The sequence below is a fragment of the Streptomyces sp. NPDC026377 genome (genome assembly GCF_055567715.1).
The window spans coordinates 107932-164380 of record NZ_JBVHPV010000010.1; the positions used below are offsets into that span (position 1 = coordinate 107932).

Here is a 56449-nt window from a genome sequence, read left to right on the forward strand (position 1 = left end):
CAGGGGATCGCAGCGCCCGTACGCGATGCTGTCGCCCACGATCACGATGCGCGCGGCCGGGCGCAGCGGCTTCGCGTCCAGGTAGGCCCAGGCGCTCTCCCCGGAGGAGAGCAGGACGCGGCGGCGGGCGTAGTCGTCGACCTCGTAGGCGTCGGCGGCGGCCAGGTCCTGGTCGGTGAGGCGCAGCACGGCCCCCTCGACCACGGCGCCGTACTCGCGCTCCAGGGTGAGATGGACATCCGAACCGCTGGTGGCGATCACGGCGGGATCGGTGATCGGCAGGGGCCGGGTCGTATACCCGCGGAGCGACGCGGCGGAGGTGGGAACGGGCCGGCCGAAGAGGGCGGTCTGGACCCGCTCGTCCCTCAGTGTGCCGAAGGAGAAGAGTGCGTGGGGACGTGAGACGGACACGGCGGGGTGCGGGCCTTTCTTGACGGGTTGATCAACATCACCCTAATGGTTCTCCCGGAAGGCCAGGTGAGCCGCACAGGGGACCAGAACCCCCACCCCTTTGCGACGGGTCTTCCCACGGGCCTTGGACGGGGAAAACGGTTTGACGCCGTCCGCCCCGCGCCGGTCGGATGGTGGACCATGAGCTCCGCGCAGACGCACCCCCGCCCGCACCCCGCCGACGACGAGGCGCTCGTGCGGCGGTTGGTCGCCGGGCAGTTCCCGCGGTGGGCGGGGCTCGCGGTGGTGCGGTTTCCCTCCGGGGGGACGGTCAACGCCGTGTACCGGCTGGGCGAGGACATGGTCGTACGGCTGCCGCTGGAGCAGGGCGGAGCCGAGGACGCGGTGATGGAGCGGACGTGGCTGCCCCGGCTCGCGCCGCTGCTGCCGACGGCCGTCCCCGAGGTGCTCGGGGCCGGGGAGCCGGGCGAGGGGTTCGCCCGGGTGTGGTCGGTGTACCGGTGGCTGGAGGGGGAGCACCCCGAGGCGGGCGCTCTGAAGGAACCCGTCGCGCTGGCCGAGGACTTGGCCGGGTTCGTGGAAGCGATGCGGAGCGTCACCCTGCCGGGCGCGCCGCCGGCATACCGTGGTGGGCCCGTCGCCTCGCTCGACAAGTCGACCCGGGCGGCGATCGAGGAGCTGCGCCGCATCCCGGAAGAAGGGGTCGACTGCGACGCCGTGCTCGCCGTGTGGGAGGACGCGCTGGCGGCCCCCGGCTGGGACGGCCCGCCGGTGTGGCTCCACGCCGACCTGATGCCCGGCAATCTGCTGGTGGAGGGCGGCCGGCTCACCTCGGTGATCGACTTCGGGTGCGTGGGAGCGGGCGATCCGGCCTGTGACCTCTTCCCCGCCTGGAACCTGCTGCCCGCCGACGCCCGCGAGGTCTTCCGTGACGCGCTCGGCGTGGACGACGCCACGTGGAGGCGGGGCCGGGGGCGCACGCTGTCCCAGGCGCTGATCGCGCTGCCGTACCACCGCAAGGTCAACCCGGCGATGGCGGCCAACGCCCGGCACGTGATCCGGGCGGTGCTGGACGGGGGGTGAGAGTCCGTGGTCGCCGCCCGCCGGGAGGTCGACCCGCTGCTGGAGAAGGTGGGCTGGACGACCGCCCGGGAGCTGGGGAGTCTCTCCCCCGACCACCGCGAGCTGGTGCTCGCGGTGGCCACGCTGCGGCGGCTCGGCCACCCCGGGGACGCCGAACTGATGGAGCCGTACGCCGAGCCGATGCGCCAAGTCGCCGTCCGCGACCTGGACTTCGTGGAGGCCCGGCCCTCCGACGCGGAGAAGGCCGAGACCGCGGTGGCGGCCACGATCCTCTTCGAACCGGTGCTGCGGTCGCTCCAGCGCCTCGCGCAGGCGGAGGAGTCGTCGCGGCGGTACGGGCTTTAGCGCAGGCGCAGGCGCAGGCGCGGGGCGGGGCGCCCGGTGCCGCCCCGCCCCGTCGCCTCAGCGCTGTACCGAGGAGAAGCTGTCGAGCTGGACCCAGGTGACCGGGTCCGAGGCCTGCGGGCCGTAGACCATCACACGGCCCGCCGTGTCGGCCTCCACACGGGTGGCGTTGACGCCGAGGTGGTTGTTGCGCGGGCAGACACCGCGGGTCGTCTTCGGCGGACGGATGGTCGCCGGGAGGGTGCCGAGCTGCGCGTCACCGGAGAAGTTGCAGGTGACTGTTCCGCGCAGCTGGAGGAACTCGGTGCCCGCGATGTTCACCACCCGCGCCTGCGCGGGTGTGCCCGCGCTCGTGGAGACGCCCGCCGCGAGCGCGATGTCCGTCCAGTCCACGACGGTCTGGACGCCGGTCGCGGCAGCGGCGGCGGGCGAGGCGGCGAGCAGCGGCACACCGACGGCCGCGGTCGGTACCGCCAGGGCATTGGAGAGCAGGGAGCGGCGGCTGGTGGTGCGCGAGGGCATGGTCGATCCTCCGGATCGCGAGAGCTGGTGAGGGCGGGAGCGGTCCGGCGCGGTCATCGCCAGGCGGCCGAGAAGCAGTCGAGGTCGATCCAGGAGATCGCGTTGTCCGCGGTGGCGCCGAAGGCCCACAGCTCACCGAGCTTGTTCGCCTCGACCCGGCACACGCCCACCCCGTAGTACATGTTGCGCGGGGTGTTCTGCCGTACGGGCCGGGTGGGGAAGAGCCGCTGCGGCAGCGTCGCGACGAGGGTGTCGGCGGTGAAGCTGCCGGAGAGCGTGCCGCGCAGCTGGAGGTAGGTGGTGTCGGCGAAGGCGACCAGCCGGCCGCGCGGAGCCTCGGCGCCCGCCTTGACACCGGTGGCGAGGGTCAGGTTCTCCCAGTCGGTCAGCACCTTCACCCCGTCGACCGCCGGCTGCGTCGGGTACCAGCCGATGGTGACGTTGCGCCGCCCGGTGGTCCCGGGGACGGTGTCGCTGAAGCCGAACAGCAGCCGCGTCTCACCGGACGTGGGGTCGACCTCGACGGCCAGCCCCTCCGGCTCCCGCCGCTCCAGACCGTCGGCCCCGGTGACCACCTGCGAGTCGATCCTCGTCCTGGTGTCCAGGGAGTACGAGGTGATGTACGCGGTTCCCGGGTAGGTCGTGACCGGGTCCTTCTTCCACTGGTAGACGTACAGGACGCTCCCCAGGGTGGTGTACCCCTGGAAGGTGAGCCCCGTCTCCGCGCCCGCGGGCAGCTCGAAGGTGCTGCCCACCTCCACCCACTGGCCCTGCGCCGCCTTCGCCAGGTCGTAACGGGTGAAGCAGCGCACGCTGCCCTTGAAGTAGACGATCGTCAGGGTGTTGTTGGCCAGGTCCACCGACGGGCCGGTGTTGCGTCCGCCCGGCGGGCAGAACTTCTGCGCGGCCGGTATGTCGGCCTGGTCGAGCGTGGCCCCGTCGACGAAGCGGAACCGAGTGACGGCCTGGCCGAAAGAGGTGCTGACGCCGTCGTTGGGGGAGACCGGACCGACCTCGGTCCACAGGTAGGTGTCCGTCCCGACCGGCTCGGCCCCCATCGAGATCCCGTGCCCGAAGCCGGTGAGGTACATGCTGCCCGTCAGCCGGCCGGTGGTCCGGTCGATGCGGTTGAGGTACATGTTCCCGAGCGGCGTCTTGGCGGCACTCTCCATCTGGAGCACGAAGACGTGTCCGTTGGCCGCGTCGGTGGCAATCGCCTGCGGAGCGGGATTCTTCGTCAGCGCGACGGTCTGGATGAGCTTGCCCGTCACTCCGGACAGATTGACGCCGTTTACGTCGGTCATGGCCATGGGTTCCCCTTCTGCGGGGCGCTATCCCGCCCCACCGACCGCGATCGTACGCATGTGCCCCACCCGCAAACGCACCGGAGCGGCCACGCCGCCGTGGGTCACACGGCGGCGCGGCCGCTCCGAAGGGGCGGGTGGTCCGGCGGGTCACCCCCTCATCGGGACGAAGGCCTCAGCGGCGTCCGCCTTTGCCGCCTTTGCCTCCCTTTCCTCCCTTGTCGGGCTCCCCGCGCTGGTTGGTGAGCTTGAGGGTGAGGCCCTGGGCGGCGTTGGCCGCGGTCACCCGGTGGGGGCCGCTGACCGGGTTCCGGGGCAGCACATACCCTTCCGGCACGGCCGTCTCCTGGACGTAGTAGGTGCCGAGGGGCAGCTCCGTGAAGCGGCACCGGCCCGAGCTCGCGGTCGCGCAGCCGGGGCCGACCGGGGTGTCGGGGTGGGCGCCGGATGTCTGGAGCCCGGTGACCTGGTTGGTCTCGTGCCACAGCCGGAACACCGCCCCCGCCAGCGGTCTGCCGGTCGCGGCGTCGCTCTTCTCCACGGTGAGCAACCCCTTCGGTACGACGTGGCGGTGGTTGGCCGCGGTCACCGAGACACCCCGGGAGGCGTTCTCGGCGGTGAGGACCAGGGGCCCGAAGTGGGCGGGGGAGGGCAGGTCGTAGCCCTGCGGGGCGCTGGTCTCCAGCCAGTAGTACGTGCCCGGGGGCACCGTGCGCTCGCACGCCCCGGCGCCGTCGGTCGTGCACGCGCCGCCCCGGCGGGTGTCGGGGTGGTTGCCCGCGGTCTGGAGCCCGGCGGCGCCGTTGGTCTCCTCCCACAGCTCGAACACCGCCCCGGCCAGCGGCCGGCCCGTGGTGTGGTCCGTCTTGTGGACCCGCACCTCGCCCTCGACGGGCGCGGTGCCGCAGTCGGGCAGGTCGCCGTCGAAGGGGTAGTTGTGGAACTCCTGGCCACCGCCGCCCGAGGGCGCGCTGGTGTGGGTGAGGGAACCGGTGGTGAAGAAGCGCCCGTTGACGCCGGGCAGACTCACCGTCGCCAGGGACGCCTGGTTGCCGATGAGCACACTGCCCTGGAACTGCCCGGTGCCCTTGAAGGTGACGGAGGTCGCGTCGGGGACGTTCCACAGCAGCCGGGTGCGCAGCTGGTTGAACGGGCTGGAGTCGTCGATGGTGCCGCTGTAGGTGTTGATGGTCCGGTTCGTACCCACCACGTTGACCAGTACGGTCGCCCCGGCCGGAATGCGGGCGAAGCGGATGCCCTCCTGGCCGCCGCTCGCGCTCTGCATGTCGAAGTCGACGGTGAACACCTGGAGCGGGGAGGAGCCGTCACCGGTGAACAGGGTCTCCCCGCCCGCGTGGACGGCCGTCCCGGTGGGCGTACGGGTGGTACCGCCGGGGTGCGCGTAGCACTGGCTGGCGTCGGTGAGCAGGCCGCGCAGCGCGGTGTAAGGGGCGGCCGCATCCGCGTCGTGGACGGTGCGCCGGGCCAGGACGGTCCCGGTGACGGTGCCCGCGTGCCGGACGACGCCCTGCTCGGCGAGCAGCCGCTGCCCGGCCGCGACGGTGACGCCCGCGCCGGTGGTCAGCCAGTCCGCGCCGGCCGGCGGGGCGACCCGCGAGCCGACCCCGGCCTCGCCCACGTTGTAGACACCGCTGACACCCGCGGCCTTGTGCTGGTCGAAGGAGCCGAGCACGACGACCCGGCCCTCGGCCTCGGCGGCCTTCTCCCGTACCAGGAAGTCACCGCCGACGTAGACGTTGACGCCGTTGTCGCGCCACCGGACGGGGCCGTTGTGGACGGGCGGGTAGCCGTCCGTCGGGCAGAGGCCCGGTACGCACGGGCCGAGGCCGCCGGGCAGCGGCGCGGCCGACAGGGCGGACTCGGGGGCGGTGTGGCCGCCGGGCAGCGCCGCCGCCGTCAGGGGCAGGGCGCTCACGCAGAGCGCCGCCGCGGTCAGCAGGGGGCTGCGGGATCTCGCGCCGGGACGGGCCAGTGGGAGACGGAACACCGGAACAACCAGCTCCTCGGAAGTGGGACGGCCCCCTCGGCGGCCAGGCTCACACACCCCCGTCGTGGCGCGGGCGATCCGGCGGGTGTCGCGGGGGAAGACCACCGCAAAGGACCATCGCCACGGTGGGTTCGGCGCTGCGGCGCGGTCCTTCCACGGGCGGCGTGTGCCCGGCCCCCGATCGTCGCCGACCCCCGGTGTGCGGGCAAGGGCCGAGGGAGCGCCCGGTGTTCGCACGCCGGTCGCGGTGAATTCGCCCATGCGTCAACCGGATGCCCGCCCGACATATACGATCTTGGGCGTACGAGTGTTGCGAAGGCCGGGGCATTGACCAAGTCACCGGGGAAACAGGGGTACTTCTCATATGGCTGGAATCACGATCAGGCGCTCGGTGACCACGCTCGCGGCGGCCGTCGCGCTCACGGCCGGGAGCGCGGCGGGTGCCTCCGCCGTGCAGGGCCCGGCCGACCCGGACGTGGCGGCGGTGCGCGCCGCGCTCCAGCGCGTGGTGGACGCGGGGGCGCCCGGAGCGTTCGCGGTGATCCGCGACCACGGCGGCTCCGAGCGCGGCCGCACGGTGACCCTGGGCAAGGCGAACCTCGACGGCACGGCCATGAACGCGGGCTGGCGCTTCCGGGTGGGCAGCAACTCCAAGATGTTCACCTCGGTCCTGGTGATGCGCCTCGCCGAGCAGGGCCGCATCGACCTCGACAAGCCGCTGCGCGAGTACCTGCCCGCCGGGACGCTCCCCGAGAGCTGGTCCATCACCGCCCGCCAGGTCATGGAGCATCGCGCCGGGGTGTACGACCACACCAACGACCTCCTCGAACAGAGCGGGGAGGAGACCACGGCTGCCTTCGAGAAGCGCATCCGCAACAACGTCTACGAGCCGAAGGACCTCGTGGCGATGTCGGTGAAGCACGGTCTCCAGTACACCCCGGGGACGGCGTACTCGTACTCGAACACCGACTTCGTGCTGATGGGTCTTGCCGCCGAGCACCTCACCGGGCGCCCCTACGCCGAGCTGCTGCGCGAGCAGATCTTCGAACCGCTGAAGCTGCGTCAGACGACCTTCACCGTCCCGCGCAAGACCATCGCGGGCCCGCACGTCACCGGCTACCTGACCAACGACGACCGCACCAGGCCGCTGCTGGACTCGACCGAGCAGACCGCGTCCTGGGTCTGGAGCGCGGGAGGTGTGGTCTCCTCCGCCCGCGACATGGACCGCTTCATGACGGCCCTGCTCGCCGGGGACTCCGGCGGGCTGGTCTCCGACGAGTCGCTGCGCCAGATGACGAGCGTACTTCCCACCCCCACAGCGAAGATCAGCTACGGGCTCGGGATCCGGGAGATCGCGCTCTCCTGCGGCAAGGTGCTGGGCCACGGCGGAATCGTCCAGGGCTACCAGACGCAGACGTTCTCCACCCGGGACGGCAAGCGCACGGTCGTGCTCTTCGCCAACGCCTCCAACAACGGCACGGTCACCAGCGCTCTGACGAACACGCTGGAGCCCGCGTTCTGCGGCAAGGCCCCGGCCAAGGCCACCCCCGCGCCGCGCAGCTCGCTCACGGGCAACGGCAACGGCAGCGCGGACCGGGACGCCGACCGCTGGATCCCCACCGTCGAGGACACCCGTATCTGAGGTGACCCGTATCTGTGGTGACCCGCAGGTGAAGTGATCTGCGTGCGAGGTGACCCGTATCCGAGGCGACCCTCGCGAAGCGCCCGCACCGCTGGAGGTGGCGGGCGCCTCGCGCGTCCGGACGGAGGAGGCCCGCGCCCGGGTGCGCGGCGGGGTCAGCCCGCGCGCCAGTTCCGCAGCAGTGCGTCCAGCGCGTCCAGGATCCGCGTCCAGGTCTCCTGGGTGTCGGGGGCGCTGTGGCTGAAGCCGCCGCCGAGCTCCAGGGTGATGTAGCCGTGGAAGACGCTGCCGAGCAGCCGCACCGCGTGCGTCTGGTCCGGTTCGCTCAGGTCGTAGCCGCGCAGGATCGCCCGGGTCATCTGCGCGTGCCTGCCGCCGGCGCTGGCGGCCGCCGCCTCGGGGGTGAGCCGGAGCTGGGCCGCGGCGTAGCGGCCGGGGTGCTCGCGCGCGTAGTCGCGGTAGACGTTGGCCAGGGCGGACAGCGCGTCCTTGCCCGCCCGCCCGGCCAGTGCGGCGGCGCCCCGGTCGGCGAGCTCCTCCAGGGCCAGCAGCGCGATCCGGGTCCTGAGGTCCTGGGAGTTCTTGACGTGCGAGTACAGGCTCGCGACCTTGACGTCGAACCGCCGGGCCAGCGCCGAGACGGTCACCTGGTCGAAGCCGACCTCGTCGGCCAGCTCTGCCCCGGCCCGGGTCAGACGTTCCGTGCTCAGCCCCACGCGCCCCATGGTCGTCCTCTCCTCGGCCGGACTCCCGGCTGAACCAATTATGCGTTTGCCTAACACCTTTAGGCAAACTAGCCTCGCCTTTATGAAGCAGCTGACCGAACGAGAGATCCGCGCCGCCTTCGTGAACTGCACCAAGGGCGAGGCCAAGCGCCTGTCCGTGCCCCGCGACCTCGGCGACCACCCCTGGGACCAGCTGGACTACCTCGGCTGGCGAGATCCCCAGGCCCCCGGCCGTGCCTACCTCGTCACCGAGCTGGAGGGCGCCGCCAGGGCGCTGGTCCTGCGCCGCCCCGGCCACACCTCCGGGCAGGGGCGGCACAGCATGTGCTCGATATGCCTGACGGTCCACGACGGCAACGTCTCCCTGATGGTCGCCCCGAAGGCGGGCAGGGCCGGACAGGAGGGCAACTCGGTGGGGATCTACCTCTGCGACGACCTCGCCTGCTCGCTGTATGTACGGGGCAGGAAGGACGCGGGCTTCGGAGCGCGGCTCCACGAGACCATTCCGCTGGAGGAGAGGATCCAGCGGGTCGTGGTGAACCTCGCCGCCTTCCTCGCCAAGGTGACTGAGGCCTGACGGTCGGCGGGGGCTTTCCTCCTTCGGGCCGTCTGCGCGAGCGCGCGGAAACGGCGAGGACGAAGCGGAGCGGCTCCGTCGGCTTCCGGCCGCCCCCGGCGGGGCCGAAGGCCGCCCGGGTGCGCGTGTTGCGCCGGTGTGTGCCCCCGGGCGCCCCCCGGAATGACGCGATGCGTACGCCGGACGACCGGTTCGGTGGAGGAAGAAGGCGCGAACGACCGTCCCCCGACGGCATTTGTCGCCGGATTTCCGGAACGTTGAACGGGCGGAAGTGGCCACAGTGTGGGAAATCAGTCGGTGCGCCCCGGGCGCGGTGGCCGCTGCGGGGCGGGCCCGCTTAGGATCACCGACGCGGCCGTGCACCGACGCACAGCCCGCGTGTCGCCCGAGGGCGACAGAAGAACCGCGGGGGAAGACGTGGGGGAGTGGGAATGGTGACGCGGGAACGCGTGGGCGCCAGTTCTTTATCGCCTTCGCCCATCGGCGAAATTCGGCATCTGCACACCCTGGGGCCGACCGGCACCAATCTGGAAGCCGCGGCGCACGAGTGGTTCCGGCGCCAAGGACGTGAGGGCCTGGGGCCGGTGACGCTCCACGCGACCCTGGAATACGCGATGGAGACCGTGCCCAGAAACGGCGAGCACGCCCTCCTCGCCTGCGCCGTCTACCCCGAACTGCACACCCTCGTCTTCGGCAACCTCCAGGTTTGCCGCATGGTGGACTCCTTCGTGTGGCCCACCCACGAGATGGTGCTCGCCGTCGCCTCCGGCGCGCACGGCGAACCGCGCACCGTGGCCACCCACCCGGCCCCGGCCGGACTCGTGACGCCGGCGGACCGACGGCAGTTGGTGACCAGCAACGCCCAGGCGGCCATCGACTGCGCCGACGGCAAGACCGAGGGCTGCGTCACCACCGTCGTGGCCGCGAGGGCGCACGGTCTGCGCGTGCTGCGCAGCTTCGGCGAGGTGCCGATGGTCTACACCGTGCACCATGTGCGGGAGGCCGCCTCATGACCGGAACCCTCGGCTCCCACCGTCTGCGCGACGAACTGCTCGGCGAGGCGGAGCGGCTCGGCCAGGAGCTCCTGCCGCGGATCGACGCCTTCCGGGGCCGCCAGCGCGACGACGGCACGGTGGCGGAGCCCGGGGAGGAGGACCGCGTCAGCCTCCGGGCCATCAGGGACGTGGCCGTGCGCTGGTTCACCGGGCACGGCAGGACCGGCCAGGCCGACGCCCTGGCCGCCGACATCGACGGCTGGCTGACCGCCGGGCTCGACACCCCGCCGCACTTCGCCCGCTCCCGCGACGCCCTGACCGCACCGGCCGACGGCGACTGGGCGGCCTTCCTCGCCCCCGTGCAGACCACCAACAGCGTCCCGCCCGTCGGCAAGCGGCTGGAATTCTTCCTCGTCCGCCGCAAGGAGCCCGACGCCCTGCCCGAACTGGCCGTGCGCTATCCGCACCCCAAGAACAACTGCCAGGCCACCGTGCTCCTCGCGGGCAGCGAAGGATTCACCCGAGGCAATTGCCTCGTCTTCTTCCCGGAGAATGTCGCGGCCCACGACAAGGTGGCCGGACAGGCTTACGCCGTCTTCTTCTTCAGCAAATTCCGCAGGATCCACGAAACCTACGCGGTGCCGTCCGCGCGGGCCGTCCTCACCCCGGAATCCGTGCCGCGCGCCTCGATCGGCATGCCCCCCGAGGTGTGCTATCAGGCCCGCTCCCTGTGGGGGTATCTGCACGACTACTTCCACCACCAGGGGCCCTGGCCGCTGGACCAGCACGTCAAACTCAAGATGAACTGGTTCATCGGCGTACTGGAAGAGCTGAAGGTCGACGCCAGGACCGCCCTCGCCTGCCACGACGAGACCGTCCCGTACGCCCAGGAACAGATCGCCATGATCCTTCTGGAGCGGATGTTCCGCTACCCGCTGGATGCCCGCGCGGTCCGCAACTTCGACGCGGGCACGGGCGTCTTCCTCTACTCGTGGCTGCGCGAGCGCCGGGCCCTCGCCGACCACGGCAGCCGCCTGTCGCTCTCGTACGACGGCGTCATCGACGGACTGCGCGAACTGGCCGGGACGATAGAGGCCATGGAGGCCGCGGCCACCACGCCCGAGGAGTACCGCACGGCGGCGCGGGAGCTGGTGCGCGGGCATCTGCGCGAGGGCGCCGAGGGCGACCGCTACGCCTTCACGGCCGACCAGTCGCGCCTGGTGCGCGCCCAGGGCCGGCTCGCGTCCCTGCCGCCCCTGCGCTTCGCACCGGCCGAGCTGTGAAGAGCCGGGCCGGGAAGAGCCCGGCGGTGACCGGGGCCCGGCTGTGATCCGGACCGGACCGTACGAACCGGCCGTCGAGAGCCGTGACGACAACCGAGGAGACGAGCGACATGGACAGCGACGCCACGGGTGACGGGGGCCGCGCGGCCGGACGGGCGCTGGACCGCTCCGCCATGGAGGCCGCGGTACGGCTGTACTTCGAGGCCTGCAACAAGGTCGACCGCGACCTGTTCGCGCGGTGCCTCGCCGAGAACGTCGTGCACTATCTGGCCGTCGGCATGGCCGGGCCCATCGAGGGCATCGACCCGGTCGTGGAGCGCTGGGGCGCCGACGTGCGCGCCAACGGCTCCCACTGGGCCGTGGACGCCGTCTACGCGGACCCGCACAGCCGCACCGCGATCTGCGAGTGGACCGCCTTCAAACCGCGCCTGGGCAAAGTGCTGCGCGGCGCGGAGGTCTACCGCTTCGACGACGCGGGCCTGATCGACGAGGTCCGCATCTACTACGCCTCCCGGCGCGACGAGAGCGTCCCCGTCAACGAACTGGAGGGCTTCCCCTACGCGGACCGGGGGTTCGCCACATGAGCGGGACGGCCGGCACGAGCGGCGCCCGGCCGTCCACCGCGCCGCCGCTCGACGACCGGGACGGCGTCATCTGGCTCGACGGCCGGCTCGTGCCCTGGCGCGAGGCCCGCCTGCACGTCCTCAGCCACGGACTGCACTACGGCGGCAGCGTCTTCGAGGGCGAACGCCTCTACGCGGGCCAGGTGTTCAAGCTCCACGAGCACAGCCTCCGGCTCGTGGCCTCGGCCCGGGAGATGGGCTTCGCACTGCCCTGGACCGCGGGCGAACTGGACGCGGCCACCCGGCAGGTCGTCGCCCTCGCGGGCCTGACCGAGGGCTATGTCCGCCCGGTCGCCTGGCGCGGCAGCGACACCCTGCGCCTCGTCGCCCCGGACAGCACCGTCCATGTGGCGATCGCCGCCTGGCCCTGGCCCCGGATCTTCACGTCCGGCCCGCGCGGCATCCGGCTCGCCACCTCCCGCTGGCGCCGCCCGGCCCCCGACACCGCCCCGGTCCGCGCCAAGACGGCCGCCCTGTACGCCCTCGGCTCCCTCGCCGGACAGGAGGCGGAGGCGGCGGGCCGCGACGACGCGCTGCTCCTGGACCACCGGGGCCGGCTGGCCGAGGCCACCGGTGCCAACCTGTTCCTGGTGATCGACGGGGCCCTGCACACCCCGCCGCCGGAGTGCGTCCTGGACGGCATCACCCGGCGCACCGTCCTCGCGCTCGCCCGCGGGCTCGGCCTGGAGACCGTCGAGCGGCACATGGAACCGGCCGAACTCGCCCGAGCCGAAGAGGTGTTCCTGACCGGCACGGCGTACGAGGTCCAGCCGGTCACCGCCGTCGACGCGCTGGAGTACGCCGTCGGCTCCGTCACGACCGCGCTGGTGGAGGCGTACGCACGGGCCGTACGGGAGGGTGCGGGCCCGGCCCCGGTGAGCGGGGCGGCCCCGGCCGCGACGGGCGGGAGCGGATGACCGGCACCGAATCGGAACCCGCCCGCCCGGCCCCGTCCACCGGTCGGCGCCAGGCCTGGGCGGCGGGAGCCAGAGCCGCCGTGCCCTTCACCGTGGCGATCTTCGCGTTCGGCATCTCCTTCGGCGTCCTCGCCAAGGGGGCGGGCTTCGGCGCGCTCGGCGCGACCTCCATGTCCGGTCTGGTCTTCGTCGGCTCCTCGCAGTTCGCCGCCGTCTCGGTGATCGCCAACGGGGGCGGCTGGGCGGCCGCGGCCGTGGCGGGCACCCTGCTGAACCTGCGTTACCTCGTGATGGGCTTCGCCATCCTGCCCGCGCTGCGCGGCGGCCGGGCCCGCCGGGCGGTCGAGTCCCAGCTGGTCATCGAGGAGTCCTGGGCCATCGCGAGCGACGCGGACGGCCGTTTCGACCGGACCCGGCTGCTCTCCTCGGGCGTGGTTCTCTGGCTGGGCTGGGTCCTCGGCACGCTGCTGGGGGCGCTCGGCCCGTTCAAGGCGGTGGACGTCCTCAACTACGGCCTGGACGCCGTCTCGCCGGTCCTGTTCTTCCTGCTGCTCGCGCCGCACCTGGGGACCGTCCGCAAACGGACGGCCGCCGCCACCGCGGCCGTGTGCGCGGCGGCCCTCACCGCCGCCGGGCTCCCGGACGCGGCCATCGCCGTGGCCTGCCTGATCGCCGTGGTGTGGACGGCGATGCCGATGGAACGCCCGGTGAAGGGGGCCCGGTGAGCAACGACCCGTGGATCGTCGTCGGCGCCCTGGTGGTGACCACCTTCCTCATCAAGGGCGCCGGTTCGCTGGTGATGGGCGACCGCGAACTGCCCGCGTGGTTCCCCCGGTTCGTGGAGTACCTGACGCCCGCGCTGCTCGCCGTGCTCGTCGTCACCCAGCTCGTGGGTTCGGCGGGCGCGCACGGCATGAGCTTCGACGCCCGGCTCGCCGGGTTCGCCGGAGCCCTGGTGGCCTGGCGGCTCAAGGCGCCAGTGCCGCTCGTCGTGCTGGTGGCCGCCGTGGTCACCGCGCTGGTGCGCGCCTTCAGTTGAGGTCGTCGCCGGCGCCGCGCACGGCCGCGGCGGCCTCCAGGGCGCGGGCCAGACCGGGCCCGTGCCCGGCGGCCCGGTGCATCCGCACGGCCCGTTCGGCGGCCTGTGCGGCCTTGGTGCGGTGGCCCAGTGCCAGGTGCACCAGGGCGAGTTCGGTGCGCGCCTCGCCCTCCACGAGCCGGAACCCGGCCTGCGCGGCGGTGCTCAGGGCCCGCCGGGTGTACGCGAGGGCCTCGCGGTTCTCGCCCAGGTGCCGGTGGGCCGCCGCCAGGCCGACACATGCGGCGGCGTCCGCCCGCAGGCACCCCGTCGCCCGGGCCGCGTCCAGCGCGCGGCGGTGGTGGTCCAGGGCGCCGGGCGCGTCGTCCAGGTGCAGCAGGACCGTACCGATGGTGTTGAGGGCGTCCGGCTCGACCAGCCGGCGGTGGGTGCGGTGGGTGACGCTGAGCGCGTCCATCGCGTACTTCAGGGCGAGCCGGGGATCGCCGTTGTCGCGGCACACCGCCGCGAGCGTGGTGAGCGCGCCCTCTGCCGCGTATGTGGAGAGCAGTCTGCCGTGCGCCGCCAGCGCCCGGCTGAGCAGGCGCTGGGCCTCCTCCAGATCGCCCCGGGCGTGGTGGACGGCGCCCAGCCCCCACAGCGACAGCATCACCGTGTGCTCGTCCCCCGACGCCTCGGCGCGCTCACGGGCCTCGGTGAAGTACGGCTGCGCGGCCTCCAGCCGGCCGCGGTCCAGGCGGACGGAGCCGAGCAGGAACAGCGCCCATGCCTCCCCCGCGGGCTCGCCGCCGTCGCGGTAGAGGGCCAGGGTGTGCTCGGCGTGGCGCTGGGCCTGGTCGAGGTTGCCCAGCTCGCGGTGGGAGGCGGCGAGGCCGAGGACGGCACCGGCCCGCTCCACCGGCAGCCCGGCCCGCGCGAACAGGGCGTCGGCGCGGGCGCTGTGCCCCAGCGCCTCGTCGTGGCGGGCCAGCTCCCACAGGACGTAGCACAGGCTCCAGTGCATCACCGCGCGCGCGTGGTCGTCGTGCTCGGCGTCGGCGGCGCGCAGCCCCGTCTCCGCGGCACGCAGCCAGGCGGTGCGCTGGCCGTGCTCCATCAGATGGCCGTGGGTGGCCAGGGCGGACTTCCAGGCGAAGGCGCGCGGACCGTGGCCCAGGGCGTACCGGGCGCAGGCCAGCAGGGCGGCGCGCTCGTCCTCCAGCCAGGACAGCGCGGCCGACGGGCCGGTGAAGGTCAGCGGCGCGGTGGGGGAGCCGTCCGGCTCGGGCGGGGGCGCCGCGTACCAGGAGTAGAACGTGCCGTACAGCAGGTGCCCGGCCTGCTCGGCGGTCGCCAGGTACCAGGTGAGCAGCCGGTCGACGGCCGCCTCCCGTACGGCGGCGGCGTCCTCGGCACGGGCCCGCTCGCGCGCGAACAGGTGGACCAGGGCGTGCAGATGGAAGCGGCCCGGCCGGTGCGTCTGGAGCAGACTGCGGGAGACCAGCTGGTCCAGGAGCCGGGCCGTGGCGGTCAGCGGGGCCCCCGCCAGCGCGGCGGCGGCCGGGGCCGAGACCTCCGAGCCCGGGGTGAGGGAGAGCAGCCGCAGGAGCTGCCGCTCGGGGGCGGGCAGCGAGCGGTAGGACAGCGCGAGGGCGCTGCGGACGCCGGTGTGCTGCTCCTGGTCGAGGGTCAGGTCGTCCAGCCGGTGCTCGCCGCGCAGCGTGCGGACCACGTCCGCGAGCGGCAGGTGCTGGTCGCCGATGAGGTGGGCGGCGACGATCCGGACCGCGAGCGGCAGGCCGCCGCAGAGCCGGACGGCCTCGGCGGCGGCCTCGGGTTCGCCGCGTACCCGGTCCGCGCCGATCACGCGGCCGAGCAGCGCGAGGGCCTCCTCGTCGTTGAAGGCGGCCACGTTCACCCGGTGGGCGTCGTGGAAGGCGGTCAGGCCCCGCAGGTCGTTGCGGCTGGTGACGACGACGAAGCAGCTCGGCGAGCCGGGCAGCAGCGGGCGCACCTGTTCGAGACCGGCCGCGTCGTCCAGGAGGATCAGCATCCGCTTGCCCGCCAGGAGCGAGCGGTACAGGGCGGCCTTCTCGTCGGTGTTCTCCGGCAGGTGTCCGGCGCCGACCCCCAGCGCCCGCAGCAGCTGGCCCAGGGCGTCGTCGGCCGTGGCCGGCGGCTCGTCCGCGTGACCGCGCAGATTCGCGTACAGCTGTCCGTCGGGGAAGCGGTCGGCGGCCCGGTGCATCCAGTGCACGGCGAGGGCGGTCTTGCCGACACCCGCCATCCCGGACAGCGAGGAGATCACCAGGGTCTGTCCGGGGCCGGTGGCGTACTGGGAGAGCAGCGCGTCCAGTTCGCGCAGATATCCGGCGCGACCGGTGAAGCTGCCGACGTCCGGCGGCAGTTGGCGCGGGACCGGGAGCGCGGCGGACGGGGGCGCCACCGGGGGCGCGGGTTCGGCGGCGAGGCCGGGATCGCCCGTCAGGACGCGCTGGTGGAGCTCCTTGAGCGGACGGCCCGGCTCGATGCCCAGCTCGTCGTCGAGGAGCTGGTAGTAGTCGCGGTACGAGGCGAGCGCGTCGGCCTGGCGCCCCGAGCGGTACAGCGCCAGCATCAACTGGCAGCGCAGCCGCTCGCGGAGCGGGAACTGCGCGACCAGCGTGCTCAGTTCCGGCACCGACTCCTCGTAGCGTCCCAGTTCGACCAGCGCGTCCAGCCGGTCCTCGCGGGCCACCAGACGCAGCTCCTCCAGGCGGTCGGCCTCGGCCAGCGCGAAGCTGCGGTCGCTGACGCCTTCGAGCGCGGGCCCGGTCCACAGGGCGAGGGCCTGGTCGAGCAGGGCGACGGCCGCCTCGGCGTCGTCGTCGGCCGCCGCCTTGCGGGCCTGGTCGGTCAGGTGCACGAAGCGCAGGGCGTCGACCTGTTCGTCGGCCACCTGGAGGGTGTAGCTGGTGTTGCTGCGGGCGCCCGCGCTGAGCAGGATCTCGAAGCCGGAGGTGGCGCGCCGGCCCGGCTCCAGGATGCGCCGCAGATGCATGACGTGGGTGCGCAGCGCGCTGATCGCGCCGTCCGGTGCGTCGCCCTCCCACAGGAGCTCGGAGAGCCGGGAGGTGCTGACGGGGCGGCCCCGGGCGAGGGCGAGCGCCGCGAGGAGTGCGCGCTGCTGCGGCCCGAGGCCGAAGTGGCGGCCCTGGACCTCCACACTCACCGGGCCCAGCAGGCGGATCCGGACCGACTCCTTCGGTGCCGGCTGAGCCCTGGGCCCCGAGGTGCGGCTCACACCATTTGCCTCTGCTTCCCTGTCCCGCTGCCGTTCCGCGTACCTCTTCCGCGTGTGAGCGGTCCCGTCCGGCGGGGGATGCTCAGCCGGGGCCGGTGACGAACCCCCGGATGACCGGGCCGGAGACGGTGAACTCCCACGCGGTGTCGATGTCCCCCCAGATGTCGTTGTGGAAACGCGCCGTCACCGACAGACCGTCGGGCGACTCCTGTACCACCTCCATCCGGGCGTGCGCGGAGAACAGCTCCCGTTCCACCCACGCCTGGGCGTCGCGTTCGGTTCCGACGTCGATCACCTCGGCGTCCTTGGCCAGTACGGCCCACAGCGCCTGCGGGTCCTGCGCGTTGACCGCGTCGACGAACGCGCGGACGACCGGATGGGAGGGCATGCCGGGGGAAGTCATCTCTGGTGCCTCTCTACAGGGGTGGGTACGGTCCGGTCCGGCGCCGGCTCAGTCCTCGGTCACGGCCCGGTGCAGCGCGTGGGTGTCCTCGAAGAGGTGGTAGCGGGCGATCTTCCCGTCCACGACCGTGACATGCGCGGCGAAGGGGGTCACGAGGGGCTTGCCGGTGGCTTTGACGGTGTCCCGGAGATGGCCGATGATCACCCCCTGTTCCCCCTCGACCACGATGTGCGTCACCGTGAACTCCTCGGGCTTCAGGTACTCGTGGAGGGTCGTGAAGAACTTCATGACCCCCTCCCGTCCGGTGCGGGGCCCCGACCACGGCACGGCCGGGGAGCCCGGAGCGTTGAATTCCACCGACTCGGCGAAGACCTGCACGGCGGCGTCCAGATCCCGCTCGGAAAGGCGGGCCAGATAGGCATCGATCGCGGCTCGGGTGGCCTGCGCGGCGCCCTCGGCGGACTGCGTGGACATCTCACCAACTCCTCGTCCGTACTCTTCCCTGGGCGTGAGGCTCCAGTGTGGTGCGCCGGTGGCGGCGAGCGTAAGTCGGCCGCCGCTTTCCGGCCATGTGCGGGCGGGCGTGGCCGGATCGGCGGGGCGATGACGGGAACACTCCGGGAGGGCCCGCAGGGAGGGCGACACGGTGGTGGGCGGCGAGGACCCGGTCCTCGCCGCCCACCGTTGTTCCGCCGGGGCTGCCGCCTCCTCGCCGGGGCTACAGCGCCGGGTAGGCGTTCTTCATGAGCTCCTGGAACTGGGCGGAGAACCAGCGCCCGGAGAGCGGGGCGTTGGGCAGCGCGCCCGAGAGGCTGTTGCCGTTGCGGGGGTTACCCGTGTACGTCGGGTCGCACATCCGGTCGAAGCCCTTGCCCTCGTCGTTGGGGATGGCGCTGCTGTTGCCGTCGGACTCACCCGGCGGCTTCATCCACACGTATGCGTCGATCCCGGCGGCCGGGGCGGCCTGCGGACGCTTGCCGAGACCGGCGCCCGCCTGGTTGCACCAGTTGCCGATGTGGATGCGCCGGTCGTAGCGACCGCCCTCCACATAGGTGTCGACACTGGTCTTCGCGCCGGGTCCGGCGGGCCTGGCGGTGCCGCCCCAGCCGTTGCGCGAGGTGTCGATCAGCATGCCGATCCCGGGGTCGAACCCGACCGAGACCAGCTTGGCGCGGAACGCCTGGGCGAAGGACAGCTCGTCGACGTACCGGTTCCAGTCCACCCACTTGGACTGGCGCACGGACACCCCGTTGACGGAGTCGTCGATGGTGAAGTTGTTCTCCTTCAGGGCGCTGTAGTTGGCCGTGTTGGTGATGAAGCCGTGCACGTCGGCGGGCGTGGCGCCCTCGGCCGTCGCGGCCTTCTTCAACATGTCGGCCGAAGGCCCGAAGTTGTCGTCCCAGCCCAGCCAGCCGTGGTGCCCGGCGTCCACGTAGTTGTACACGTTCGGCACGGCACCGAGCTTGTGCAGCGCGTAGCCGACGCCCCTGACGTAGTTGCCGTTGGCCAGCATGGTGTCGCACTGCGGGGTGGCCGTGGCGCGGCCGCCGGTGTTGGTGACGAGGTTGGGCAGCGAGTCGATCTCGACCGCGGTGACGATCCGCAGCCCGGCGTACTTGCTGTCCGCGAGGATCGCGGCGATCGGGTCGATGAACTGCGTCTTGTACTTGTCGATCTCGGTGGGCCCGAGCTCACCGTTGGAGGAGAGCGCGGAGCAGTCGCGGCCCGGCAGGTCGTAGACGACCAGCTGGACCACCATCTCGCCGCTGCCCTTCTGCTTCAGGGCCGCGTCCAGGTGGGCGCGCAGCCCCATCTTGCCGTCGGCGCCGTTGATGGCGGCGATGCGGTCGAGCCAGATCCCGGTGGGCTGGTTGGAGACTCGGGAGCCACCGGGCTCGGCGGCGGCGTTCGCGGACCACTCCGGGTTCACGTACACCTTGGCACCGGCGTAGGGGTTGTCCACGCGGCTGCCGGCCGGGGGAGTGGTGGGCGGGGTGGTCGGTGGGGTGGTCGGCGGGTCGGTGGGGGTGTCGCCGCCGTTGCAGGCCACACCGTTGAGGGTGAACGAGGTGGGGATGGCGTTGGTGCCGCTGTAGGTGGCGTTGAAGCCGAAGGAGGTCGAGCCGCCGGTCGCCAGCGTGCCGTTGTAGCTCTCGTTGGCGGCGGTGACCGCCGCGCCGGACTGGGTCACCCTGGCGTTCCAGCCCTGGGTGACCTGCTGGTTCCCGGCGTAGCTCCACTTCACGTTCCAGCTGTTCACGGCGGGGCCGTTGTTGGTGAGCGTGACGGACGCGGTGAAGCCGGTGGACCACTGGTTCTGGACCTGGTAGGCGACGGTGCAGCCGGTCGCCGCCGAGGCGGTGCCCGCGGCGCCGACGAGACCGGCGGTGCCGGTCGCGGCCGCGACGAGCACACCGGCGCCGAGCAGGGCCGTTCGCCTTCGGGAGGATCGGTCGGATCGGGGGGACTGGGTGGGTATGCGGCTCATGGTGGGGCGGTGTCCTTTCGGTGGGTGAAGCGCGGGGACGCCGAAGAGGCGCGTCTTTCAGCCGACGGCGCGCAGATGGTCGCGCAGACCGCTGCCGTACGCGGTGGGGGTGCCGTCGTAGTTGCTGATCAGGGAGGGGCCCGAGGAGCAGTCCCAGGTGTTCCAGGTCCAGCCGAGGTAGGAGATCCCCCGGTCGTCGAACCACTTCATGGCGCGGTCCACGAAGGAGTGCGCGCAGGTGTTCTCGCCCAGCTCGCCCGCGACGAGCGGGACCCTGGCGGCGACCGGCGCCAGGGTGGCGTCCCAGCACGACTCGCTCGCACAGCTGTTGAAGTTGTAGCCGTGGTAGGCGGCGGCGAGGTTGCCGGCCGGGTCGGCCGGGGCGTGGGAGAGCCACTGGGTGAGGTCGTTGGCGTAGGCGATGCCACCGGCCAGGACGAGGTTGCGGGCGCCCGCTCCACGTACCGCGTCCAGCAGGTCCTGCATCCCCGCCACCTCGTAGCCGATGCCGGGACAGCTTCCGCCGTCGCGCCAGCAGCTCCACGCCTGGTCGGTGGTGGAGGTGGCGCGGTCCGGGTACGGCTCGTTGAACAGGTCGAAGACGACGGCCGGGTCGCTCGTGAAGGTGGTGGCGACCGAAGACCAGAACGCGGGCGCGTACCGGGCGTCGGGCATCGGCTTCTGGCAGCTGGCGTGGAGGTCGGAGCAGCCGGCCGAGTTGCCGGTGTACTGCCCGTACGACCAGTGGAGTTCGACGATCGGTGTCATGCCGTGGGCCTCGACGCGGCGGACGAGGTCCTGGACCGCGCTGATGTAACGGGCGCCCGCGTATTCCGGCTTGATGTTGGACAGTCCCAGCCAGCACTCCTCGTTGAGGGGAATGCGCACGGTGTTGGCGTGCCAGGCGGCTATGGCGGCCACCGAGGCGTCGTCCACCGGGCCGTCGAAGATGCCGCGACCCTGGACGCACATGAACTCGCCGCCGGAGCGGTTGACTCCGAGGAGTCGGCGCGTGGCGCCGCCCGCGTCGGCCAGCTTGTTCCCCAAGGCGTGGAGCACGGGCGCGCCGGTGCCGGGGGTCGGGGAAGGGGAAGTGGGGGTGGGGGTCGGGGAAGGATCGCCCGCGCCCGTGGTGGCGCACGGCTCGCCGTTGAGGGTGAACGCGCGGGGCGGGGTGTTGGCGCCGGTCAGGGAGGCGAGGAAGCCGAGGGTGACGCTCGCGCCGTGGGCGAGCGAACCGTTCCAGCTCTCGTTCGCCGCGGTGACCGAACCGCCGGACTGGGACCACTTGGCGTTCCAGCCCTGGGTCACCTTCTGGTTGCCGGTGAACGCGAAGCCCAGGTTCCAGCCGGACAGCGCGGAGGCGTTGTTGGTGAGCGTGACGGAACCCTGGAAGCCGCCGGCCCACTCATTGGTGACGCTGTACGCCACCGAGCAGGACGGCTCCGCTCCGGATGCCGTGACGTGCGGGACGACGACGGCACTCGCGAGCACGAGCGCCGCCGCGGCGAGGGGTAGGGCCAAGCGCGGGGGGTGTCGCATGAGCGGATCCTTCACGGCCGGGACGCCGGCTGGTGCCCGGCGTCCGACGGATGGAAGCGCTCCCACTGGTGGGGCATCACGGTAGGGGCTCGGGTGGCGCATGGCAAGGGAGGAGGATCCGATACCTCGCGGCCGGTTCTCCGGGAGCCGGGCCGCGCGGGGATGGCTCCTTCGGAGGGGGCGACGGGTCCCAACTGCCCTAGAACAGCGAACGAGTTGGCCGCCGATGGCGTCTGATGACTTCGACTCCTCAAGCATCTTGACCCCGGGCCCGTCCAACTCCATGCTGGGAGCGCTCCCACTGGTTAAGACTTGTGTACAGCCCCCTGTACGGCTCGGTCCGCGCTCCCTACCGCGGGGTAGCGTGGAAAGATCCTTCGGTCGATACTTCGCCGGTCGGTCCGACGTGACACCGGAGAGGTGCCGATGCCCAGCAGGTCGAAGCGGAACACGTTGTTCCGAGCCGCGTTACGTGCCACCGCCCGCCGGTCCCTCGTACCGGCGGTTGTACTGGCCGCTGTCGCGGGGGTGTTGGCCCCCGCTCCCGCGGCCGCGGCGCCCGCCTGTGACGCGGGGCGCCCGGCGCCGCCCGTCGAGGTGGCGCGGCTGCCGGACTGGGCCGAGTCGATCGCCGTCGACCGACGCGGCCGGATGTTCGCCACGGCGTACTTCACCGGCCGTGTCTACCGCATCGACGCCCCGGGCAGCACGCCCGTGCCGCTCACCGGCTCCATCGGGGCCAACGGCGGACTCGTCGTCCGCGAGGACGGGCGGCTCCTCGTCGGCACCGGCAACGACGCCGTGCACTCGCTCACCGCGGACGTGCTGCCCCGGTCGCGGCTCCTGCTGGTCGACCCAGAATCCGGGCAGGTCGGCACGTACGCCTCCGGCCTCGGCGGTATCGACGGCGTCGCCCTGGCGCCCGACGGCACGGTGTACACCACGTCCCTGGGCGGCCGCGGCATCGGCCGCGTCACGCCGGACGGGAAGGTCGATCCGGCCTGGGCCCGGGTGGGGCAGCCCAATGGGATCGCCGTCTCGCCCGACGGGGAAGAGGTCTACGTCGTCCAGACCACCGTCGCCGCCGGGCTCTATCGCATCCCGGTCGCCGACCCGGCCCACCCACGGCGCTGGATCTCCACGGCCCCGTCCGACGCCCTCGCCCTCCCGGACGGGCTCACCCTCGACGGCCGGGGGCGCCCGCTGATCGCCACCCACGCGGCGGGCCAGATCTGGCGGGTCGAAGGGGACGCCCTGTGCGCGGTGGCGTCGGGTATGCACCTCTCCACCCAGATCGCCTACGGGCACGGCGAGCGCGGGTTCGCGACGGGCAGGCTCTACCGGGCGGGCGTCGACGGCCGGATCTACGAGATTCCCGCGGGCGCCGAGCCGCCCGCGACGGCGGCCGGGGCCGGCGCGGAGCGGTAGCCCGTCCCCGTTCCCGTCCCCGGGCGAGGTGTCGTCGGTTCCGCCGGGAGGCGTTGTCTCCCGGCCCCGGCCGATCGAACGAAGTGTGGTGGAGGTGTGTACGGGTGAGAAGCCGGGGCAGGCGGAAACGTATCGTGACCGTTTCAAGCGGAGGTTTCCTCATGTTGATGGCTCACCCGGCAGTGCTGCGCGACCTTCTCGCCGAGTACGACGCGCTGAGCGCGCTGAACGCGGCCGAGGGCACCCAGGCGACCCGCCGGCGGCTGGAGGACGTCTCCTACACCCTGTGCGTGTCCACGGGTACCCGGGACGTCGACGCGGCCGTGATCGCCGCACGCCACCGGCTGCCCGGTGCGCGGACCTTCGACGACTCGGTGCTGAGCGCTTGACCGCAGTCCGGAAGAGAATGACGTGGAGGGGATGAGCGAAGAGGGCGTGCCCGGCGGGTGGGCGGCGGAGGGCACGGCCGAGGAAGCGGCGCGGCTGCGCAAGGAGATCCGTGACCTGCGGGCCCAGGTCCGCGGCCGACCGCTGATCTCACACGCCCAGGGCATCCTCCAGGAGCGCTACCGGCTCCCGGACGCCGACAGCGCCTTCAGCCTGCTGCGCCGCTCCTCGCAGCGGTACAACGTGAAGCTGCGCGCCCTGGCCGGCGCGGTGGTGCGTACACCGAGACCCGACGGCCCCGCCGAGCTGTGGTTCCCGGGACGGGTGCGCGGGAAGCCGCCCCGGCTGGACACGGTCGGCCTCGACGACCCCGGGCACGTCAACCGGGGCGCGGTGCTCGGCGCGCTCCTGTCGCAGACCCTGGCCATCACGGGGACGGACATGGGCAACGTCCAGATCAGCGATCCGGTCGCCCGTGGTCTGCGGATGGAGCACCACACCGGTCACAGTGAGCAGTTCGTCGACTTCTTCGCCTTCGTGGGCGAGAGCGGCACGTCATGTGCGAAGGCGGCCAAGGACGTGGCGCTGACCACGGTGCACGACGTCGCCACCGACACGGTGTTCACCGAGGAGGCGCGGCACACCATCCTCGCGGCGGGCAGCCGCGCCTGCCACAGCGTTCCGCTGGTCAACGCGTCGGGTGCGTGCCTGGGAATGGTCTCGGCCCACCTCGAACACCCCACCAGGACCCTGCACCCGGTCCAGGCGCAGGCACTCACCGCCACCGGCCGGCAGGTCGGGCGCTGGCTCGCGTGGCACGAACACACCGTCGTTCTGGACGCCTTGGAGTACCTCCATGCCCTGGGCCGCTCGGGGGGCGCGGAAACGGACGGGTGAGGGGCCCTGTGCCACGGGGATGATCAATGGGCCGGGGACGGTCTCGGCTCCCGCGCGCGCGAAGTGTAGAGCGAGTTCGGGCCGGCCGTTGAGCGGATCGCCGAGAAACCCCAACCGTCCGGTGTGGCGGCGGTGAGGTCGATATGCTCACGTTTCGGAGTGGTCAGGAAGCGGCTGCCCCGCTCATCGCCGTACAGCCGATCAGTGGGAGCCATCTGTGCCCGTACGACTTCCCTCGTCCCGTATGCCCGAAAGCACCTCCCCGCCGGGTGAGGGACAGGCTCTTCTGCTGGTCGACGACCACGAGGACAATCTGTTCGCCCTGGAACACGCCCTGATGCCGCTGGGCCGACCCGTCCTGCGGGCCACCAGCGGCGAACAGGCCCTCAAGACGGTGCTGCGGGAGCCCGTCGCCGCGGTGGTGATGGACGTGGCGATGCCGCACATCGACGGGCTGCAGACGCTCTCCTACCTCCACCGTCTGGACCAGACCCGCGCTCTGCCCGTGCTGCTGGTCACCGGCACCAGCCGCGACAACCGGCTCGCCCGGCTCGCGTTCGACCTCGGCGCCGCGGGGATCCTGCTCAAGCCCCTCGACCCATGGGCCCTGTGCTGCCACGTCCGGACCCTCGCCGACCTCTACACAAGTGCCTGCTCACCGGCCGTACCGTAAGAGCCTGTCTAGGGAGAGGGGCTTCAGGGGCGCGCCGTCAGCCCAGGACGAACGGCAGCCGTCCGGCCAGCGCACCGAGTGCGGCCCGCTCCGCCTCGCCCGGCGCCCGGCGGCCGGTGCCGACCAGGAGAGCGTCGCGGTCGGTGAACGAGGCGGGGAAGGCGGCCCCGGCGATCGCCTCCAGCGCCGCGCGGGAGTGGGCCAGACCCCCCGCGGGCGGCCCGGCGGCGGCCGGGAGGTGCGCGACGAGGTCGAGGTGGTGCAGCGTGGACTCCATGACGTACGTGGAGAGGTAGTCGTCCACCGTGAGGACCTGCTCGCGGGTGCTCACGCGGCCCTCGGGGTCCGCGAGTGCGGCGGCGCGCCCGGCCGCCGAGCCCACGTCGTCGAGGTGGAACCTGAGCAGCCCCGGGTCCCCGTAGGCGGCGGCCAGCCGCACGGTCAGCGCGTCGAGCGGGTCGTCGCCGGTCGGCGGGTGGTCCCCGACGTGCCAGTACGTCACCGCGTCGGCGGTCGGTTCGGTGTCGGCAGGCGTGGCCAGGGTGATGAGGATGTCCTGCGCGTCGACGATCAGGTGGCAGACGAGGTCCCGTACGAGCCAGCCGGTGCAGCCGGAGGGGCGTTCGAAGTCCTGGTCGGGCAGTTCGGCGACCGCGGTGAGCAGGGCCGCCCATGAGTCCGGGAAGAGATCCACCAGGGCACGATAGTGTGGTGGCCGAAGGGCCAACAAGCCCATTCCGGCGCTGTGGTGACGGGCCTCGGACGTCGGCCACGCCGGGCCGCCCGCCCGGGGGATCCGCGCGGGGGCGGGGGCGGTCCCCGGGGGTCCGTCGGTCAGCCGCTTCTCCCGGTACGCGGGCGCGCGTCGGCGCAGAGCAGTTCGGCGCGGCGCTCCTCGTCCTGGGCGAGCAGCGCGAGCAGCGCGGAGACGGTCAGGCCCGCCTCCGCCTCGGCCGGATGGCGCAGGACCTTGCCCGGCTCGATCCGGTAGGTGTTGCCGCGTCCCTGGCGGGTGTGGGAGAGGAAACCGGCCTGTTCCAGATCGGCGATGATCTTCTGTACGGCGCGTTCGGTGAGTCTGCAGTGCGCGGCGATGTCACGGATCCGCGCGTTCTGGTTCTCGGCGATGACCGCCAGCACGCGCGCGTGGCTGGTGATGAACGTCCATCCTGTGTGCGGCTCCGGTACTTCACCCATGAGCGGATCGTACGCCCTGGGCTTCATGTATAGGAACATACGAATCCTGCTTCATGTATCCCTTGACGTGTGTCCTGTCCGGGCGCGACTCTGGGCCCGGAGGATGGACTCAGGACCCTGGACACATGGGAGATGGCCATGGCGCAGCCGTCACACTCGGCCGGTCCCCGTGGAGGTGCCGAGTCGGATCCAGGGGCGGAACTCGCACAATTGCGGCGAGCGATGGAGAGCCGGGGAACCATCGACCTGGCCCGCGGGGTCCTGATGGCCGCCTTCGCCATCACTGCGGAGAACGCCTGGACCGCGCTGGTCATGACGTCCCAGAACACCAACATCAAGCTGCGGCACGTGGCCCAGCAGGTGGTGGACTCCGCCGGGGGTGTCCCCCTGCCCCGGCAGGTCCAGAAGCGGCTGTCGGCGGCCATCACCGAGCTCGCCGCCGTGGACCGCGCGGCGGGGGCGGAGCGCGACGGCCCGAGGGCGGACACGGGCGGGTGCGACGGCGCTGCCCGGTGACCCGCGGGGGCATGCGAAAGGTGGTCCGGATTCCCGTGCATCGCGAGGCGATCGGGAATTCGAGGTTTTCACCGCCGCCAGTGAGGTAGTTCGGTAGGGCGTTGTCTTCGTACGGAGGACGTAGGCGCCGGACTGGTTGGGACCATCAGCCGCCGGCGCCGCCTAACTCGACAGTTTTTCGCCGCAGCGGGCGCAGTAGCGCGCGTCCGCTTCCGCCGCCATCCGTCCGCAGGCCGGGCAGACGCGGTCCAGCGAGCAGGGCGCCTCACCGCCTTCGTCCGGACGGGCGGTGCGGACGCCGATCTTCAGCCCGGGGCGCCGCCGGTGCACGGAGAGGTACGCGAGCCCGTCCGGCCCCGCGAGCAGGGCGCGCCGGGCCCTGCGGGGCAGCCAGACCACGGTGCCGGGCGCCAGGGTCTGCCGCTCCACCGTGTTGTCGAGGTGTCCGGCGCCCTCGACCACGACCAGCAGCACATCCAGTTCGGATTCCACGTGCTCGGCCACGGACGCCCCCGGCGACAGGCGCACCAGATTGGCGTCGAGCTGTCTGCCCCCCTCCGTCAGCCGCCACAACGCGCCGCCTTGCCCCTCCTCGGCGGCGGCGACGGTCTCGTACAGGGTGACCAGCACCCGGGAGGTCTCGGCTGGGGCGGGCAACGGTGTCTCCTGACGGCGCCGGCGGACGCTGACGGACGGACTGGACGAGGCACCGTACCGGATCCGGGCGGGCGGAGGGTGGAGTCGAGCCCGGCGCGGGCGGAAGGCCGACCCGGACGGCCGATGTTCCGGACCGGGGCGCGCAGCACATCATGGGTGGTCGGGGCGGACCGCCCGGCCTGAAACCGGGCCGGGGGTGTTTTCGGCGGCCGGGGCCGGGAATCCAGGAGAGGCCGTTCCCGTACGGCGGAGGTCGCGCGGGAGAGGACCGGTCCCGGGGCCGGGGAGCGCCACAGAGCCCGGGGGAAGAGACGACGAGAAAGGCCGTCATGCCGAGGACCACCGCAGGGCGTCCGGCCCCGGCCCCCTTGCCGCCGTTGCGTCGCGTGGAGTTGGGCGGCACCGGGCCCGAGGACGTGGTCTTCGACGCCTCCGGACGCCTTGTGGCCGGTGTCGCGGACGGGCGCGTCCTGCGGATCGGTCTTCCCGGGCCGGGCGGACCCGCGCGCTCCGCCGACGTCGTCGAGGTCGCGCGGACCGGCGGGCGTCCCCTGGGCCTCGAGGTCCTGCCCGACGGGCGGCTGCTGGTGTGCGACGCGGAGCGCGGACTGCTCCGCGCCGACCCGGACGGCGGGGCGGGCGTCGAGGTGCTGGCCGACTCGGTGGCGGGGGCGCCGCTGCGGTTCTGCAGCAACGCGGTGGCCGCCGCGGACGGCACGGTCTACTTCACCGTCTCCAGCCGCCGTCACGGCCTCGACGACTGGCTGTCCGACATCGTGGAGCACGAACCCACCGGCCTGCTGGCACGGCTCACGCCCGGGAGCGAGCCCGAAGTGCTGCTCGACGGGCTCCAGTTCGCGAACGGAGTGGCGCTCGCACCCGACGAGTCGTACGTGACGGTGGCCGAGACCGGCGCACGCCGACTGACCAGGCTGTGGCTGACCGGCCCCGCCTCGGGCCGCCACGACACCCTGGCCGGAAACCTGCCGGGCTACCCCGACAACCTGTCCCGCGGCCCGGGCGGCGGCTTCTGGGTCGCGCTCGCCGGGTCGCCCATGCCCCCACTGGACCTGCTGCACCGAGCCGCGCCCCGGGTGCGCCGTGCCGTGGCGGCGGCGGCCCGCCGGCTGCCGCCACCGCCCGCCCTCGGTGGCGCGCGCGTGGTCGAGGTGGACCCGTACGGCGTGGTGGTGCGCGAACTGCGGGGCCGCGGCTACCGGATGGTGACCGGCGTGGCCGAGCACGGGGGCCGACTCGCCCTCGGCAGCATCCATGAGAGCGCCGTGGTCTGGTGCGACCTGCGCACGGCGGAGGGGGAGCGCTGACGCCGACCGGTCACGGAGTGACCTCCGGTCCCGTGCCGAGGAAGTCCATGGCGGCAGCACCCGCGCCGGAGGGCTCTACGGGCCCGCCACCGCGGCTGCCAGGCGGTCGCGGAACCAACGGTGGCCCGGGTCCGCCGAGTTGCGGGGGTGCCAGGCCATCCCCAGCTCCAGGGGCGCCAGGTCGAGAGGCACCGAGAAGGTGCGCAGCCCCAGGGCGGCGATGGTGTCCGTGAGCCAGCCGTCCAGGGTGAGCGCGACGAGGTCGGTGGTCCGGGCCAGCAGCATCGCGCTCGTATGGCTGGGCACCACGACCGCCGTCCGGCGGCGCAGCCCGAGCTCCGCGAGCGCGCCGTCGATGGGCCCGAGGCGTTTGCCGAGCCGGGAGACGCCGATGTGGCCGGCCGCGGCGAAGCGGCGGGCGGTGATGCGCCCGTCGAAGAGTGGATGACCGCTGCGGGCGACGCCCACCAGCGGTGTCCGGGTGAGAGCCCGGGTGCGGATCTCGGGGTCGAGGTGTTCGAGGACGCCGAGCTCCACGTCCACCAGCCCCTGGCGCAGGGCCGGGCCGCCCTCCATGGCCTCCGGCAGGAAGACCACGTCCACCCCGGGCGCCTCCGCGTCGATCCGGTCGGTCAGGGTCCCGGCCAGCCCCGCCATGAGCAGGTCGGTGGCCTGGACGGTGAACGTGCGGTGGAGGTGCGCGGCGTCGAAACCGGCCCCGGGCCGCAGCACGTTCTCGCAGCCGCGCAGCAACGCGCCGACCTCGTCCCGCAGTTCCAGGGCGCGCGGTGTCGGGACCAGGCCCTGCCCGGCCCGGACCAGCAGGGGATCGCCGACGGCGCGCCGCAGCCGGGCCAGCGTACGGCTGACGGCCGCGGGTGACGTCCCGAGCCGCTCGGCGGCGCGGGTCACGCTGTTCTCCTGGAGCAGGACATCCAGTACACGCAGCAGATTGAGATCCAAAGCCGCTCCTGAGCTGCGTCTTTACGCCTGAGGCAATGACGTTGTGCTCATTCTTGCATGGTTCGCGGGGCCGACCCGGGGTGAGGGTGAAGGGGTCCGCGAGACACCTCGCGTGCTGTTCTCTCCACCCTCCAAGGGAGCCTTCCGTGCACCGGTCCCACCAGTCCCCCCGCGCCGGCCGAGACGGCGATCTGCTGGCAGTGGTCAGCCAGAGCGGGCCCACCGTCTCCTTCTTCGACGCCGCCTCCGACCGGCACGTGGCCACGATCGACGTCCTCGCCGAGCCCCACGAGTTGTGTTTCGATCCGACGCAGCGCCTCCTGTGGTGCGCCACGACGTACGACTCGGGCTACTACCACGCCAACGGCGGCCGACGCACCGAGCTGACCGTCATCGACCCCGACACCCGCCGTATCGTCGAGGTGATCGACCTCGCCCCCGAACACGGCCCGCACGGACTGGCGTTGGACACGGCACGCCACCGCCTCTACGTGAGTGTGGAGGGCTCGGCGGACCGGCCCGGCGGAGTCGTGGTGATCGACACGCTGACCCGCCGCCCGCTGGGCAGGATCGACACGGACGCGCCCGGCCCGCACTGGTTCGCCATCGACCCCACGGGCAGGACGGGCTACGCCACCAACAAAGAAGCGCCGTTCGTCTCCGTCGTCGACCTCGAACGGGGCGTCCTCACGGCGAAGGCCGAGGTGCCCGGCAGCGAAGGACTCGCCGTGTCCGGCGACGGCTCCCAGGTATACGTGGCGTCGCCGTACGCCGGTTCCTTCCTCTCGGACGCAGGTGACCGCCCGGCCACGGGAATCTCGGTCATCGACGCCCGGACGTCGTCCGTCGTCGGCACCCTGCCCACGGACGGTGTGGTGCTGCCGGTGCACCTCACCGCGACGGACCGGCTCCTGGTGGGCGAGCTGCGGACGGAACCCGACCCGGCGTCCCGGCTCGGCCGCCAGGCCCCCGGCCGGCTCACGGTGTTCTCCGCCGGTACGCGGGAGCGGCTGGGCGCGGTGGAGGTCGGGCTCTTCCCGCTGACCATCACCTCCTCGCCGGACGGCCGGCTCGCGTACGTGTCCTGCGTGGTTTCCTCAACCGTCCACGTCGTGGACCTCCATACGCTGGAGGAGGTGGGCCGGCTGGACATCGCCAAGACGGGCGAGCCCGGCGCGCACGGGCTGGCGTACGTCCCGCGCGCGGCCGGGGGCCCGGAAGGTGTCCGGATCGGGCCGGGGCTATGACCCGATCGGGATCCGGAGCACCTGTCCCGGCACGATCCTGTCGGGGTCGGTGATCTGGGCCGGGTTGGCCCGGACGATGCGCGGATAGAGCGCGGCGTTGCCGTAGTACGTCTTGGCCAGCGCCGACAGCGTCTCGCCCTTCGCCACGGTGTGCTCGCGGTAGCCGTAGTAACCGGGCACGATGTGCGGCCCGTAGATGACCGGAACGGTGACGGCGTTGAGCTGGCCGCCGTCCCTGGCCCGCGCCTCGAAGACCTGCACGAGCAGCCGGTCGGCCCGGAAGGCGGTGCGGCCCACGTCGACCGTGAAGTGGAACTGCCCGTGCTCGCCGGTGCCGCCGCCCGCCGCGAACGTGCCGGTCACCTGCTGGTGGCCGTCGCTGACGCGGTACTCCAGAGTGGCCTCGAAGCCGGTGGCGACACCGCCGACGTGGATCGGGTCGCCGACCAGGTCGAGGGGGCGCGGTTGGTCCACGCGGTTGGTCATGAAGCCTCCCGGGGGATGAGTTGTGGCACTGGCAGCTTGGGCGGCGGACCGACGGAAGACAACCGCAGGCTTCGGTCGTTTTCCGTCGGTGCCGTGCTGCCGTGCTGCCGTGCTGCCGTGCTGCCGTGTCACCGGCTCCCCGGGGATGCCCACCCCGACTGTCGGTCAGCGTGGGTGACGAGTCGTCAGGCAGTGCCGTCCCGCATTCCGCCGATCATCTCGGCCAGTACGCTCCTGCGGCCCTCGCCCGGGCGGGGCCGGAGCGGACGGGCCAGCCGGTGGCTGTCGTAGTGCCAGCGGTGGTCCAGGTCGCGGGGGACGTCTTCGCTCTCGCGGACCTCGGCGTCGGTGCCGAGCAGGTCCGTGAGGTCCCGGGCGAGGTCGTGCCAGGAGACGTGGCCGCTCACGGCGTTGGCGACGCCGTGGACGGGGCGGTCCAGGCACTCGGCCACCGCGCGGGCCAGGGCCGCCGCGTGCACCCAGGCGGCGCCGTACCAGGGGTGGCCACCGGCGCCGGGACGCGGCACCTCGACCGCCTCGCCCCGTACGGCGCCCTGATACAGCGTGCCGATGGCACCCCAGCGCAACTGCTCGCGCAGCCGCTCGTGCGCGCCCCAGACGATCGGGGACCGCACGGCGCTCGCCCCGCCGCGCCCGTCGGTGCCCGCGGCGCGCAGCACCAGGGCCTCGCAGTCGGCCTTGGCCCTGCCGTACGGACTGAGGGGCTCGCGGGGCGGGGACTCCTCCACGACCCGCTGGGCGTGCGGGTGTCCGTAGGCGTCGACGCTGCTGACGAAGACGAACGGCCCGCCGCGCCACGCCGCGACCATCGCCTCCATGGCCGCCAGGTCCACGTCGGGCCGGGTGAAGGTGGAGGCGGCGTGGACGACGGCGTCCGCGGCCGCGACGGCGTCGCGCAGTCCGGCCAGGTCGGTGAGGTCGCCCTCGACGACGTCGACGCCCTCGGCGGCGACCAGATGGGCGGACTCGGGCCGGGCCAGGGCCAGCACGGGGCGGCCCCGGGCGGCCAGCTCCCGCAGCACGAACGCGCCGACGCCCCCGGTCGCGCCGGTGACCAGCACCGTGCCGGGGCGGGCGGCCCGGGACCGGGAGGGCCTGGCCGTGGCCGTGGCCTTGGCAGCAGCCTGCTGGGCCGCGCGCTCGTCCAGGAGCGCGCTGAGTGCCCGGGGTGTGCGGGCCTGGAGCACGTCGAGGCCGGTGAGCGGCAGACCCAGCCCGGTACGCAGCCGCTCGGCGAGCTGCACGGCCACCAGGGAGTGGCCGCCCAGTTCGAAGAAGTCGCCGTCGGGCGGCGGGGTGCGCCCGAGCAGCGCGGCGAACGCCTCGGTGACGGCGGTGGCCCGCGCTCCGGCGAGGGCGGGCGGTGCGGGTGTACCCGGCAGAGCGCCGGGCGTCCGCGGCAGCGCGTCGAGGACCGTGACCGCGGCGGGCACGGACGTGGCCGGGAGCGAGCGGCGCAGCAGGCCGAGCAGGTCGTTGCCGGAGGGGCCGGTGCTGTCGGTGAGGACGGCGTAGGCGACCGGCCGCCCCTGCCCGGGCTGGACGACCAGGGCTTCGGCGACCCCCGGGTGGGCGCGCAGGATCTGGACGGCCGGGTGGGTGCCGCCCTCGGCGGGGGCGTGCGTGGAAGGATCGGACGCCGCCGCGTCCTGGCTGCCGCGGCGGTGCGGTGCGCCGAGCCCGGGCACCTGGCTCAGGGCGAGCTCCGGGTCGTCCGCCGCCGCGTCGAGCAGGGCGGCGTAGTCCCGTACGGTCGCCTCGGCGGCGGCCTCGTCCAGCGCGCCGGGGTCGAACTGCACCAGGGCGGCGGGCCGTTCGGTGCCGCCGAGTGCGAGGCCGTAGGACAGGGTGAACTTGGCCCCGCCGGTGGGCACGTCGACGTACTCGGCCGAGGTGGCGGGCAGCCGGAGGACGGTGGGCTCGCCCAGCACGTCGCAGGTGACGCGGACCAGCGCGGTGCCGTCGGCGCCGCGTGCCGTGGCGCCGAGGCGTTCCAGGGCGAGGTCGAACGGGATGTGCCGGTGGCGCTGGGCCTGAAGCAGCGCGTCGCGTACGCGGTGCAGCAGTGCGGCGAAGGACGGGTCCCCCGAGACGTCGACGCGGACGGGCAGGGTGTTGACGCACAGCCCGACCAGGCCGCGCATGGCGGCGCCGGTGCGGTGGGTGCCCGCCACGCCGATGACGAGGTCGTCGTCGCCGGTGAGGCGGTGGAGCGCGGCGAACGCGGCGGTGAGCGACACCGCGAAGAGCGTGGCCCGGTGTCCGGCGCCCAGGGTGCGCAGGGCGTCCGGCAGCGCGGGCGCGAGCGGCACGGTGTGGACCGCCGCCGGATGGGCCGTGGCGGACGACGCCGAGGGCGCGGGAGCCGGGAGGCGGGGCGGGGTGGCGTCGGCGAGCAGGGCGCTCCAGCGGTCCAGCTCCGCCCCGAGGCCCGGTATCCCCTCGTGCTCGCGGCGGGCGTGGTCGGCGTACTGCGGCGGCGCGTCCGGGAAGGGCGGGTCACCCCCTTCGGTGGCCGCCGTGCAGAGCGCGGCGAGCTCGTCGGCCACGGTGTCCAGGGAGCCGCCGTCGATGGCGATGTGATGGAACGTCAGCAGTACGGTGTGGTCCTGCTCCCCGTGGCGCAGGACGCGGGCCCGTACCGCCTCGCCCGCCGCGAGGTCGAACGGCCGGGCCGTCTCGGCCCGCAGCAGCGCCGGGGCCTCGGCCGCGTCCGCCTCGACGACGGGTACGGCGATGGCGGCCGGGGCCGGTAGCACCTCCTGGAAGGGCTCGCCCTCGTCCTCCCCGTAACAGGTGCGCAGGATCGTGTGCCGGGCCACCAGTGCGCGCAGGGCGGTGGCGAGCGCGGCCGGGTCGAACGGGCCGCGCACCCGGGTGGCGAAGGGGACGTGGTAGGAGTCGCCGGCGCCGCCGAGCCGTTTCATCAGCCACATGCGGCGCTGGGCACGGGACAGGGGCAGACGGCCCGGCCTCGGGGCGCTGTCCCCGGGGGCGGCCGGGGCCGTGGGGGAGCGCCGGGCGGCGCCCGCGCGGGCCCTGCGCAGCAGTTCGAGCTGGAGCCGTTGGTGCTCGGCTCGCGCCGTGGCGTCGGCGTCAGTGGACATCGCTGTGCTCCGGGGTGCGGGGGTGGAGGTCGCTGTGGGCGGACAGCAGCGCCCGCTCGATGAGGGCGGCCTGGGCGGCGACGGTCGGGGCGGCGAAGAAGTCGGCCAGGGAGAGCTCGACGCCCAGCTCCTCGCGCAGGTCGTCGGTGACGGCCAGGGCGAGCAGGGAGTGACCGCCCAGGGTGAGGAAGTCGGCCTCGCCCTGGGTGACTTCGCTGCCCAGGGACCGGCTCCACACCTCGGCGACGGCCTGCTCCAGCGGGCTCATCGCCGGAGCGGGCGCCTCGGCCCGCTCCTGGGCGGCCCGGGGGCGCTGGACCAGCGCGCGTCGGTCGACCTTGCCGGACGGGGTCAGCGGAAGCCGCTCCACCAGGGTGAGGGTGTCCGGCACCAGATGGGCGGGCAGGACGGCGGCGAGCCGTTCGCGCAGCGCGGAGGCGGTGGGTACCGGGCCGGGCGCGGCGACGACGAACGCGACCAGACGCGCCTCGGGCGTCCCCGCGCCGTCGACCGTGACGGCCGCGTCGTCCACCTGTGCCTCCCGGCGCAGAGCGTGTTCGACCTCGCCGGGTTCGATGCGGAAGCCGCGGACCTTGATCTGGTCGTCGTTGCGTCCGTGGAAGTCCAGGACGCCGTCGGGGCGGGCGGAGACCAGGTCGCCGGTGCGGTAGAGGCGCCCGGCGGCGGGGTGGTCGACGAAGCGCTCGGCGGTCAGCTCGGGCCGGCCCGCGTAGCCGTCGGCGAGCCGGGTGCCGCCGACCCACAGCTCGCCCCGGTCGCCGTCGGGGACGGGGTTCTTGTCGGCGTCCAGGACGTGGACGGTGGCCCCGGCGATGGGGCGGCCGATCGGCGGCGGCGCGTCGCAGTCGTGCACGGTGACGGTGTGGGCGGTGGCGAAGGTGGTGGTCTCGGTCGGCCCGTAGCCGTTGACGAGCTCCAGCCACGGGAAGGCGGTCAGCACGTCACGGGCGTGGCCCGCGGCCATCGCCTCGCCGCCCACGACGACCGAGCGGAGCTGGGCGAAGACCCGCGAGCGCCGGGCGGCGAGCTGGTGGAAGAGGGCCGTGGTGAAGAACGCCACCGTCACACCGTGGCGTTCGACGTGCCGGGCCAGGTCCTCCAGGGAGGGCCGGGGCACGGTGCACACGACGACCGCGGCGCCGTTGGCGAGCGCGACCCACACCTCGAACGTCGAGGCGTCGAAGGTCATCGGTGAGTGGAACAGCACACGGTCGCGGGCGGTGACCGTGACGTACTCGGGGGCGGTGACCAGCTCGGCGACGGCCCGGTGCGCGATGGTGACGCCCTTGGGGCGGCCGGTGGAGCCGGAGGTGAACATGATGAAGGCCGGGCCTTCGGGGGCGGCGCCGCCCATGGCCGGGCCCTCGCCCAGCGGGGTTTCGGGCAGGGCCAGGACGCGCCCGCCGAGTCCGGCCGCGTCCAGCAGCTTGGCGTCGCCGAGGGTGAGGGTGACGCCCGCGTCGGCGATCATCGCCTCGGTACGGGGCCGGGGCTGCGCGGGATCGAGCGGTACGCACACGGCGCCGGCTCCCCACAGGGCGAGCTGTGCGACGACCGTGCGGGCCGAGCGGGTGGTCAGCAGGGCCACCCGGTCGCCGGGCGCCACCGCGTGCTCGCGCAGATGCGCGGCGAGCGCGCGTCCCGCCTGGTCGAGCTGACGGTAGGTCAGGGTGGTGTCGCCGTCGACCACGGCCAGGGCGTCGGGGGTGCGGGCGGCGTGCCGGGCCACCAGGTCGGGCAGCGTGGTGGCCGGGCGCGCGGGGGTGGGTGTCATCTCAGGCTCCTGCCGGTCGCGGGGTCCAGCGCTGGTCGAGGAGGGCGGCGAAGGCGCCCAGGTCGGTGCTGCGCAGCAGTTCGTGGGCGCGCGGCCGGACGCCGCTCGCGCGCTCGACGGCCGCGAGCAGCCGCGCGGCGACGACGGAGGTGCCGCCGATGTCGGTGAAGTTGTCGCCGAGTACGGTCTCGGGCCGCCCCAGGAGGTCGCGTACGGTCGCCAGGACCAGCCGCTCGCCCGGGGTGGCACCGGCCAGGTCGTCCGCCCGGGTCGGGGGCGCTTCGGGGGAGGGGGTGTGGGCGGCCAGGGCGGGGCGGTCCACCTTGCCGTTGGCGTCGAGCGGATAGGCGTCGACGAACCGTACGGCGGCGGGCACGGCCTGCTCGGGGAGCCAGGCGCGGACCGCCTCCAGCAGGTCGGCGGCGGGCGGCGCGGTGTCGGCGGCCTTGAGGTGGGCGACCAGACGGGCGAGGCCGGAGCCGTCGCGCGCCACGGTGACCACGGCCGTGCGCACCCGGGCGTCCTGCTCGAAGGCGGCCTCCACCTCGGCGAGTTCGATCCGCACGCCGCTGATCTTGACCTGGCTGTCGAGGCGGCCGAGGAACTCCAGGGTGCCGTCCGCGGCCATCCGCACCCGGTCTCCGGTGCGGTACAGACGGCCCGTGGCCTTCAGCGCCGGGTGCTCGGGGGGCGCGGTGAAGCGCCGCGCGGTCAGCTCGGGGTCGAGGTAGCCGAGGGCCAGGCAGTGGCCGCCGAGGCGCAGTTCACCGTCCCGCCCCCGGGCCACGGGGTTGCCGTCGCCATCGGTGACGACGACGGTGACGCCCGGCAGCGGCGTACCGATCGGCGGCGGGGCCGTCTCGCCCGCGGGCGGATCGGTGGCGCGCATCGCGTAGGTGGTGGTGAGGACGGTCGCCTCGGCCGGGCCGTAGGCATTGTGGACCGTGGCGGTGACGTCCGGTCCGGGGCGGCGGCGCATGCGGTCGCCGCCGACGACGAGGTGACGCAGCTTCAGGTCCGAGGGCCAGGGCCGGTCCAGGAGCGGCTCGACGGTCGGGGTCGCCGCCACGCACACGGTCACCTCCGCCTCGCGCCACCAGTCGGTGAGCAGCGCCGCGTCCCAGCGGGTGTCGTCGGGGGCAGGAACGAGGGCGGCGCCCGAGGTCAGCCCCGCCCACAGCTCCAGCAGGTGCGGGTCGAAGGCGACGCCGATGAGCAGCGACTGCCGGTCGCCGGGGGCCAGCGCGGTGGCCGCCCGGTACCAGTCCAGGGCGACCGACAGCGAGGCCTCGCCCACGGCGACCGCCTTGGGGCGGCCGGTGGACCCGGAGGTGAGGACGGCGTACAGGGTGCCCTCGGGCGCGCGGCGCGCGCTCTCGGGGCGGGCGGCGAACGCGGCCACCGGGCCGCCCGGCGCGTTCACGCCGTCGGTGGGCAGGGGCAGCGCGATGTGCTCCCCGTCCCGGTGGGCCCGGGGCAGCACCCCCGGGTCGCCGACGAGGCAGGCGAGGTCGAGATCCTCGGTGACGGCCTGGGTGCGGCGCTCGCCGGGGCGCGGGCCCAGCGGCAGGTAGACGGCGCCGATCCGGGCGAGTGCGACGGCGGTCACCACCAGTGCGGTGGACCGGTCGAGGCAGACGCCGACCAGGTCACCGGGGCGTACGCGCTCGCGCAGGGCGGCGGCGACGCGCTCGGCCGCGGCGTCGAGCTCCTCGTACGTCCAGGTGCGCGCGCCGTCGACGACGGCCGGGGCCTGCGGGGCGCGCCGGACCCACTCCTCGAAGCGGGCGACGACGTTGGTCGGTTCGGCGGCGGGGCCGTGCGCGATGCTCGGTGCCGTGGCGGTGTCCGCGCTGACGGGGGTGGTCTCGGGGAGGGCGGGGGAGTGGATCATCAGGACTCCGTGGAGAGGGGGGCGGTGGCGGCGAGGGCGTCGGCCTGGTCGGCGAGGACGGGGTTGCGGAAGAGCACCTTCAGGGGCGGGCGGGTGCCCAGGTGGGGCTCCAGCCAGGCCGCGAGCTCGGCGGCCAGCAGCGAATGGCCGCCGATGCGGAAGAAGTGGGATCCGGCGTCGAAGCGGCTGTGGCCCAGCACTTCGCGCCAGCCGTCGGCCAGCAGGGCCGTCATCGGGTCGTCGGGCACGGCGGCGGACCCGGCGTCGGCGGCCTCGGTCCCGGCCTCGGTCGCGGGTGCCGCCGGGTCGAGGGCGACCGCGCGGCGGGTGAGGGCCGTACGGTCCGGCTTGCCGCCCGCCAGCGTCGGCATGGTCTCCAGACGGGCCCACCGGGCGGGCACGAGGGCTCCGGGCAGCCGCCGGCTCAACTCGGCGTGCAGCGCCTTCTCGTCCACCCCGACGGGGCCGGCGCCCTCCTCGAAGAAGCCGACGAGCCGGGGAGCGGCCGGGCTCTCCGCGTCCAGGACGACGGCGCACGACCGGCCGCCGAGCGCCGCGGAGGCCGCCGCCTCGATCTCCTCCAGCTCGATGCGGTACCCGCGCAGCTTGACCTGGTTGTCGCGACGGCCGAGGAAGTACAGCAGACCGTCCAGGCCGCGGTAGCCGAGGTCGCCGGTGAGGTAGACCCGCTCCCCGCCGAGCGCGTCCACGGTGACGAAGCGGGCGGCCGTCACCTCCGCGTTGCCGGGGTAGCCCTCGGCCAGGCCGGGCCCGGCGATGGCCAGTTCACCGACGGCGCCGTCGGGCAGCGGGCGGTGGTGGGCGTCCAGGACGTGAACGCGCTCGCCCGGCAGTTCGGTCCCCAGCGGGACCTCGGCGCCTTCGGCCAGGCCCTCGCGGGAGACCTCGTGGACGGTGGAGGTGATGGCGGCCTCCGTGACGCCGTACGCGTTGAGGACGGTGGCCCCGGTGTCGGCCAGGATGCCGCGCAGGGTCTCGGCGGGCAGGCGCTCGCCGCCCAGGACCAGGAGCCGGGGCGCCCAGCTCTCCTCGCGCAGTGCGGGGCGCAGCTCTTCGCGGGTGGCCAGGAAGTAGCTGGTGGGGAGGTTGGCTACGGTGACCCGGGCGGCGGCGAGGAGCCCGGCCAGCTCGGCTCCGGTGGGCACCTCGTGCTCGGGCACCACCAGGCACGCCCCCGCGTGCAGGGTGGGCAGCACCTCCTCCAGCGCCACGTCGAAGGACGGCTGCGCGAACATCAGGACCCGGTCGGCGCTGGTGAGGGCGAACCGGTCGGCGGTCGCGGTCAGATGGTGCTCCAGGGCCGTCCGGCCCACCGCGACCGGCTTGGGCGTCCCGGTGGAGCCGGAGGTGTGGATGACGTAGGTGGCGCCGGGCAGGACGTCGGCCGTGTGGGCGCGGGGCAGTACGGGGGCGTCGATCCGGGCGACGGGCAGGCCCTCCGGCAGGTCCGGGCCGCCCTCGGCGGTGAGCACGAGCGCCGGGGCCAGCCGCTGGAGCAGCAGGGCGGTGCGGGCGGGCGGGTCGGCGGGGGAGAGCGGGCAGTAGACGGCGCCGGTGCGCAGACAGGCCAGGAGCGCGGTGACGGATTCGGCGCCGCGGGGCAGGACGACCGCCACGGGCTGTCCCGGCGCGACCCCCGCGGCGCGCAGCCGCTCGGCGAGAGAGGCGACCCGCTCGTCCAGTTCGCCGTACGTCACCCGGCGCGCCCCGCACAGCAGGGCGGGCAGCGACGGGTGGTGGGCGGCCACCGGGTCCAGCAGATCGCGGCCGGGCGGCGGTACGGGCACGGCCTCGGCGGCCGCTTCCACGGGGGCGGGGGCCAGGTCGGCCAGCGGGGCGGCGGGAGCGTCGAGGTAGGCGCGCAGCAGGTCCAGGAAGCGGCCGGACAGCAGCCGGGCCACGTCCTCGCCGAACAGGTCGGCGTCGTAGTCCCAGACCAGGGTCATGCCGGGCGCGCCGTGGCGGGTGGTGACGCCGCGCCGGTCGTCCGGCAGCAGCACCACGTCCAGGTCGAAGCGGGTGGTCCCGGTGTTGAACCCCTCGAAGAGGGTGATGTCCAGGCCGGGCAGGTCGATCTCGGGCAGGGGTGCGTCGTGGGCGCTGAACATGACCGAGAAGAGCGGGTTGTCGGCGCCGGAGGTGTGCAGGCCCAGCGCCCGGGTCAGCTCCTGGACCGGCACGTCCTGGTGCGGCAGGGCGCGGATGAGGGTGTCGGTGACTTCGTCCATGGTGTCCTGGGCCGGAAGGGCGGCGTCCAGGGCGAGCGGCAGCGGGATGGTGTTGACGAACATGCCGACCGCGTCCTCGTACCCCAGCGGCCGGTTGCCGACGGCGGTGCCGATGACCATCCGGGAGCGGCCGCTGTGGCGCCGCAGCAGCTCGGCGAAGAGCCCCAGGAGCGTGGCGAAGGGGGTGAGGCCGCGCTCACGGGCATGGGCGCGCAGCCGCTCGGCGAGGTCGGCGCCGATCGTCTGGCGCAGCTGGCCGCCGTGGTGTCTGCGGCGGGCGCCCGGCCGGGTGAGGCCGGGCAGCGGCAGGTCGTGGGGCTGGTCGCGCAGGACGGACCGCCAGAACTCCAGGGACTCGGGGGCGAAGGCCGCCCCGGACCGGGCCTGTACGTGATCGGCGTAGGAGGGGGCGGGCGGGAGCGTGAGGGTTTCCCCCGTGACGCGGGCGCGGTAGGTGCGGAAGACGTCGTCGAGCAGGATCGCGAACGAGTGGCCGTCGTGGATCAGATGGTGCTCGACGTGGACGAGCCGGTGGTGCCGCTCGCCGAGGCGGACGAGCGTCCAGCGGATCAGGGGCGCCTCGAAGGTGTCGAGCGGGGTCTCGGCCTCGCGGCGCAACAGGTTCTGGAAGGCAGTCTCGGGGTCGTCCTCGCCGCTGAGGTCGGCGGTGTGCAGCCTCGGCCCGCACCGCGGCGCGACCCGCTGTCCGGGCACCGACCCCGGCCGGTCCACGAGTTCGAGCCGCAGGCCCGCGTGGCGCGCCAGGGTGGCGGCCAGTCCCTCGCGCAGGGCCTCGGCGTCGAGGGGGCCCCACAGGTCGAGCGCGGCGGTGAAGTTGTAGGCACGGCTGCCGGGCTGCATCTGCTCGTGCAGCCAGACGATCTCCTGCGAGGCGGAGAGGGGAAGCATGATCGGTCCCTGAGGGTCGTCGGGGCGGATTCCTGGCCCGGTCGCGGTGGCGCCGGGCGTGGTCGTACGGGCGGCTCGGCCGGTTGTGCGGAGCCGCGGGGAGGCGCGTGCGGGGTTCGGGGCGCGAGGGGTGCTGCGGGGCACCGGTTGCGGTGGTCCCGGTTGCCGGGACTGTGCCGCGAGGACGCGGCCGCCGCCGTGGTGTGCCGGGGTCAGCCCGCCGGGTGCGCCACCGGTCGCAGCGCCCCCGTCAGAGCGTCGAAGGCCCGGTGGGCGGCTGCGTCGTCGACGACCGCGCGGTCCCACACCATCCGCAGCCCGATTCCGGCGCCCTGGGTGACGGAGACGGCGAACGGGCCGCGCACCGGTCTGCCGTCGACGTGGACCTCGCGGCCCTCGACACCGGCGAGGCGCAGGGGCGGGCGGCGGCTGTCGTCGTCCACGGTCAGCAGTCCGTCCAGCGCGCCGTTCCAGCCCGTACCGGCGGCCCGCGCGGCGGCCACGACCGCGTCGAAGGGCATGTCCGCCCGGTCCAGGTCGTCCCACCAGGCGTCGGCCGTCGCCTCCGGCGTGGAGCCGTGCCCGGTGGTGGCGGGGAAGACGACGGTGTTGAGGAAGCAGCCGACGACCGGCTGAGCGCCGGCGGGGCGCCCGCCCCACGGGTAGCCGAGCGGAACGGCGTGGTCGGGGCCGTACAGCGCGTCCGCCGCCGCACGGCACGCGTCGAGCAGCCCGGGGAAGGGGACGCCGCCGTCGTGCGCGGGCAGCCGGGCCTCGGCCGAGCCGCTGGGCAGCGCGCCGGCGGGCACGCGTTCCGGGCGGGGCAGCGGGGCGTGCGCCCGCACGGCCCGCAGCCGGTCCGCCCAGTACGCGGCGGCGCCGGGGGTGTCCGCGCGCTCCTCGGCGGCCAGCTGGAGCAGGACCGCCTCGCGGTAGGCGGCGAGTTCGGCCGCCGTCTCCTCGGGGGTGACACGGGGCCCGGCCGGGCCCTCGGTGTACGCGGCGCCGAGGTCGTCGGCGATGCGGGCCAGTGACCGGCCGTCACAGACGGCGTGGTCGAGGGCGATGGCGAGGAGGTCCTCGGCGCGGTCCGCCTCGTCGCGGACGAGGAACAGCCGCAGGGGCGGGCCCTGGGGGTCCCAGGAGGCGAGGGCGCGGCGCAGGGTGTCGGCGGGGCGCTCGCCCGGCGCGGGCGCCGGGCGCACGACGGGGATGTCCGGTTCCCCGGGGTGCAGGACCGGGGTGCCGCGCACGACGGCGGGCCGTGAGCGCAGGGCGGTGTGCCGTGCCGCGAGCCCGCGTGCGGCGGCCCGCAACCGCCCGGGGTCGACCGTGCCGTAGGGGAAGGCGAAGAACATCGGCACCACGTCGGGGCGTCCGGCCGGATCCAGCGAACGCACCAGCGCGAAGCGGCGCTGCGCCCCGGTGACGGGCAGCAGGGTGCCGGACCCGGCGTCGGCGGTGATCCGCCGGTAGCGGGCCAGGTACTGGCTCGTGATGCTGGGCACGGAGTCCTCGTTCTGTCGTGGTGGGCCGGGGTGATGTGGGTGCGGCGGCGGGGAGCGGCGGCCGCGCCCGGGGGTCAGCGGGAGGGGGTGGCCACGGGCTCCTCGTCGCCGTGGGAGGCCGGGCCGTTTCCGGGCGCTCCGGGGACGGCCGCCTCCAGGTCCCCCGGTTCGGGCAGGTCCCGCATCCGGCGCAGCGGGGAGAGCAGCAGCGGCAGCGGTACGGCGAGGAAGCCGGCGGCACAGCAGGCCAGCGCGGCGCGCGGGCCGAACGCCTCGGCGAGGGTGCCGCCCAGGAGCGCGCCGAGCGGCAGGGTGCCCCACATCAGGAAGCGCAGGGTGGCGTTCATCCGGCCGAGCAGATGCGGCGGGCACAGGCCCTGGCGGAAGCTGACCTGGGCGATGTTGTAGACGACGGCGCCGAAGGAGATGCCCGCCGACCCCGCGGCGAACAGGGCCGCCCCCGGCGCGCCGTGCCCGGACAGGGGCCACAGCAGGGCGAACGGCCCGCTCAGCAGGACCGACCAGAGGATGAGCCGGGCCTGTCCCCACCGGGCGGCGAGGCGGCCGGAGCACAGGGCGCCGAGCAGCCCGCCGACGGCGGAGGCGGACAGCACCAGTCCCAGGGCGCCCGGCTCCAGCCCGACGACGCGGACGAGGTGCACGGTCTGGGTCGCCATGAGGACGGCCATGCACAGGTTGCCGAGGGCCGTGGTGAGGGCGATGACGCGCAGCAGCGGATGGCCGGTGACGAAGCGGATGCCTTCGGCGATGTCCTTGCGCAGGGAGGCGTCGGCGGCGACCTGCGGCGGTTCCTCGGGCTGCCGGATGCGCAGCAGGAACGCGACCGAGAGCAGATAGCCCAGGGCGTCGGCGAGGACGGCGAGATGCGCCCCGACGAGCTGGACCAGCCCGCCTCCGGCCCCCGGACCGCCCACCTGCGCGGTCGAACGCACCGTCTCCAGGGCGCCGTTGCCCGCCATGAGCTCCTCGCGCGGCAGGATCTGCGGCAGGAAGCTCTGGTGGGCGACGTCGAAGAACACCGTCGCCACACCGGTGATCAGCGCGACGGCGTAGAGCTGGGACATGGTGAGTGCGTCGGCGAGCGCGGCGGCGGGGATGCTGCCCATCGCCACGGCCCGTGCCAGGTCCGCGCGGATCATCAGGGGACGCTTGCGCATCCGGTCGGTGAGCGCGCCGGCCGGCAGTCCGACGAGGAGGAAAGCGGCGGTCTCGGCGGCGGTGAGCAGGCCCACCTGGAACGCCGAGGCGTCGAGTTCGAGGACGGCCACGAGGGGGAGGGCCACCAGGGTTACCTGGGCGCCGAGTTGTCCGGCGGCCGCTCCCGCGAGCAGCATCCGGAAATCGCGTCGGCGCATCGGGCTGCCCGTGGAGGCTCCGGATGTGGGGGACATGTGAACGACCTTCACCGAGCCGCCGATCGGGAGTCAAAGGATCACGGCCAGTTTCGGTCGAGTCCTGTCGTCCGTTGTCAGAAACGCGTAAGAATTTTCGGCGAACTCGCGGTAAGTCCGCATGAACGCCTGCCACTCGGTGTGCACGGGACAACAGTCGTACGCCGGTGCGTACCGGAAGGGGGGCGGGAGGGCGACGGGTACGCTGCACACGGAGTGATGGCCGCGATCCTGGCCGAAAACCGCCACCGACGACGACCTTGTTGCGGAATCGTCTATTCCGTCAGTTATGGAGCGTATGCGGTGGTGCGCCCCGGCCCGCCGTGCGACTTCCGGCGCCGCGCGCGGCCCGCGAGGGGGCCGGCACGGGCAGCGGCGCGTCAACCGCGCATGACGGGACCCGCCCCGCCCGGGCACGCCACGGCCCCCGCCCCGTGCGGCGCCGCGCCCCGCCTCGTAAAGTCTGGTGACATGACATCCATTGCCGTCTCTCCCGCCGACGCCCTCGACTCCCTGCTCGCCGGAAACCGGCGCTTCGTGGCCGGGGCCCCGCACCATCCCAACCAGGACGCCGCGCGGCGCGCCGAGCTGGCGCCGGCGCAGAAGCCCTTCGCGGTGCTGCTGGGATGCTCCGACTCCCGGCTGGCCGCCGAGATCATCTTCGACCAGGGCCTCGGTGACCTGTTCGTGGTCCGTACCGCCGGCCATGTCCTGGGGTCGGAGGTCCTGGGCAGCATCGAATACGGGACCAGCGTGCTGGACTGCCGCCTCGTCGTGGTCCTCGGGCACGACTCGTGCGGCGCCGTCGCGGCCGCCCGCCAGGCGGTGGACGGCGGTCTGCCCGCCGGCGGGTACGTCCGGGACGTCGTCGAACGCGTCACCCCGAGCGTGCTGGCGGCCCGGGCCGCCGGGCTCACCTCCGACAGCGACCACATCGACGCGCACATACAGCACACCGTCGACCTGCTCCTGGACCGCTCCCGTGTGCTGGCCGAGCAGGTCGCCTCCGGCCACACCGGCGTCGTGGGCCTCGCCTACCAGCTCGCCGAGGGCAGCGCCCGTCTCGTCACCGCCCACGGCGTCCCCGCCCCGGCGTCCCCCGCTCTCCCGGCCTGAGAACCGTCCGCCCGAACCGGCCGTCACCCGGGGGGCAGTGCCCATTGCCCCCCGAACCGCCCTGTCGATAGCCTGTGTTCGTCATTCCGTTCGTTGACCGGAGTTTCGAACATAGAGGGTGGGGTGGCGGCCATGGGGCGACTCGTGCCGGCGGTGGCCAGGGCGCTGGACGTACTGGAACTCTTCCTGGAGAGCGAAGCGCCGCTCTCCGCGCCCGACGTCATGCGCAGACTCGGTCTGCCGAGGACGACGGTCCACGAACTGGTCACCACGCTGGCCGCCCGCTCCTACCTGGCCGCGGCGCCCGGGCAGCCGGGACGCTACCGGCTGGGAGTGCGCACCTATCAGCTCGGCAGCCGGTACGCCGAACAGCTCGACCTCGCCGCGGAAGGGCAGCAGGTGGCCCGCGAGGTCGCTCTGACCTGCGACGAGACCGTCCATGTGGCCATCCTGGAGGACATGGACGTCATCTACATCGCCAAGGTGGACTCCACCCACGCGGTCCGGATGGTCTCGGCGGCCGGGCGCCGGCTGCCCGCCCATTGCACCTCCGTGGGCAAGATGCTCCTCGCCTCGCTCCCCGAGGCCGAGCTCGACGCCCGGATCGCGGACGGCGAGCTCGTCGCCATGACCCCCGACAGCATCACCGACCCCGCCGCCCTGCGCACCGCGCTCGCCGGCATCCGGGCCCGGGGGACCGCCTTCGAGCACCGGGAGTCCAACCCGGACGTCAGCTGTGTGGCCGCCCCGGTCCACGACAGCGCGGGCCGGGTCGTCGCCGCGCTGTCCATCTCCGTACCGATGATCAGGTGGACCGAGGCCCGCGAGACGGAGCTCGCCGAGCTGGCGCTGAAGGGCGCCGGCGACCTGTCCGTGCGGCTCGGCCACCGGGGCGCGCGTTGAACCCCGACGTGGCGGTACGGGAGGAGGCGGAGCTCGGTGAGGGCCCCACCTGGGACCCGGCGGGAGGCCGGCTGGTCTGGGTGGACATCCTGGCGTCGCGGATCCACACGTACGAGCCGGGCAGCGGCCGGCGCACGGTCCTGGCGACCGGGCAGCACGTCGGCGCGGCCAAGCCGCGCGCGGACGGCGGCCTCGTCGTCAACCTCCGCGACGGCGTGGGGCTCTACGGCCCCGACGGCGCCTTCTCCTGGCTGCTGCGCGACCCCGTGCCCGGGCGGCGCGGCAACGACGCGGCGGTCGCGCCGGACGGCGCCCTGTGGGCGGGCACGATGCGCTACGACGAGGCGAGCGGGGGCGGCTCCCTCTTCCGGGTCACCGGCGACGGCGCCGCCACGGCGGTGCCCGGCCCGGTGTCGGTCAGCAACGGCACCGGCTGGAGCCCGGACGGGCGGCTCATGTACTACGTCGACAGCCCCACCCGGCGGATCGACGTCTTCGACTTCGACGGCCATCTCGCCCACGACAGAAGACCGTTCGCGGTGATCGGCGACGAGGACGGCTTCCCCGACGGGCTAACCGTCGACGCCGACGGCGGCGTGTGGGTGGCGCTGTGGGACGGGGGCGCGCTGCGCCGCTACGGCCCGGACGGCACGCTCGACCTGGTGGTCGAGCTGCCGGTGCGCCGCCCCACCGCCTGCGCCTTCGGCGGCCCGGATCTCACCGACCTCTACGTCACCAGCGCCCGTACCGGTCTGCCCCGGCCGCACCCGCTCTGCGGGGCGCTGCTGGTGCTGCCCGGTATCGGGCGCGGGATGCCGGGTACCGCCTTCGCCGGCTGACGCAGGGGCGAAGGCGGTACCCGGGAGGGCTCAGCGCGTCGAGAAGGCGTGCACCGTCGACGACCGGTAGGTCGTGCCCGGACGCAGCACCGTGGACGGGAAGGCGGGGTGGTTGGGCGAGTCCGGGAAGTGCTGGGACTCAAGGCAGAGGGCGTCGCCCTGGCGGTAGACGCGGCCCGAGGTGCCCACCAGCGTGCCGTCCAGGAAGTTGCCGCTGTAGAACTGCATGCCCGGCTCGGTGGTGAACATCCTCATCACCCGGCCGGAGTGCGGCTCGGCGAGCGTGAGCGCGTACTCGGGCTCCGCCGTGCTGCCCTTGTCCAGCACCCAGTTGTGGTCGAACCCCTGGCCGTACAGGAGCTGTTGGTGGCCCTGGCGGATGTCGCGGCCGATCGGCTTCGTACGCCGGAAGTCGAACGGGGTCCGTGAGACGCGGGCCAGCTCGCCGGTGGGGATGAGGCCCGAGTCGACCGGGGTGTAGCGCTCGGCGGCCAGTTCGAGGGTGTGGTCGTAGACCGGGCCGCTGCCCTCGCCGGCCAGGTTGAAGTAGGTGTGGCTGGTGAGGTTGACGACGGTCGCCCGGTCGGTGGTGGCCTCGTAGTCGATGTGCCACTCGCCCCGGGCCGTGAGGGTGTAGGTGACCTTGACCTTCAGGGTGCCGGGGTAGCCCATCTCGCCGTCCGGCGAGATCCGGGAGAGCACCAGGCCGCTGCGGGAGCCGCGGGCGAAGGGCTCCACGTGCCACAGCTGCTTGTCGAAGCCCTTGGTGCCGCCGTGCAGGCTGTTCGCGCCGTCATTGAGGGGCAGTTGGTAGGGGTGCCCGTCCAGGGTGAACCGGCCCGCCGCGATGCGGTTGCCGTAGCGGCCGATGAGACCGCCGAAGTACGGGGACTTGGCGACGTAGTCGGCGAGGTTGTCGAAGCCGAGGGCGATGTTGGCCGCGCGCCCGTGCCGGTCGGGCACGTCGAGACGGTGCACGATCCCGCCGTAGGAGAGGACCTGAAGGCGGATCCCGCCGTTGCTGACGGTCCACCGGTGTACGGGGGTGCCGTCGTCCAGGGTGCCGAAGAGCGCCTTGGTGGGCATGCGGCCCGGGGCGGCGTGGGCCGTGCCCAGGCTGGTCGCCGCCACACCGGCCGCCAGGCCAGCGGCCATCACGGTACGTCTGCTGGTGTTCATCCGCGTGCTCCTTCGAAGGGTCGAGGGGATCTCATGAGCCGACCTTGCGTTTGTTCCAGACGTCGAAGCCCACCGCGGCCAGCAGGACGAAACCCTTGATGACCTGCTGGTAGTCGGTGCCGACGCCGACCAGCGACATACCGTTGTTGAGCACGCCGAGCACCAGACCGCCGATGATCGCGCCCAACACCGTGCCGACGCCGCCGCTCATCGAGGCACCGCCGATGAAGGCCGCCGCGATGGCCTCCAGCTCGAAGTTGACGCCCGCGTTGGGTGTGCCCGCGTTCAGCCGCGCCGCGAAGACGACACCGGCGAGCGCCGCCAGGACGCCCATGTTCACGAAGACAAGGAAGGTGACGCGCTTGTCCTTGACACCGGAGAGCTTCGCCGCGGCCTGGTTGCCGCCGAGCGCGTACACATGCCGCCCCACGACCGCGTTGCGCATCACGAAGCCCAGCCCGATGAGCAGGGCGGCGAGCAGGAGCAGCACCACCGGCACGCCCCGGTAGCTGGCCAGGGTCAGGGTGAAGGCGAGGACGGCGGCGGCCATCGCCACGCACTTGGTGAGGAACAGCCCCCGGGGGAGCACATCGAGTTCGTAGGCCTGCTCGCGCCGCCGGGAGCGCACCTCCTGGATGAGGACCACGGCGGTCAGGGTGAGTCCCAGCAGGACCGTGAGGTTGTGGTAGTTGGTGTCGGGCCCGACCTCCGGAAGGTATCCGGTGGAGATCTTCTGGAAGCCCTCGGGGAACGGGCCGAGCGAGCGGGAGCCGAGCAGGATCTGGGTGCCGCCCCGGAAGAGCAGCATCCCGGCGAGCGTGACGATGAAGGAGGGGATGCCCACGTAGGCGATCCAGAACCCCTGCCAGGCGCCCGCCACACCGCCGATCGCGAGCGCCACGGCCAGCGCGACCACCCAGGGCACATGGTGCTCGACCATCATCACCGCGCACGCCGCGGAGACGAAGGCCGCCAGTGAGCCCACGGACAGGTCGATGTGGCCGGCGATGATGACGATCACCATGCCGATGGCCAGGACCAGGATGTAGCTGTTCTGGAGCACCAGGTTGGTGACGTTGTTCGGTTTGAGCAGGACGCCGTCGGTCCATATCTGGAAGAGCACGACGATCAGTCCGAGCGCGACCAGCATCCCGTACTGGCGCATGTTGCGGCGGGCCGCGTCGAGGAGCAGCGCCCCGGTGGGGGAGCGCGGCGGTTCGGGGGTCCTCGGGGGGCTGGGGGCGGCGTCGGTGGTGACCGGACCCATATCGGCTACCTCTTGTTCGTGGTGTCGTTCGTGGTCATGAGGCGCATGAGCCCTTCCTGGGTCGCGTCCGCGCGGGCGGTCTCGCCGGTGAGCCGGCCGGCCGCCATGGTGTAGATGCGGTCGCACATGCCGAGGAGTTCGGGCAGTTCGGAGGAGATGAAGACGACGGCCTTGCCCCGGGCGGCGAGTTGGTCGACGACCGTGTAGATCTCGTACTTGGCGCCCACGTCGATGCCGCGGGTGGGCTCGTCGAGGATCAGCACCTCGGGACCCGCGAAGATCCACTTGCTGAGGACGACCTTCTGCTGGTTGCCGCCGGACAGCCGCCCGACCGGCTCGAAGACGGTCGGCGCCTTGATGCCCATGGAGGTGCGGTACGACTCGGCGACCCGCCGCTCCTCGTGCTCGTCGACGATCCCGCGCCGGGACACCTTGTCCAGGGCGCCCAGCGTGATGTTGCGGCTGATGGTGTCGATGAGGTTGAGGCCGTAGTGCTTGCGGTCCTCGGTGACGTACGCGATGCCGTGGCCGACCGCCTCGGGGACGGTCTTCGTCCGGATGGGGCGGCCGTCCTTCCACACCGTGCCGCTGATGTTCCGGCCGTAGGAGCGGCCGAAGACGCTCATGGCCAGCTCGGTGCGGCCCGCGCCCATCAGCCCCGCGATCCCCACGATCTCGCCCCGCCGCACATGCAGACTGACGTCGTCGACGACCTTGCGCTGCTGGTCGATGGGGTGGTGCACGGTCCAGTCCCGCACTTCGAGGGCCGCATGGGCGCCCGGGTCGCCCTCGTAGGGGGTGCGCGGCGGGAAGCGGTGGTCGAGGTCGCGGCCGACCATGGAGCGGATGATGCGCTCCTCGGTGGTGTCCGCGGCCTTCACGTCGAGGGTCTCGATGGTCCTGCCGTCCCGCAGGACGGTGACCGAGTCGGCGACCGCCGCGATCTCGTTGAGCTTGTGCGAGATGATGATCGAGGCGATGCCCTGCGCCTTCAGCTCCAGGATCAGATCGAGGAGATGGGCGCTGTCGTCGTCGTTGAGGGCGGCGGTCGGCTCGTCCAGGATCAGCAGTCGGACCTCCTTGGAGAGGGCCTTGGCGATCTCCACCAGCTGCTGCTTGCCGACGCCGATGTCCGCCACCCGGGTCTGCGGATGCTCGCGCAGACCCACCCGCTTCATCAGCCGCGCCGCGTGCTTGAGCGTCTCGCCCCAGCTCACGATGCCGCGCGTGGCGTGCTCGTTGCCGAGGAAGATGTTCTCGGCGATGGAGAGGTAGGGGACGAGGGCGAGCTCCTGGTGGATGATGACGATCCCGCGTGCCTCGCTGGCCCGCATGTCCTTGAACGCGCAGAGCTCGCCCTGGAAGAGGATGTCGCCCTCGTAGCTGCCGTGCGGGTGGACGCCGCTGAGGACCTTCATCAGGGTGGACTTGCCCGCGCCGTTCTCGCCGCAGATGGCGTGCACCTCACCGGGTGCCACGGTGAGCGAGACGTCGGAGAGCGCCCGGACCCCCGGGAACGTCTTGACGATGGAGCGCATTTCCAGGATGGGCGCCCCCCTGTCCGGGCCGCTCACTTCAGGTCACTCGCCTTGATGTAGCCCGAGTCGACCAGCACCGACTGGTAGTTGGACTTGTCGACGCTGACCGGGTTGAGGAGGAAGGCCGGTACGACCTTCTTCTCGTTGTTGTACGTCTTGGTGTCGTTGACCTGCGGCGTCTTGCCGGTGAGCACCGCGTCGGCCATCTGCACGGCCTGCTTGGCCAGGGCGCGGGTGTCCTTGTAGACGGTCTGCGACTGGTCCCCGGCGATGATGGACTTCACGGACGCGACCTCGGCGTCCTGCCCGGTGACGACCGGGTAGGGCTTGGCGGCGGTGCCGTAGCCGCCGGAGCGCAGGGCGGACAGGATGCCGATGGAGATCCCGTCGTACGGAGAGAGGACGGCGTCCACGCGCTCGGTGGAGTACGCCTTGGTCAGCAGGTCGTCCATGCGCTTCTGCGCGGTGGCGCCGTCCCAGCGGAGCGTGGTCACCTGGTTGAGCCGGGTCTGGCCGCTGCGCACGACCAGCTGCTTCTTGTCGATGTAGGGCTGGAGGGTCTTGAGGGCGCCCTGGAAGAAGTAGCGGGTGTTGTTGTCGTCGGGCGAGCCGGCGAACAGCTCGATGTTGAAGGGGCCCTTGCCCTGCTGGGGGCCCTTCAGGCCCAGCTTGTCGACGATGTAGCCGGCCTGGAGCACGCCGACCTTCTCGTTGTCGAAGGAGGCGTAGTAGTCGACGTTGGGGGAGCCGAGGATGAGGCGGTCGTAGGAGATCACCTTGATGTGCTGGTCGGCGGCCTGCTTGAGGACGTCACTGAGGGCGCGTCCGTCGATCGCGGCGATCACCAGGGCGTCCACCCCCTTGGTGATCATGTTCTCGAGCTGGGCGACCTGCTGGTCGACGCTGTCCTCGCCGTACTGGAGGTCGGTCTTGTAGCCCAGTGCCCGGAACTGCTGGGCCATGTTGTTCCCGTCGGCGATCCAGCGCTCGGAGGACTTGGTCGGCATGGCGATGCCGATGGTGGCCCCCTTGCCGCCCTTGGGCGTGGCCTTGCCGCCGCCCTCGCTGTCCTGTCCGCAGGCGGTGAGGGCGAGCGCGAGCGCTCCCGCGACGAGGGCGAGTGCGGCTGGTCGGGTGCGGCGCATGGTCATCAGTCCTTCGGGTTCACGGGGAAGCGGTTCAGGGCGCCGGGACGGCGGGAGCCGAGCGGGGACATACCGCCGTCGGAGCCGAGGCGGGCGAGCAGGTCCAGGACCAGCCGGCCCCGGCGGACCCGCTCGCGGGCGGTGTGCAGGGCGGTGTCGCGCAGATGGGCGCCGTAGGGGTAGATGCCGGGCGCCCTGGAGAGGCCGAACTTGAGGTAGAGCGGGGCGGCGCGGCGGATCAGCTCGGCCGCCTCGTACATCCGCACATAGCCGCCGAGGTCGTCCGGCGCCTCGATGTAGAGGTCGAGCGGCACCCTGGAGACCCGCCTGACCTCGGTGAAGTGAGCGGCCGTCAGATCGGAGGGGACGTTGACGGAGTCGGCGCCCAACTGCTCGTAGACGGCGACGGACGCCGGGTTGACCGGGCCGATCAGCGCGGACACCTTGAGGGTGGTCTCGGCGGGCAGCAGCCCGCCCTCGCGCATCCGGTGCAGGCTCCACAGCACGCCCTCGTCCGCCACCAGCAGACAGCGCACCCCCAGCTCGGCCGCCCGCAGGGCGTCTTCGACGCACCCGGCGAGCGCGTCGTGGCCCCGGGCGCGCAGCCCCGCCCCGCCGGAGTCGGTGCGGACGGAGGCCCCCGCGTCCCAGGTGCCGCGAGGCCCGGTGAACAGGCAGAGCTCGATGTCGCGCTCGGCGCAGCCCTCCACCATCTCGGTGATCTCGGCGTCGGAGAGCATCCACACACCGCTGCCCTGGCTGACGCGGTGCACGGGCACGTCGAGGCGGGAGGCCTCCTTGAGGACGGCGGAGAGCGCCTCCGGGCCCTCTACGGAGGGGATCTCGGTGCGCCAGGTGCCCCCGTCGGGGAACGTGTGCGGGGAGGAGTCGGCGGGGTTGCCGCCGGGCGCGCCCAGGCCCAGGGCGGCCAGGGCCGGTTCGCCGGGTCGGCGGGGGCCCTCGGGGCCCGGGCGGGGGGCGGTGTCGGGTGCGTCGGTCACAGGCGGATTCCTTGTACGGGAGAGACGTTGCGTGTACGGGAAGGTCGTGCGCGTACGGGAGGTTCGCGCTTGTTCGGCATGTCGAACAAGGTTCGGATCACAGGGGAGGGGCAGGGCGCCGCGGCGCCCGGGCGCGAAGACGCGCCTCAGGGGCGCAGCAGTACCTTTCCGGTCTTCGGGTCACCGCCTCCCACCAGCGCGAGGGCGTCGGTGTACCGCTCCAGCGGGAGTTCGTGGGTGATCAGCTCCGACGGGTCGATCAGCCCCGTGCTGTAGGCCCGTACGGCGAACGACCAGGCGGCCGAGGGAGCACCGAAGACGCTCCGCACGGTGAGCTGGCTCACCGACAGGTGCACCGGGTCGATGCCCACCGCGCCTTCGGCGAACATCCCGGTGAGCACCACCCGGCCCCCGCGCCGCGCGAGGAGGCAGGCGTCGGCGGCGGTGGTGCGGGCGCCGGCCGTCTCCACGACCAGGTCGTAGTAGCCGTGCGCCTCGCCGGGGTGGACGGGCGTGCGGGCCTCGGTCGCCCCCATGCGGCAGGCGAGCTCGGCGCGCTCCAGCCGGGGGTCGATCACGGTCAGCTCGCCGGGGGAGGCGGCGGCGAGGAGCTGCACCGCGAGCAGCCCGAGCGTCCCCGCCCCGACCACCGCGATCCGCTCGCCCGCCTCGGGCGCGCCGGCCCGGACGGCGGCGGCGACCACGGCGGCGGGCTCCAGCAGGGCCGCGCCGCGCAGATCGGCGTCGTCCGGCAGCAGGTGCAGCAGCCGGGCCGGCACCACCACGTGGTCGGCGAAGGCGCCGGGGTGGGTGAAGCCGGTCTCCGCGTACGCGGCGGCGCACAGGGACGTCTCCGCGTTCCGGCACCGCTCGCAGGTCCCGCAGAAACGGAACCCCTCGGCGACCGTCTTGCGGCCCACCACGGCGGGGTCGACCCCTGCCCCGGCCGCCACCACGGTCCCGGACCACTCGTGGCCCGGGGTGACGGGGTAGCGCACATAGTCGGGGGCGCGCCTGCCTTCGTACACCTCACGGTCGCTCATGCAGACCCCGGCGGCGGCGACTTCGACGAGCACCTCGCCGGGGCCGGCCTGGGGGCGCGGCACGGTGATCAGACGGTGGGCGCCGGGCGCGTCGACGACGATGGCGCGACTGGTCGCCCCGGCCCCGCCGTCCTGCGCGGCGCCGCCCACGGGACCCGGCTGCTCGCGGCCGTTCATCCCGCCGCTCCGGAGGGCTTGGGGGCGCGCTTCTCCCAGCCCTCCGCCCAGAGGTCGAACCGGGCCTGCTGCTGGGGGAACTCGGCCGCCGCGTCCACATCGAGCTCGACGCCGAGCCCCGGGGCGTGCGACAGCTCGAAGTAGCCGTCGACGACCTGCGGGGCGCCCTTGACGACCTTCTTGATCTCGGCGTCCGCGAAGTCGTTGAAGTGTTCCAGGATCTTGAAGTTCGGGGTGCAGCCCGCCACCTGGAGGCTGGCGGCGGTGAGGACCGGACCGCCGACGTTGTGGGGCGCGACGAGCATGTAGTGCGTCTCGGCCGTGGCCGCGAGCTTGCGGGTCTCCAGGATGCCGCCGATGTGGCCCACGTCCGGCTGGATGATGTCGACGGCCTGCGACTCGAAGAGCTCCCGGAACTCGATGCGGTCGTGGATGCGTTCCCCGGTGGCGACCGGGATGTCCACCTTGGCGGCGACCTTCTCCAGGGCCTTGAGGTTCTCCGGCGGCACCGGCTCCTCCAGCCAGGCGGGCTCGAACGGGGCGAGGTCGCGGGCCAGACGTACCGCCGTGGCGGGCGAGAACCGTCCGTGCATCTCCAGCATCAGCTCGGTCTCGGGGCCGATCGCGTCCCGTACGGCCTCGATCAGCGACACCGCGTACCGCGTCTGGCGGTGGTCGAGCTCGAAGTGGCCGGTGCCGAAGGGGTCGATCTTCAGCGCCCGGTAGCCGCGCTCGACGACCGCTTGGGCCGCCTTGTGGTAGGCCTCGGGGGTGCGTTCGGTGGTGTACCAGCCGTTGGCGTACGCCTTGACGCGGTCCGTCACCTTCCCGCCGAGCAGCTGCCAGACGGGGACGCCCAGCGCCTTGCCCTTGATGTCCCAGCAGGCCATCTCGACGACCGCGATACCGGACATCACGATCTCGCCGGCGCGTCCGTAGTCGCCGTACTTCATCCGGCGCACCAGGTCCTCGATCGCGAACGGGTCGGAGCCCGCGATGTGGTTGGCCTCGGCCTCCCGCAGATAGCCGAGGAGCGCGTCGGTGTGACCGAGCATCCGGGTCTCGCCGACTCCGGTGAGGCCCTCGTCGGTGTGGACCTGGACGTAGGTGAGGTTGCGCCAGGGAGTCCCGACGACGTGTGTGCTGATTCCCGTGATTCGCAAGGCAGTTGCTCCCGAGGCTGCGTCCGTACCGTTCGATATTTCGTCACGCGTTCGAAATGTTGGCGTGACGGTAATGACGTGCGGTGGCGGGTGTCAATGGGTCGCGCGGGAACCGTTCCCGAGTCCTGCCGGGTGGCGCGCTCCGTGGGCGTCGCGCCGCCTTCGGGGTGTTGACGCCGGGGCGGCCCAGGGGGAATGCTCCCGGCGACACAGTGGCGACGAAATGCAGAACACTGTCCGAAATCTCGAACCATCATGGAGAGATGAGGAGTTCAGCATGACCTCAGACACCCCCACCGCCCCGGCCGGGCGACCGGAGACCGGCCCCAGTCGCAGAACCCTCGTCACCGCCCTCGGCGCCCTCCCGCTGGCCGGGGCGATCGGCCCTGCGCTCGCGGCCTCCCCGGCCCGGGCGGCCGACGCGCTCCCCGCGCCGGTCGCCCACTGGGCCTTCGACGAGGCGACCGGCACCACCGCGGCCGACAGTGCCGGCGGCCGCACCCTCACCCTCGACGGGGCCGCGCGCTTCGGCCCGGCGAAGTCCGGGGCCTCCGGCCTCGACCTCTCGGCGGGCGGCAACGCCACCGCCCGGACCGCCGTCGTGGACACCACCAAGAGCTTCAGCGTGTCCGCCTGGGTCCGCCTCACCGCCACCACCGGATACCAGACCTTCGTCTCCGTCGACGGCTCCCAGGTCAGCGGCTTCTTCCTGCAACTGCGCGACGACACCGGCGCGTTCGCCCTCACCCGGCTGCCCTCCGACGCCACCTCGGGCAACGGTGCCGCCGCCGTGGCCGGCGCCTCCTTCGCTCCCGCCACCGGCGTCTGGTACCACCTCCTCGGGGTCGACGACCGGGCGGCGGGGGTCGTCCGGCTGTACGTCAACGGGGTCCTGGAGGGCGAGGTCCCCTTCTCCGGCGCCTGGCGCGCCACCGGTGCCACCGCCGTCGGGCGCGGTCTCTTCGGCGGCGCCCAGGTCGACCAGGCGCACGCCCTCATCGACGACGTCCAGGTCTTCGACACCGCGCTGACCGCCGAACAGGCGGCGGCCCTGGCGGGCGTGCCGGTGGACTCCACCCGGCCGCTGCTGAGCGTCGATGCCTCCCGGCCGGGCCCCGTCGTCAGCCCGGACCTCGGCGGGATCTTCTTCGAGGACATCAACCACAGCGGCGAGGGCGGCCTCTACGCCGAGCTCGTCAACAACCGCAGCTTCATGGCCGCGTCCACACCGCTGCACT

General features: G+C 73.3%; 48 protein-coding genes and 1 pseudogene (2 of these 49 running past the window's edge). 21 read left to right on the forward strand and 28 right to left on the reverse strand.

Annotated elements, in window-relative coordinates; genetic code table 11:
* A protein-coding gene (locus tag ACZ4MU_RS21630) for a GDSL-type esterase/lipase family protein (protein WP_467878970.1) crosses the window boundary here: on the reverse strand, positions 1-411 show its 5' end (the start). Its footprint begins 531 nt before the window's first position; the window shows 411 of its 942 coding nt (coding positions 1-411); its start codon is at positions 409-411; its stop codon lies beyond the left edge, outside the window.
* Between the two features lie 180 nt (positions 412-591).
* Between ACZ4MU_RS21630 and ACZ4MU_RS21635 the strand changes: the two genes are divergently transcribed.
* Positions 592-1494 carry an aminoglycoside phosphotransferase family protein gene (locus ACZ4MU_RS21635; RefSeq protein WP_467878973.1) on the forward strand — a complete coding sequence of 301 codons (903 nt, stop codon included), beginning with the start codon at positions 592-594 and terminating at the stop codon, positions 1492-1494.
* A gap of 3 nt (positions 1495-1497) precedes the next feature.
* Positions 1498-1839 (forward strand): annotated as a pseudogene (locus tag ACZ4MU_RS21640) (MerR family transcriptional regulator); the annotation flags it as partial.
* 57 nt (positions 1840-1896) lie between these two features.
* On the opposite strand, the gene ACZ4MU_RS21645 reads toward ACZ4MU_RS21640, so the two are convergent.
* From ACZ4MU_RS21645 to ACZ4MU_RS21655, 3 genes are all read right to left on the reverse strand, one after another.
* Entirely contained in the window at positions 1897-2361 is a 465-nt protein-coding gene (locus ACZ4MU_RS21645; protein ID WP_467878975.1) for a hypothetical protein, read from the reverse strand.
* 53 nt (positions 2362-2414) lie between these two features.
* On the reverse strand, positions 2415-3665 hold the full coding sequence (locus ACZ4MU_RS21650; RefSeq protein ID WP_467878977.1) for a phage baseplate protein: 1251 nt from the start codon (positions 3663-3665) through the stop codon (positions 2415-2417).
* 175 nt (positions 3666-3840) lie between these two features.
* Positions 3841-5673: a choice-of-anchor A family protein gene (locus tag ACZ4MU_RS21655; protein WP_467878979.1), complete on the reverse strand. Its 1833-nt coding sequence runs from the start codon at positions 5671-5673 to the stop codon at positions 3841-3843.
* Positions 5674-6037: 364 nt separating this feature from the next.
* On the opposite strand from ACZ4MU_RS21655, the gene ACZ4MU_RS21660 reads away from it, so the two are divergent.
* Entirely contained in the window at positions 6038-7315 is a 1278-nt protein-coding gene (locus tag ACZ4MU_RS21660) for a serine hydrolase domain-containing protein (RefSeq protein WP_467878981.1), read from the forward strand.
* A gap of 155 nt (positions 7316-7470) precedes the next feature.
* On the opposite strand, the gene ACZ4MU_RS21665 is transcribed toward ACZ4MU_RS21660, so the two are convergent.
* Positions 7471-8040, reverse strand: a complete 570-nt coding sequence (locus ACZ4MU_RS21665; protein ID WP_467878984.1) for a TetR/AcrR family transcriptional regulator — start codon at positions 8038-8040, stop codon at positions 7471-7473.
* Positions 8041-8122: 82 nt separating this feature from the next.
* Between ACZ4MU_RS21665 and ACZ4MU_RS21670 the strand changes: the two genes are divergently transcribed.
* From ACZ4MU_RS21670 to ACZ4MU_RS21700, 7 genes are all read left to right on the forward strand, one after another.
* Positions 8123-8617 (forward strand): FBP domain-containing protein, encoded by a 495-nt coding sequence (locus ACZ4MU_RS21670; RefSeq protein WP_467878986.1) that lies wholly within the window; start codon positions 8123-8125, stop codon positions 8615-8617.
* Positions 8618-9048: 431 nt separating this feature from the next.
* On the forward strand, positions 9049-9630 hold the full coding sequence (locus ACZ4MU_RS21675; RefSeq protein WP_467878989.1) for a type 2 periplasmic-binding domain-containing protein: 582 nt from the start codon (positions 9049-9051) through the stop codon (positions 9628-9630).
* The gene (locus tag ACZ4MU_RS21680) at positions 9627-10895 is read left to right on the forward strand and encodes a DUF6421 family protein (RefSeq protein ID WP_467878991.1); all 1269 of its coding nucleotides are present in this window, start codon (positions 9627-9629) and stop codon (positions 10893-10895) included. The genes ACZ4MU_RS21675 and ACZ4MU_RS21680 overlap by 4 nt, the downstream gene beginning before the upstream one ends.
* A gap of 110 nt (positions 10896-11005) precedes the next feature.
* Entirely contained in the window at positions 11006-11479 is a 474-nt protein-coding gene (locus ACZ4MU_RS21685; protein WP_467878993.1) for a nuclear transport factor 2 family protein, read from the forward strand.
* Positions 11476-12435, forward strand: coding sequence for a branched-chain amino acid transaminase (locus ACZ4MU_RS21690; RefSeq protein WP_467878995.1), 960 nt, complete (start codon positions 11476-11478; stop codon positions 12433-12435). The genes ACZ4MU_RS21685 and ACZ4MU_RS21690 overlap by 4 nt, the downstream gene beginning before the upstream one ends.
* Positions 12432-13160, forward strand: coding sequence for an AzlC family ABC transporter permease (locus ACZ4MU_RS21695; protein WP_467878997.1), 729 nt, complete (start codon positions 12432-12434; stop codon positions 13158-13160). Before ACZ4MU_RS21690 ends, ACZ4MU_RS21695 begins: the two co-directional genes overlap by 4 nt.
* Positions 13157-13474 (forward strand): AzlD domain-containing protein, encoded by a 318-nt coding sequence (locus ACZ4MU_RS21700; RefSeq protein ID WP_467878999.1) that lies wholly within the window; start codon positions 13157-13159, stop codon positions 13472-13474. Before ACZ4MU_RS21695 ends, ACZ4MU_RS21700 begins: the two co-directional genes overlap by 4 nt.
* On the opposite strand, the gene ACZ4MU_RS21705 is transcribed toward ACZ4MU_RS21700, so the two are convergent.
* From ACZ4MU_RS21705 to ACZ4MU_RS21725, 5 genes are all read right to left on the reverse strand, one after another.
* Positions 13467-16736: an AfsR/SARP family transcriptional regulator gene (locus ACZ4MU_RS21705; protein ID WP_467879001.1), complete on the reverse strand. Its 3270-nt coding sequence runs from the start codon at positions 16734-16736 to the stop codon at positions 13467-13469. The two genes, ACZ4MU_RS21700 and ACZ4MU_RS21705, sit on opposite strands and share 8 nt — an antisense overlap.
* Before the next feature lie 82 nt (positions 16737-16818).
* On the reverse strand, positions 16819-17139 hold the full coding sequence (locus ACZ4MU_RS21710) for a nuclear transport factor 2 family protein (RefSeq protein WP_467879003.1): 321 nt from the start codon (positions 17137-17139) through the stop codon (positions 16819-16821).
* A gap of 48 nt (positions 17140-17187) precedes the next feature.
* Complete coding sequence (locus ACZ4MU_RS21715) at positions 17188-17613, reverse strand: nuclear transport factor 2 family protein (protein ID WP_467879005.1); 426 nt, start codon at positions 17611-17613, stop codon at positions 17188-17190.
* Between the two features lie 244 nt (positions 17614-17857).
* Positions 17858-19627 (reverse strand): glycoside hydrolase family 6 protein, encoded by a 1770-nt coding sequence (locus ACZ4MU_RS21720; RefSeq protein ID WP_467879008.1) that lies wholly within the window; start codon positions 19625-19627, stop codon positions 17858-17860.
* Positions 19628-19684: 57 nt separating this feature from the next.
* On the reverse strand, positions 19685-21169 hold the full coding sequence (locus ACZ4MU_RS21725; protein WP_467879011.1) for a cellulose binding domain-containing protein: 1485 nt from the start codon (positions 21167-21169) through the stop codon (positions 19685-19687).
* A gap of 426 nt (positions 21170-21595) precedes the next feature.
* On the opposite strand from ACZ4MU_RS21725, the gene ACZ4MU_RS21730 reads away from it, so the two are divergent.
* From ACZ4MU_RS21730 to ACZ4MU_RS21745, 4 genes are all read left to right on the forward strand, one after another.
* A complete protein-coding gene (locus tag ACZ4MU_RS21730) occupies positions 21596-22597 on the forward strand; it encodes an SMP-30/gluconolactonase/LRE family protein (protein ID WP_467879013.1) in 1002 nt (333 codons plus the stop codon).
* Between the two features lie 161 nt (positions 22598-22758).
* A complete protein-coding gene (locus ACZ4MU_RS21735; RefSeq protein ID WP_467879016.1) occupies positions 22759-22986 on the forward strand; it encodes a DUF5133 domain-containing protein in 228 nt (75 codons plus the stop codon).
* Between the two features lie 31 nt (positions 22987-23017).
* Complete coding sequence (locus ACZ4MU_RS21740) at positions 23018-23881, forward strand: ANTAR domain-containing protein (RefSeq protein WP_467879019.1); 864 nt, start codon at positions 23018-23020, stop codon at positions 23879-23881.
* Positions 23882-24125: 244 nt separating this feature from the next.
* Complete coding sequence (locus tag ACZ4MU_RS21745; protein WP_467879022.1) at positions 24126-24554, forward strand: response regulator; 429 nt, start codon at positions 24126-24128, stop codon at positions 24552-24554.
* A gap of 37 nt (positions 24555-24591) precedes the next feature.
* Here the strand turns inward: ACZ4MU_RS21745 and ACZ4MU_RS21750 are convergent, their stop codons facing one another.
* Both ACZ4MU_RS21750 and ACZ4MU_RS21755 read right to left on the reverse strand, forming a co-directional pair.
* Positions 24592-25248, reverse strand: a complete 657-nt coding sequence (locus ACZ4MU_RS21750) for a maleylpyruvate isomerase N-terminal domain-containing protein (RefSeq protein WP_467879024.1) — start codon at positions 25246-25248, stop codon at positions 24592-24594.
* 140 nt (positions 25249-25388) lie between these two features.
* A complete protein-coding gene (locus ACZ4MU_RS21755) occupies positions 25389-25751 on the reverse strand; it encodes a MarR family transcriptional regulator (RefSeq protein WP_467879026.1) in 363 nt (120 codons plus the stop codon).
* 138 nt (positions 25752-25889) lie between these two features.
* Between ACZ4MU_RS21755 and ACZ4MU_RS21760 the strand changes: the two genes are divergently transcribed.
* Entirely contained in the window at positions 25890-26267 is a 378-nt protein-coding gene (locus ACZ4MU_RS21760) for an ANTAR domain-containing protein (protein ID WP_467879336.1), read from the forward strand.
* Between the two features lie 162 nt (positions 26268-26429).
* Here ACZ4MU_RS21760 and ACZ4MU_RS21765 read toward each other — a convergent pair whose 3' ends face one another.
* A complete protein-coding gene (locus ACZ4MU_RS21765) occupies positions 26430-26924 on the reverse strand; it encodes a hypothetical protein (protein WP_467879028.1) in 495 nt (164 codons plus the stop codon).
* A gap of 329 nt (positions 26925-27253) precedes the next feature.
* Between ACZ4MU_RS21765 and ACZ4MU_RS21770 the strand changes: the two genes are divergently transcribed.
* Complete coding sequence (locus ACZ4MU_RS21770; protein WP_467879031.1) at positions 27254-28249, forward strand: SMP-30/gluconolactonase/LRE family protein; 996 nt, start codon at positions 27254-27256, stop codon at positions 28247-28249.
* A gap of 75 nt (positions 28250-28324) precedes the next feature.
* Here the strand turns inward: ACZ4MU_RS21770 and ACZ4MU_RS21775 are convergent, their stop codons facing one another.
* On the reverse strand, positions 28325-29212 hold the full coding sequence (locus ACZ4MU_RS21775) for a LysR family transcriptional regulator (RefSeq protein WP_467879033.1): 888 nt from the start codon (positions 29210-29212) through the stop codon (positions 28325-28327).
* A gap of 146 nt (positions 29213-29358) precedes the next feature.
* Between ACZ4MU_RS21775 and ACZ4MU_RS21780 the strand changes: the two genes are divergently transcribed.
* On the forward strand, positions 29359-30459 hold the full coding sequence (locus ACZ4MU_RS21780) for a YncE family protein (protein ID WP_467879036.1): 1101 nt from the start codon (positions 29359-29361) through the stop codon (positions 30457-30459).
* Here ACZ4MU_RS21780 and ACZ4MU_RS21785 read toward each other — a convergent pair.
* The 7 genes from ACZ4MU_RS21785 to ACZ4MU_RS21815 all read right to left on the reverse strand — a co-directional run bounded on the left by ACZ4MU_RS21785 (position 30454) and on the right by ACZ4MU_RS21815 (position 43840).
* Positions 30454-30945, reverse strand: coding sequence for a Gmad2 immunoglobulin-like domain-containing protein (locus ACZ4MU_RS21785; protein ID WP_467879038.1), 492 nt, complete (start codon positions 30943-30945; stop codon positions 30454-30456). The two genes, ACZ4MU_RS21780 and ACZ4MU_RS21785, sit on opposite strands and share 6 nt — an antisense overlap.
* Positions 30946-31130: 185 nt before the next feature.
* Entirely contained in the window at positions 31131-34073 is a 2943-nt protein-coding gene (locus ACZ4MU_RS21790; protein ID WP_467879041.1) for a condensation domain-containing protein, read from the reverse strand.
* Positions 34063-35868, reverse strand: a complete 1806-nt coding sequence (locus tag ACZ4MU_RS21795; RefSeq protein ID WP_467879043.1) for an amino acid adenylation domain-containing protein — start codon at positions 35866-35868, stop codon at positions 34063-34065. The genes ACZ4MU_RS21790 and ACZ4MU_RS21795 overlap by 11 nt, the downstream gene beginning before the upstream one ends.
* 1 nt (position 35869) lies before the next feature.
* Positions 35870-37762: a non-ribosomal peptide synthetase gene (locus ACZ4MU_RS21800; protein WP_467879046.1), complete on the reverse strand. Its 1893-nt coding sequence runs from the start codon at positions 37760-37762 to the stop codon at positions 35870-35872.
* The gene (locus ACZ4MU_RS21805; protein ID WP_467879048.1) at positions 37762-40920 is read right to left on the reverse strand and encodes a non-ribosomal peptide synthetase; all 3159 of its coding nucleotides are present in this window, start codon (positions 40918-40920) and stop codon (positions 37762-37764) included. The genes ACZ4MU_RS21800 and ACZ4MU_RS21805 overlap by 1 nt, the downstream gene beginning before the upstream one ends.
* Before the next feature lie 212 nt (positions 40921-41132).
* The gene (locus ACZ4MU_RS21810) at positions 41133-42428 is read right to left on the reverse strand and encodes a non-ribosomal peptide synthetase (RefSeq protein ID WP_467879051.1); all 1296 of its coding nucleotides are present in this window, start codon (positions 42426-42428) and stop codon (positions 41133-41135) included.
* Positions 42429-42502: 74 nt separating this feature from the next.
* On the reverse strand, positions 42503-43840 hold the full coding sequence (locus ACZ4MU_RS21815; protein WP_467879054.1) for an MFS transporter: 1338 nt from the start codon (positions 43838-43840) through the stop codon (positions 42503-42505).
* A 471-nt stretch (positions 43841-44311) separates the two neighbouring features.
* Here ACZ4MU_RS21815 and ACZ4MU_RS21820 point away from each other — a divergent pair, with 471 nt between their 5' ends.
* The 3 genes from ACZ4MU_RS21820 to ACZ4MU_RS21830 all read left to right on the forward strand — a co-directional run bounded on the left by ACZ4MU_RS21820 (position 44312) and on the right by ACZ4MU_RS21830 (position 46698).
* A complete protein-coding gene (locus tag ACZ4MU_RS21820; protein ID WP_467879057.1) occupies positions 44312-44956 on the forward strand; it encodes a carbonic anhydrase in 645 nt (214 codons plus the stop codon).
* A 132-nt stretch (positions 44957-45088) separates the two neighbouring features.
* Positions 45089-45859: an IclR family transcriptional regulator gene (locus tag ACZ4MU_RS21825; RefSeq protein WP_467879060.1), complete on the forward strand. Its 771-nt coding sequence runs from the start codon at positions 45089-45091 to the stop codon at positions 45857-45859.
* Positions 45856-46698 carry an SMP-30/gluconolactonase/LRE family protein gene (locus ACZ4MU_RS21830; RefSeq protein WP_467879063.1) on the forward strand — a complete coding sequence of 281 codons (843 nt, stop codon included), beginning with the start codon at positions 45856-45858 and terminating at the stop codon, positions 46696-46698. Before ACZ4MU_RS21825 ends, ACZ4MU_RS21830 begins: the two co-directional genes overlap by 4 nt.
* Before the next feature lie 30 nt (positions 46699-46728).
* Here the strand turns inward: ACZ4MU_RS21830 and ACZ4MU_RS21835 are convergent, their stop codons facing one another.
* The 7 genes from ACZ4MU_RS21835 to ACZ4MU_RS21865 form a co-directional block, all read right to left on the reverse strand.
* Entirely contained in the window at positions 46729-47877 is a 1149-nt protein-coding gene (locus ACZ4MU_RS21835; RefSeq protein ID WP_467879067.1) for an aldose epimerase family protein, read from the reverse strand.
* Between the two features lie 31 nt (positions 47878-47908).
* Positions 47909-49144 (reverse strand): multiple monosaccharide ABC transporter permease, encoded by a 1236-nt coding sequence (mmsB, locus tag ACZ4MU_RS21840; RefSeq protein WP_467879070.1) that lies wholly within the window; start codon positions 49142-49144, stop codon positions 47909-47911.
* A gap of 5 nt (positions 49145-49149) precedes the next feature.
* Positions 49150-50682, reverse strand: a complete 1533-nt coding sequence (gene mmsA, locus ACZ4MU_RS21845) for a multiple monosaccharide ABC transporter ATP-binding protein (RefSeq protein ID WP_467879073.1) — start codon at positions 50680-50682, stop codon at positions 49150-49152.
* Between the two features lie 32 nt (positions 50683-50714).
* Complete coding sequence (chvE, locus tag ACZ4MU_RS21850) at positions 50715-51833, reverse strand: multiple monosaccharide ABC transporter substrate-binding protein (RefSeq protein WP_467879076.1); 1119 nt, start codon at positions 51831-51833, stop codon at positions 50715-50717.
* Complete coding sequence (locus ACZ4MU_RS21855; protein WP_467879078.1) at positions 51833-52828, reverse strand: hypothetical protein; 996 nt, start codon at positions 52826-52828, stop codon at positions 51833-51835. The genes chvE and ACZ4MU_RS21855 overlap by 1 nt, the downstream gene beginning before the upstream one ends.
* A 146-nt stretch (positions 52829-52974) precedes the next feature.
* The gene (locus ACZ4MU_RS21860; protein ID WP_467879080.1) at positions 52975-54048 is read right to left on the reverse strand and encodes a zinc-dependent alcohol dehydrogenase; all 1074 of its coding nucleotides are present in this window, start codon (positions 54046-54048) and stop codon (positions 52975-52977) included.
* Positions 54045-55211, reverse strand: a complete 1167-nt coding sequence (locus ACZ4MU_RS21865; protein ID WP_467879083.1) for a mandelate racemase/muconate lactonizing enzyme family protein — start codon at positions 55209-55211, stop codon at positions 54045-54047. Before ACZ4MU_RS21865 ends, ACZ4MU_RS21860 begins: the two co-directional genes overlap by 4 nt.
* 277 nt (positions 55212-55488) lie before the next feature.
* Here ACZ4MU_RS21865 and ACZ4MU_RS21870 point away from each other — a divergent pair, with 277 nt between their 5' ends.
* Positions 55489-56449: the start of an alpha-L-arabinofuranosidase C-terminal domain-containing protein gene (locus tag ACZ4MU_RS21870; RefSeq protein WP_467879086.1), read on the forward strand. The gene runs 1634 nt beyond the window's last position; 961 of the gene's 2595 nt are visible here — the first part of the coding sequence; the start codon lies at positions 55489-55491; its stop codon lies beyond the right edge, outside the window.

Coding starts and splice junctions, on each gene's coding strand:
- ACZ4MU_RS21635 (WP_467878973.1), top strand. CDS start 592: ATGAGCTCCGCGCAGACGCACCCCCGCCCGCACCCCGCCGACGACGAG.
- ACZ4MU_RS21645 (WP_467878975.1), bottom strand. CDS start 2,361: ATGCCCTCGCGCACCACCAGCCGCCGCTCCCTGCTCTCCAATGCCCTG.
- ACZ4MU_RS21650 (WP_467878977.1), bottom strand. CDS start 3,665: ATGACCGACGTAAACGGCGTCAATCTGTCCGGAGTGACGGGCAAGCTC.
- ACZ4MU_RS21660 (WP_467878981.1), top strand. CDS start 6,038: ATGGCTGGAATCACGATCAGGCGCTCGGTGACCACGCTCGCGGCGGCC.
- ACZ4MU_RS21665 (WP_467878984.1), bottom strand. CDS start 8,040: ATGGGGCGCGTGGGGCTGAGCACGGAACGTCTGACCCGGGCCGGGGCA.
- ACZ4MU_RS21670 (WP_467878986.1), top strand. CDS start 8,123: ATGAAGCAGCTGACCGAACGAGAGATCCGCGCCGCCTTCGTGAACTGC.
- ACZ4MU_RS21675 (WP_467878989.1), top strand. CDS start 9,049: ATGGTGACGCGGGAACGCGTGGGCGCCAGTTCTTTATCGCCTTCGCCC.
- ACZ4MU_RS21680 (WP_467878991.1), top strand. CDS start 9,627: ATGACCGGAACCCTCGGCTCCCACCGTCTGCGCGACGAACTGCTCGGC.
- ACZ4MU_RS21685 (WP_467878993.1), top strand. CDS start 11,006: ATGGACAGCGACGCCACGGGTGACGGGGGCCGCGCGGCCGGACGGGCG.
- ACZ4MU_RS21690 (WP_467878995.1), top strand. CDS start 11,476: ATGAGCGGGACGGCCGGCACGAGCGGCGCCCGGCCGTCCACCGCGCCG.
- ACZ4MU_RS21695 (WP_467878997.1), top strand. CDS start 12,432: ATGACCGGCACCGAATCGGAACCCGCCCGCCCGGCCCCGTCCACCGGT.
- ACZ4MU_RS21710 (WP_467879003.1), bottom strand. CDS start 17,139: ATGACTTCCCCCGGCATGCCCTCCCATCCGGTCGTCCGCGCGTTCGTC.
- ACZ4MU_RS21715 (WP_467879005.1), bottom strand. CDS start 17,613: ATGTCCACGCAGTCCGCCGAGGGCGCCGCGCAGGCCACCCGAGCCGCG.
- ACZ4MU_RS21720 (WP_467879008.1), bottom strand. CDS start 19,627: ATGAGCCGCATACCCACCCAGTCCCCCCGATCCGACCGATCCTCCCGA.
- ACZ4MU_RS21725 (WP_467879011.1), bottom strand. CDS start 21,169: ATGCGACACCCCCCGCGCTTGGCCCTACCCCTCGCCGCGGCGGCGCTC.
- ACZ4MU_RS21730 (WP_467879013.1), top strand. CDS start 21,596: ATGCCCAGCAGGTCGAAGCGGAACACGTTGTTCCGAGCCGCGTTACGT.
- ACZ4MU_RS21735 (WP_467879016.1), top strand. CDS start 22,759: ATGTTGATGGCTCACCCGGCAGTGCTGCGCGACCTTCTCGCCGAGTAC.
- ACZ4MU_RS21740 (WP_467879019.1), top strand. CDS start 23,018: ATGAGCGAAGAGGGCGTGCCCGGCGGGTGGGCGGCGGAGGGCACGGCC.
- ACZ4MU_RS21745 (WP_467879022.1), top strand. CDS start 24,126: ATGCCCGAAAGCACCTCCCCGCCGGGTGAGGGACAGGCTCTTCTGCTG.
- ACZ4MU_RS21755 (WP_467879026.1), bottom strand. CDS start 25,751: ATGGGTGAAGTACCGGAGCCGCACACAGGATGGACGTTCATCACCAGC.
- ACZ4MU_RS21760 (WP_467879336.1), top strand. CDS start 25,890: ATGGCGCAGCCGTCACACTCGGCCGGTCCCCGTGGAGGTGCCGAGTCG.
- ACZ4MU_RS21770 (WP_467879031.1), top strand. CDS start 27,254: ATGCCGAGGACCACCGCAGGGCGTCCGGCCCCGGCCCCCTTGCCGCCG.
- ACZ4MU_RS21785 (WP_467879038.1), bottom strand. CDS start 30,945: ATGACCAACCGCGTGGACCAACCGCGCCCCCTCGACCTGGTCGGCGAC.
- ACZ4MU_RS21790 (WP_467879041.1), bottom strand. CDS start 34,073: ATGTCCACTGACGCCGACGCCACGGCGCGAGCCGAGCACCAACGGCTC.
- ACZ4MU_RS21795 (WP_467879043.1), bottom strand. CDS start 35,868: ATGACACCCACCCCCGCGCGCCCGGCCACCACGCTGCCCGACCTGGTG.
- ACZ4MU_RS21800 (WP_467879046.1), bottom strand. CDS start 37,762: ATGATCCACTCCCCCGCCCTCCCCGAGACCACCCCCGTCAGCGCGGAC.
- ACZ4MU_RS21805 (WP_467879048.1), bottom strand. CDS start 40,920: ATGCTTCCCCTCTCCGCCTCGCAGGAGATCGTCTGGCTGCACGAGCAG.
- ACZ4MU_RS21815 (WP_467879054.1), bottom strand. CDS start 43,840: ATGTCCCCCACATCCGGAGCCTCCACGGGCAGCCCGATGCGCCGACGC.
- ACZ4MU_RS21820 (WP_467879057.1), top strand. CDS start 44,312: ATGACATCCATTGCCGTCTCTCCCGCCGACGCCCTCGACTCCCTGCTC.
- ACZ4MU_RS21825 (WP_467879060.1), top strand. CDS start 45,089: ATGGGGCGACTCGTGCCGGCGGTGGCCAGGGCGCTGGACGTACTGGAA.
- ACZ4MU_RS21835 (WP_467879067.1), bottom strand. CDS start 47,877: ATGAACACCAGCAGACGTACCGTGATGGCCGCTGGCCTGGCGGCCGGT.
- mmsB (WP_467879070.1), bottom strand. CDS start 49,144: ATGGGTCCGGTCACCACCGACGCCGCCCCCAGCCCCCCGAGGACCCCC.
- mmsA (WP_467879073.1), bottom strand. CDS start 50,682: ATGCGCTCCATCGTCAAGACGTTCCCGGGGGTCCGGGCGCTCTCCGAC.
- chvE (WP_467879076.1), bottom strand. CDS start 51,833: ATGACCATGCGCCGCACCCGACCAGCCGCACTCGCCCTCGTCGCGGGA.
- ACZ4MU_RS21860 (WP_467879080.1), bottom strand. CDS start 54,048: ATGAACGGCCGCGAGCAGCCGGGTCCCGTGGGCGGCGCCGCGCAGGAC.